The organism is uncultured Pluralibacter sp. (assembly GCF_913775985.1).
In the GTDB taxonomy this organism is placed as follows: domain Bacteria; phylum Pseudomonadota; class Gammaproteobacteria; order Enterobacterales; family Enterobacteriaceae; genus Pluralibacter.
In genome coordinates this window covers 1-55,620 of sequence record NZ_CAJYMB010000106.1, presented here as the reverse complement: position 1 = coordinate 55,620, position 55,620 = coordinate 1, and the positions used below count along the sequence as shown (strand labels likewise).

56 protein-coding genes (1 of these 56 only partly in view) are annotated in these 55,620 nt (G+C 59.4%); 44 read left to right on the top strand and 12 right to left on the bottom strand.

Annotation, left to right across the window (positions count from 1 at the left end):
* A protein-coding gene (gene mlaA, locus QZ766_RS13170) for a phospholipid-binding lipoprotein MlaA (protein ID WP_297202687.1) crosses the window boundary here: on the top strand, nt 1–659 show its 3' portion. 103 nt of this gene lie to the left of the window's left edge; 659 of the gene's 762 nt are visible here — the last part of the coding sequence; its start codon lies beyond the left edge, outside the window; the stop codon is at nt 657–659.
* Nucleotides 660–977: 318 nt separating this feature from the next.
* Here mlaA and fadL read toward each other — a convergent pair whose 3' ends face one another.
* Entirely contained in the window at nt 978–2,297 is a 1,320-nt protein-coding gene (gene fadL, locus QZ766_RS13165) for a long-chain fatty acid transporter FadL (RefSeq protein ID WP_297202685.1), read from the bottom strand.
* Nucleotides 2,298–2,668: 371 nt separating this feature from the next.
* Here fadL and QZ766_RS13160 point away from each other — a divergent pair, with 371 nt between their 5' ends.
* The 4 genes from QZ766_RS13160 to sixA all read left to right on the top strand — a co-directional run bounded on the left by QZ766_RS13160 (nt 2,669) and on the right by sixA (nt 7,296).
* Entirely contained in the window at nt 2,669–2,953 is a 285-nt protein-coding gene (locus QZ766_RS13160) for a YfcZ/YiiS family protein (RefSeq protein ID WP_297202683.1), read from the top strand.
* 159 nt (nt 2,954–3,112) lie between these two features.
* Nucleotides 3,113–4,423, top strand: coding sequence for an acetyl-CoA C-acyltransferase FadI (fadI, locus tag QZ766_RS13155; protein WP_297202681.1), 1,311 nt, complete (start codon nt 3,113–3,115; stop codon nt 4,421–4,423).
* Entirely contained in the window at nt 4,423–6,570 is a 2,148-nt protein-coding gene (fadJ, locus tag QZ766_RS13150; RefSeq protein ID WP_297202679.1) for a fatty acid oxidation complex subunit alpha FadJ, read from the top strand. The genes fadI and fadJ overlap by 1 nt, the downstream gene beginning before the upstream one ends.
* Before the next feature lie 240 nt (nt 6,571–6,810).
* Nucleotides 6,811–7,296 (top strand): phosphohistidine phosphatase SixA, encoded by a 486-nt coding sequence (sixA, locus tag QZ766_RS13145; RefSeq protein WP_297202677.1) that lies wholly within the window; start codon nt 6,811–6,813, stop codon nt 7,294–7,296.
* A 43-nt stretch (nt 7,297–7,339) separates the two neighbouring features.
* Here the strand turns inward: sixA and smrB are convergent, their stop codons facing one another.
* Nucleotides 7,340–7,891, bottom strand: coding sequence for an endonuclease SmrB (gene smrB, locus QZ766_RS13140; protein ID WP_297202675.1), 552 nt, complete (start codon nt 7,889–7,891; stop codon nt 7,340–7,342).
* Between the two features lie 154 nt (nt 7,892–8,045).
* Between smrB and prmB the strand changes: the two genes are divergently transcribed.
* From prmB to QZ766_RS13110, 6 genes are read left to right on the top strand one after another with little or no spacing between them, the layout of a single operon-like run.
* A complete protein-coding gene (prmB, locus tag QZ766_RS13135; RefSeq protein ID WP_297202673.1) occupies nt 8,046–8,978 on the top strand; it encodes a 50S ribosomal protein L3 N(5)-glutamine methyltransferase in 933 nt (310 codons plus the stop codon).
* A 23-nt stretch (nt 8,979–9,001) separates the two neighbouring features.
* Nucleotides 9,002–10,087 carry a chorismate synthase gene (gene aroC, locus QZ766_RS13130; protein WP_297202671.1) on the top strand — a complete coding sequence of 362 codons (1,086 nt, stop codon included), beginning with the start codon at nt 9,002–9,004 and terminating at the stop codon, nt 10,085–10,087.
* 28 nt (nt 10,088–10,115) lie between these two features.
* Nucleotides 10,116–10,940: a penicillin-insensitive murein endopeptidase gene (mepA, locus tag QZ766_RS13125; RefSeq protein WP_297202669.1), complete on the top strand. Its 825-nt coding sequence runs from the start codon at nt 10,116–10,118 to the stop codon at nt 10,938–10,940.
* Nucleotides 10,940–11,749, top strand: a complete 810-nt coding sequence (locus QZ766_RS13120; protein WP_297202667.1) for a sulfite exporter TauE/SafE family protein — start codon at nt 10,940–10,942, stop codon at nt 11,747–11,749. Before mepA ends, QZ766_RS13120 begins: the two co-directional genes overlap by 1 nt.
* The gene (locus QZ766_RS13115; RefSeq protein WP_297202665.1) at nt 11,749–12,294 is read left to right on the top strand and encodes an elongation factor P hydroxylase; all 546 of its coding nucleotides are present in this window, start codon (nt 11,749–11,751) and stop codon (nt 12,292–12,294) included. Before QZ766_RS13120 ends, QZ766_RS13115 begins: the two co-directional genes overlap by 1 nt.
* Before the next feature lie 13 nt (nt 12,295–12,307).
* A complete protein-coding gene (locus QZ766_RS13110) occupies nt 12,308–12,586 on the top strand; it encodes a YfcL family protein (RefSeq protein WP_297202698.1) in 279 nt (92 codons plus the stop codon).
* On the opposite strand, the gene QZ766_RS13105 is transcribed toward QZ766_RS13110, so the two are convergent.
* Nucleotides 12,579–13,142: a DJ-1/PfpI family protein gene (locus QZ766_RS13105; RefSeq protein WP_297202664.1), complete on the bottom strand. Its 564-nt coding sequence runs from the start codon at nt 13,140–13,142 to the stop codon at nt 12,579–12,581. The genes QZ766_RS13110 and QZ766_RS13105 overlap by 8 nt on opposite strands.
* A 388-nt stretch (nt 13,143–13,530) precedes the next feature.
* Here QZ766_RS13105 and QZ766_RS13100 point away from each other — a divergent pair, with 388 nt between their 5' ends.
* Complete coding sequence (locus QZ766_RS13100) at nt 13,531–15,141, top strand: OFA family MFS transporter (protein WP_297202662.1); 1,611 nt, start codon at nt 13,531–13,533, stop codon at nt 15,139–15,141.
* 45 nt (nt 15,142–15,186) lie between these two features.
* On the opposite strand, the gene mnmC is transcribed toward QZ766_RS13100, so the two are convergent.
* Nucleotides 15,187–17,196, bottom strand: coding sequence for a bifunctional tRNA (5-methylaminomethyl-2-thiouridine)(34)-methyltransferase MnmD/FAD-dependent 5-carboxymethylaminomethyl-2-thiouridine(34) oxidoreductase MnmC (mnmC, locus tag QZ766_RS13095; RefSeq protein WP_297202660.1), 2,010 nt, complete (start codon nt 17,194–17,196; stop codon nt 15,187–15,189).
* A gap of 158 nt (nt 17,197–17,354) precedes the next feature.
* Here mnmC and fabB point away from each other — a divergent pair, with 158 nt between their 5' ends.
* The gene (gene fabB / locus QZ766_RS13090) at nt 17,355–18,572 is read left to right on the top strand and encodes a beta-ketoacyl-ACP synthase I (RefSeq protein WP_297202658.1); all 1,218 of its coding nucleotides are present in this window, start codon (nt 17,355–17,357) and stop codon (nt 18,570–18,572) included.
* A gap of 221 nt (nt 18,573–18,793) precedes the next feature.
* A complete protein-coding gene (locus QZ766_RS13085; protein ID WP_297202656.1) occupies nt 18,794–19,972 on the top strand; it encodes an MFS transporter in 1,179 nt (392 codons plus the stop codon).
* Here QZ766_RS13085 and flk read toward each other — a convergent pair.
* Nucleotides 19,969–20,970 (bottom strand): flagella biosynthesis regulator Flk, encoded by a 1,002-nt coding sequence (flk, locus tag QZ766_RS13080; protein WP_297202654.1) that lies wholly within the window; start codon nt 20,968–20,970, stop codon nt 19,969–19,971. The two genes, QZ766_RS13085 and flk, sit on opposite strands and share 4 nt — an antisense overlap.
* Before the next feature lie 106 nt (nt 20,971–21,076).
* Here flk and pdxB point away from each other — a divergent pair, with 106 nt between their 5' ends.
* The 15 genes from pdxB (at nt 21,077) to hisP (ending at nt 35,132) form a co-directional block, all read left to right on the top strand.
* Nucleotides 21,077–22,213 (top strand): 4-phosphoerythronate dehydrogenase PdxB, encoded by a 1,137-nt coding sequence (pdxB, locus tag QZ766_RS13075; protein WP_297202652.1) that lies wholly within the window; start codon nt 21,077–21,079, stop codon nt 22,211–22,213.
* Between the two features lie 64 nt (nt 22,214–22,277).
* A complete protein-coding gene (locus QZ766_RS13070) occupies nt 22,278–23,291 on the top strand; it encodes an aspartate-semialdehyde dehydrogenase (RefSeq protein ID WP_297202650.1) in 1,014 nt (337 codons plus the stop codon).
* Complete coding sequence (truA, locus tag QZ766_RS13065) at nt 23,291–24,103, top strand: tRNA pseudouridine(38-40) synthase TruA (protein WP_297202648.1); 813 nt, start codon at nt 23,291–23,293, stop codon at nt 24,101–24,103. Before QZ766_RS13070 ends, truA begins: the two co-directional genes overlap by 1 nt.
* Nucleotides 24,104–24,129: 26 nt before the next feature.
* Nucleotides 24,130–24,777 (top strand): DedA family protein, encoded by a 648-nt coding sequence (locus tag QZ766_RS13060; protein WP_297202646.1) that lies wholly within the window; start codon nt 24,130–24,132, stop codon nt 24,775–24,777.
* A 177-nt stretch (nt 24,778–24,954) separates the two neighbouring features.
* Nucleotides 24,955–25,869, top strand: a complete 915-nt coding sequence (gene accD / locus QZ766_RS13055) for an acetyl-CoA carboxylase, carboxyltransferase subunit beta (protein WP_297202644.1) — start codon at nt 24,955–24,957, stop codon at nt 25,867–25,869.
* 89 nt (nt 25,870–25,958) lie between these two features.
* On the top strand, nt 25,959–27,227 hold the full coding sequence (folC, locus tag QZ766_RS13050; RefSeq protein ID WP_297202642.1) for a bifunctional tetrahydrofolate synthase/dihydrofolate synthase: 1,269 nt from the start codon (nt 25,959–25,961) through the stop codon (nt 27,225–27,227).
* Nucleotides 27,217–27,909 (top strand): cell division protein DedD, encoded by a 693-nt coding sequence (gene dedD, locus QZ766_RS13045; protein WP_297202639.1) that lies wholly within the window; start codon nt 27,217–27,219, stop codon nt 27,907–27,909. Before folC ends, dedD begins: the two co-directional genes overlap by 11 nt.
* A gap of 176 nt (nt 27,910–28,085) precedes the next feature.
* Nucleotides 28,086–28,574 (top strand): colicin V production protein, encoded by a 489-nt coding sequence (gene cvpA / locus QZ766_RS13040; protein WP_297202638.1) that lies wholly within the window; start codon nt 28,086–28,088, stop codon nt 28,572–28,574.
* 31 nt (nt 28,575–28,605) lie between these two features.
* Nucleotides 28,606–30,123 carry an amidophosphoribosyltransferase gene (gene purF / locus QZ766_RS13035; RefSeq protein WP_297202636.1) on the top strand — a complete coding sequence of 506 codons (1,518 nt, stop codon included), beginning with the start codon at nt 28,606–28,608 and terminating at the stop codon, nt 30,121–30,123.
* A 95-nt stretch (nt 30,124–30,218) separates the two neighbouring features.
* Nucleotides 30,219–30,791: a UbiX family flavin prenyltransferase gene (locus tag QZ766_RS13030; RefSeq protein WP_297202635.1), complete on the top strand. Its 573-nt coding sequence runs from the start codon at nt 30,219–30,221 to the stop codon at nt 30,789–30,791.
* A gap of 276 nt (nt 30,792–31,067) precedes the next feature.
* Nucleotides 31,068–31,850 carry a lysine/arginine/ornithine ABC transporter substrate-binding protein ArgT gene (gene argT / locus QZ766_RS13025; RefSeq protein ID WP_297202633.1) on the top strand — a complete coding sequence of 261 codons (783 nt, stop codon included), beginning with the start codon at nt 31,068–31,070 and terminating at the stop codon, nt 31,848–31,850.
* A 252-nt stretch (nt 31,851–32,102) separates the two neighbouring features.
* Entirely contained in the window at nt 32,103–32,885 is a 783-nt protein-coding gene (hisJ, locus tag QZ766_RS13020; protein WP_297202631.1) for a histidine ABC transporter substrate-binding protein HisJ, read from the top strand.
* 66 nt (nt 32,886–32,951) lie between these two features.
* On the top strand, nt 32,952–33,638 hold the full coding sequence (locus QZ766_RS13015; protein WP_297202629.1) for a histidine ABC transporter permease HisQ: 687 nt from the start codon (nt 32,952–32,954) through the stop codon (nt 33,636–33,638).
* Nucleotides 33,635–34,351 carry an ABC transporter permease gene (locus tag QZ766_RS13010; RefSeq protein WP_297202627.1) on the top strand — a complete coding sequence of 239 codons (717 nt, stop codon included), beginning with the start codon at nt 33,635–33,637 and terminating at the stop codon, nt 34,349–34,351. The genes QZ766_RS13015 and QZ766_RS13010 overlap by 4 nt, the downstream gene beginning before the upstream one ends.
* Before the next feature lie 7 nt (nt 34,352–34,358).
* Complete coding sequence (hisP, locus tag QZ766_RS13005; protein WP_297202625.1) at nt 34,359–35,132, top strand: histidine ABC transporter ATP-binding protein HisP; 774 nt, start codon at nt 34,359–34,361, stop codon at nt 35,130–35,132.
* 13 nt (nt 35,133–35,145) lie between these two features.
* Here hisP and QZ766_RS13000 read toward each other — a convergent pair whose 3' ends face one another.
* A complete protein-coding gene (locus QZ766_RS13000) occupies nt 35,146–36,093 on the bottom strand; it encodes a sugar-binding transcriptional regulator (protein ID WP_297202623.1) in 948 nt (315 codons plus the stop codon).
* Between the two features lie 201 nt (nt 36,094–36,294).
* On the opposite strand from QZ766_RS13000, the gene dalD reads away from it, so the two are divergent.
* The 3 genes from dalD to QZ766_RS12985 are packed head-to-tail and all read left to right on the top strand — an operon-like array spanning nt 36,295 to nt 40,488.
* A complete protein-coding gene (dalD, locus tag QZ766_RS12995) occupies nt 36,295–37,692 on the top strand; it encodes a D-arabinitol 4-dehydrogenase (protein WP_297202621.1) in 1,398 nt (465 codons plus the stop codon).
* 9 nt (nt 37,693–37,701) lie between these two features.
* On the top strand, nt 37,702–39,162 hold the full coding sequence (xylB, locus tag QZ766_RS12990; protein ID WP_297202618.1) for a xylulokinase: 1,461 nt from the start codon (nt 37,702–37,704) through the stop codon (nt 39,160–39,162).
* A gap of 54 nt (nt 39,163–39,216) precedes the next feature.
* Nucleotides 39,217–40,488, top strand: a complete 1,272-nt coding sequence (locus tag QZ766_RS12985) for an MFS transporter (protein ID WP_297202616.1) — start codon at nt 39,217–39,219, stop codon at nt 40,486–40,488.
* Nucleotides 40,489–40,499: 11 nt separating this feature from the next.
* On the opposite strand, the gene QZ766_RS12980 is transcribed toward QZ766_RS12985, so the two are convergent.
* The 3 genes from QZ766_RS12980 to folX all read right to left on the bottom strand — a co-directional run bounded on the left by QZ766_RS12980 (nt 40,500) and on the right by folX (nt 42,383).
* Nucleotides 40,500–41,006, bottom strand: coding sequence for a GNAT family N-acetyltransferase (locus QZ766_RS12980; protein WP_297202614.1), 507 nt, complete (start codon nt 41,004–41,006; stop codon nt 40,500–40,502).
* A gap of 101 nt (nt 41,007–41,107) precedes the next feature.
* Nucleotides 41,108–42,001, bottom strand: a complete 894-nt coding sequence (locus QZ766_RS12975) for a TIGR01777 family oxidoreductase (protein WP_297202612.1) — start codon at nt 41,999–42,001, stop codon at nt 41,108–41,110.
* A 19-nt stretch (nt 42,002–42,020) separates the two neighbouring features.
* A complete protein-coding gene (folX, locus tag QZ766_RS12970) occupies nt 42,021–42,383 on the bottom strand; it encodes a dihydroneopterin triphosphate 2'-epimerase (protein ID WP_297202610.1) in 363 nt (120 codons plus the stop codon).
* Between the two features lie 185 nt (nt 42,384–42,568).
* Here folX and yfcF point away from each other — a divergent pair, with 185 nt between their 5' ends.
* Genes yfcF through yfcD form a run of 3 tightly spaced genes read left to right on the top strand, consistent with a single transcriptional unit; the run spans nt 42,569 to nt 44,415 of the window.
* Nucleotides 42,569–43,213 carry a glutathione transferase gene (gene yfcF, locus QZ766_RS12965; protein ID WP_297202608.1) on the top strand — a complete coding sequence of 215 codons (645 nt, stop codon included), beginning with the start codon at nt 42,569–42,571 and terminating at the stop codon, nt 43,211–43,213.
* 51 nt (nt 43,214–43,264) lie between these two features.
* Nucleotides 43,265–43,816 (top strand): phosphodiesterase, encoded by a 552-nt coding sequence (yfcE, locus tag QZ766_RS12960; RefSeq protein ID WP_297202606.1) that lies wholly within the window; start codon nt 43,265–43,267, stop codon nt 43,814–43,816.
* Nucleotides 43,817–43,872: 56 nt separating this feature from the next.
* Complete coding sequence (yfcD, locus tag QZ766_RS12955) at nt 43,873–44,415, top strand: NUDIX hydrolase YfcD (RefSeq protein WP_297202605.1); 543 nt, start codon at nt 43,873–43,875, stop codon at nt 44,413–44,415.
* 5 nt (nt 44,416–44,420) lie between these two features.
* Here yfcD and QZ766_RS12950 read toward each other — a convergent pair whose 3' ends face one another.
* Nucleotides 44,421–45,440 (bottom strand): LacI family DNA-binding transcriptional regulator, encoded by a 1,020-nt coding sequence (locus tag QZ766_RS12950; protein ID WP_297202603.1) that lies wholly within the window; start codon nt 45,438–45,440, stop codon nt 44,421–44,423.
* 216 nt (nt 45,441–45,656) lie between these two features.
* Between QZ766_RS12950 and QZ766_RS12945 the strand changes: the two genes are divergently transcribed.
* The 5 genes from QZ766_RS12945 (at nt 45,657) to QZ766_RS12925 (ending at nt 49,649) form a co-directional block, all read left to right on the top strand.
* The gene (locus QZ766_RS12945) at nt 45,657–46,100 is read left to right on the top strand and encodes a PTS sugar transporter subunit IIA (RefSeq protein ID WP_297202601.1); all 444 of its coding nucleotides are present in this window, start codon (nt 45,657–45,659) and stop codon (nt 46,098–46,100) included.
* A 79-nt stretch (nt 46,101–46,179) separates the two neighbouring features.
* Nucleotides 46,180–46,452 carry a PTS sugar transporter subunit IIB gene (locus tag QZ766_RS12940; protein ID WP_297202599.1) on the top strand — a complete coding sequence of 91 codons (273 nt, stop codon included), beginning with the start codon at nt 46,180–46,182 and terminating at the stop codon, nt 46,450–46,452.
* A gap of 29 nt (nt 46,453–46,481) precedes the next feature.
* Nucleotides 46,482–47,870, top strand: a complete 1,389-nt coding sequence (locus QZ766_RS12935; protein ID WP_297202596.1) for a PTS ascorbate transporter subunit IIC — start codon at nt 46,482–46,484, stop codon at nt 47,868–47,870.
* Nucleotides 47,870–48,703 (top strand): transketolase, encoded by an 834-nt coding sequence (locus QZ766_RS12930; RefSeq protein WP_297202595.1) that lies wholly within the window; start codon nt 47,870–47,872, stop codon nt 48,701–48,703. The genes QZ766_RS12935 and QZ766_RS12930 overlap by 1 nt, the downstream gene beginning before the upstream one ends.
* Complete coding sequence (locus QZ766_RS12925; protein WP_297202592.1) at nt 48,696–49,649, top strand: transketolase family protein; 954 nt, start codon at nt 48,696–48,698, stop codon at nt 49,647–49,649. The genes QZ766_RS12930 and QZ766_RS12925 overlap by 8 nt, the downstream gene beginning before the upstream one ends.
* A 130-nt stretch (nt 49,650–49,779) precedes the next feature.
* On the opposite strand, the gene pta is transcribed toward QZ766_RS12925, so the two are convergent.
* Together pta and ackA are read right to left on the bottom strand one after the other, a co-directional pair.
* Nucleotides 49,780–51,927 (bottom strand): phosphate acetyltransferase, encoded by a 2,148-nt coding sequence (gene pta, locus QZ766_RS12920; protein WP_297202590.1) that lies wholly within the window; start codon nt 51,925–51,927, stop codon nt 49,780–49,782.
* A gap of 78 nt (nt 51,928–52,005) precedes the next feature.
* Nucleotides 52,006–53,208 (bottom strand): acetate kinase, encoded by a 1,203-nt coding sequence (ackA, locus tag QZ766_RS12915; protein ID WP_297202588.1) that lies wholly within the window; start codon nt 53,206–53,208, stop codon nt 52,006–52,008.
* A 339-nt stretch (nt 53,209–53,547) separates the two neighbouring features.
* Between ackA and yfbV the strand changes: the two genes are divergently transcribed.
* The 4 genes from yfbV to QZ766_RS12895 form a co-directional block, all read left to right on the top strand.
* Nucleotides 53,548–54,000 carry a terminus macrodomain insulation protein YfbV gene (gene yfbV / locus QZ766_RS12910; protein WP_297202586.1) on the top strand — a complete coding sequence of 151 codons (453 nt, stop codon included), beginning with the start codon at nt 53,548–53,550 and terminating at the stop codon, nt 53,998–54,000.
* Between the two features lie 92 nt (nt 54,001–54,092).
* Nucleotides 54,093–54,587: a YfbU family protein gene (locus QZ766_RS12905; RefSeq protein WP_297202584.1), complete on the top strand. Its 495-nt coding sequence runs from the start codon at nt 54,093–54,095 to the stop codon at nt 54,585–54,587.
* Nucleotides 54,587–55,258, top strand: coding sequence for a sugar phosphatase (locus QZ766_RS12900; RefSeq protein WP_297202582.1), 672 nt, complete (start codon nt 54,587–54,589; stop codon nt 55,256–55,258). Before QZ766_RS12905 ends, QZ766_RS12900 begins: the two co-directional genes overlap by 1 nt.
* A gap of 63 nt (nt 55,259–55,321) precedes the next feature.
* A partial coding sequence (locus QZ766_RS12895) for an SLC13 family permease (RefSeq protein WP_297202580.1) occupies nt 55,322–55,620 on the top strand: 299 nt, incomplete at its 3' end.

The window sequence follows — 55,620 nt, the reverse complement described above, 5'->3', positions numbered from 1 at the left end:
AAGGCTTCAACCGCACGATGTACAACTTCAACTTTAACGTGCTAGATCCCTATGTCGTCCGTCCTGTCGCCGTCGCCTGGCGCGACTACGTGCCGCAGCCAGCGCGCAACGGCCTGAGCAACTTTACCAGCAACCTTGAGGAACCGGCCCAGATGGTCAACATGTTCCTGCAGGGCGACCCCTATCAGGGAATGGTGCACTTCACCCGCTTCTTCCTGAACACTATCGTGGGTCTCGGCGGTTTAATCGACGTTGCCGGTAAAGCGAATCCAAAACTGCAGCGTGTTGAGCCGCACCGCTTCGGCAGTACGCTGGGCCACTACGGCGTAGGTTACGGGCCGTACGTGCAGCTGCCGTTCTACGGCAACTTTACGCCGCGTGAAGATGTGGGCGACATGGCGGATGATTTCTATCCGGTTCTCTCCTGGCTGACCTGGCCGATGTCGATCGGCAAGTGGATGCTGGAAGGCGTAGAAACCCGCGCCCAGCTGCTGGACTCCGACGGCCTGCTCAAGCAGTCTTCCGATCCGTACATCATGGTGCGCGAGGCGTACTTCCAGAAGCATGACTTTATCGCTAACGGCGGCAAGCTCAGCGCTGAGGAGAATCCGAACGCCAAGTCAATTGAAGGCGATCTCAAGGATATCGACTCCGAATAATGCTAAATCCCCCGCGCAATGCGGGGGATTTTTCTTTCTACTGTCAGCGCCACTTTTATTGTCCTCGCTCCCACCCGATCGATAAATACTTAATTGCTTAAAATAGCATCGCGATGACCCTGACAACATCGGAAGGTAAGGATTTACCCGATCAAAAATATAACGCAGCGCTGTTTTATTAAGCGTTTTATAAAAGGTATGCGATGGGTGAAGAGATTTCGTGAGGTACGGAGGTACTATCTGGCGATATAAAAGCGGGAGCACGTTCATAAAAGCAGCAGGGCGGACATTGTCCGCCCTGCTGGTATCAATCTTCTATCAGAAGCGGTAATTGAAGTTGGTGCCGAACAGCCACGCTTTACCGTTAGAACGGAACTCGTACGGATCTTCTTTAACCTTAACGTGCTGACCGTGCATGTACGATGCGCCGACGTCAATTGAGGCATCCTGGTTGAAGGCGTAGGTTGTACCCGCGCTCAGCCAGACGCGATCCTGGTCCGGGATGGAGATAGAGCGGTGGTTAGTCGGAACCGGGCTATCGTCAAACGCCACGCCGGTGCGGAAGGTCCAGTTTTCGTTGTAGTAATAGGTTGTACCCAGGGCGAGGCGCCAGGAGTCTTTGAAGCTTTCATCTTTATACAGCAGTGTATCGCCGTGGCGCTTGGCCTTCAGCTCTTTAAACTGGCTCCAGCTGGTGTAGGCCATGCTGTAGTGAACGGCCCATTTCGGCGCAACGCGGTTGTAACCCGAGACTTCCCACATTTCCGGCAGGTGCAGGTTAAGCGAGCCGCCCACGGTGCGGCCGTCGGTGCCCATCGGCAGGCCGAAGTTGCCCAGAATCTGGTTGTAGGCGGACGGCAGTTCGCTCTTGTAGTCGCCGTCAAAGTCAACTTTCACTTCAGAACGGTAGGTGAAGCCCCAGCGGTTGTCTTTATCCAGCTCGTACAGCATCCCGGCGTTCCAGCCGAAGCCCCATTCGTCACCCTTCAGGTGGGCGATTTTGGTGTCGTCAGGGATTTGTGATACCGGGCCTGCCAGACGCGGCGGCAGGGCGCCGGAGCCAGCAACCAGCTTGCCGAGATCTCCCGCGTAGCGGTCAATTTTGGCGCGGGCGTATACGGCGTCGAAACCGAGACCGAAGCTCCAGTGGTTGTTCAGGCGGTAGGCACCGCTCAGGTTGAGGTTCATGGTGCTCAGGTCGGTTTTACCGCCCACGCTGCCCGCCGTGTAATGTTCGTTATATTCCGTGGCGAGACCGAAGTTGGAGTTTACAGAGGCGCTGACGCCGAACTGATCGTTAATGGGCATAACGAAGTGGGCGTTAGGCACCCACGCGGTCGGTGCAATATTGTCTGCATCGGTGCTTCTGCCCGAGCGCGATTTACCCGAAATATCAACATCGGGATCAATATAAATACCGCCGACAGAAAACTCCGGGCGGTCAAACATCATAATCAGGGCGGGGTTACGGCTTACGTTACCCGGATCGTCAGCGATAGCGCCTTCACCCGAATACGCACGACCCAGACCTGATGCAGAGAATTCATTAAGGGCGAAGCCCGCTGATAACGCTTGTGTTGAAACCAGTGCCACTGCAACTGCGAGTGCAGATTTTGTATAACGGGTTTTTTGGCTCATGACCATAACCTCATTGAGTATTATTTATTCAAAATTTGTTACATGCCGTAACAGAAGCGCGAAGTTTATGGCCTGCCGTTACTTTGTGAAATCAGACCAGTGGCGAGAGTATAGGTCTGACCAGATAGTATGTTGCAAGTATGTTTATAAGATTTTTCAATTGTGATCCAAGAAACGCGATCCAGTTGGCAAAAATGGGCGCTGACCAACATGCTAATAAAGACGATTCTTGTTTTAGATCATTTTTAATTGTGATTTAGCTCACTTAACGACGCTTGCCGGAATATGAACTGGAGAGGGCGGCGGCAGGGGCGTAAAATAAACACATTGTTTATCTGGCACCCTGGGTGCAAATACAGAGGAAATCTACGATGAGTAAATGCAGTGCTGATGAAACCCCGGTCTGCTGCTGTATGGACGTTGGTACCATTATGGACAACTCCGACTGCACCGCATCCTACAGCCGCGTTTTTGCCAATCGCGCGCAGGCTGAAGAAACCCTGGCGGCGCTGACCGCCAAAGCGCGCGGCGTTGAGTCTGAACCGTGCCAAATCACACCGGTATTTAAAGACGTTGAAGGCGGCGTTCAGCTGGATATTGATTTTGTATTTAGCTGCGAAGCGGAAACCTTAATTTTCCAGCTTGGTTTGCGCTAAGAGAGTTTCGACTAAACGCCCCGAATTTTGGGGCGTTTCTTTTTGTCCCCCAGTGTGTTTTAGCTCCCACTTTTCTATCTCCCCGATTGGCTGAATGTAAAAAATTGGTTAAGACTGTTATCAGGTCAGACCACTTTTAACATTTATCAGGGGAAGAATATGAGTCAGGCATCTCCGCTCACGACGCGGCAGGGCGATCGCATTGCCATTGTCTGCGGACTGCGCACGCCTTTTGCCCGCCAGGCGACCGCGTTTCACGGCATTCCGGCCATCGATCTGGGCAAAATGGTGGTTGGCGAAATGCTCGCCCGCAGCGGTATCCCTCCTGAAGTCATCGAGCAGCTGGTTTTCGGTCAGGTGGTTCAGATGCCTGAAGCCCCGAACATCGCCCGCGAAATCGTACTCGGTACCGGCATGAGCGTGCACACCGACGCCTACAGCGTCAGCCGCGCCTGCGCCACCAGCTTTCAGGCGGTGGCCAACGTGGCGGAAAGCCTGATGGCCGGGACCATCCGCGCCGGCATTGCCGGCGGCGCCGACTCCTCTTCCGTCCTGCCGATTGGCGTCAGTAAAAAGCTGGCGCGCACGCTGGTGGATGCCAGTAAAGCCCGCACTCTCGGCCAGAAGCTTAAGCTCTTTTCCCGCCTTCGCCCGCGGGATCTGGCGCCGGTGCCGCCCGCAGTGGCGGAATACTCAACCGGCCTGCGGATGGGCGACACCGCCGAGCAGATGGCCAAAACCTGGGGGATCTCACGCGAGCAGCAGGACGCGCTGGCGCACCGTTCGCACGTCCGCGCTGCCGGCGCCTGGGCCGAGGGCAAGCTGCGCGATGAGGTGATGACCGCCTACGCCGCACCGTTCCGCGAGCCGCTGGAGCAGGACAATAATATTCGCGGCAGCTCGACGCTGGCGGACTATGCCAAACTGCGTCCGGCGTTTGACCGCCGTCACGGTTCGGTGACTGCCGCCAACAGTACCCCGCTTACTGACGGCGCAGCGGCGGTGATCCTGATGACCGAATCCCGGGCTAAAGAGCTGGGCCTGACGCCGCTCGGCTATTTACGCAGCTACGCTTTTACGGCTATCGACGTGCGTCAGGACATGCTGCTGGGGCCGGCGTGGTCTACGCCGCTGGCTCTTGAGCGCGCCGGGCTGACGATGGCCGACTTAACCCTGTTCGACATGCATGAAGCCTTCGCGGCCCAGACGCTTGCTAATCTGCAGCTGATGGCCAGCGAGCGCTTTGCCCGCGACGTGCTGGGGCGCACCCACGCCACTGGCGAAGTTGACGAGAGCAAATTTAACGTGCTCGGCGGCTCTATCGCCTACGGACATCCTTTTGCCGCTACCGGCGCGCGGATGATCACCCAAACCCTTAACGAACTGCGCCGCCGCGGCGGCGGCTTTGGTCTGGTCACCGCCTGCGCGGCGGGCGGTCTGGGTGCCGCGATGGTTCTGGAGGCTGAATAATGGACGCGCAATCCGCATTTACCCTGACCGAACGCCTCGACAACGTTGCGGTGATTACCATCGACGAGCCGGGCGAAAAAATGAATACCCTGAAAGCCGATGCCGGCGCGCAGGTGCGCGAGATCCTGCGGAAGATCCGCGACAACAAAGATCTGCGCGGGGTGGTGATTATCTCCGGCAAGCCGGACAACTTTATTGCCGGGGCCGACATCAACATGATTGGCCGCTGCGCCTCCGCGCAGGAGGCCGAAACCCTTGCCCGGCAGGGTCAGCAGATCATGGCTGAAATTAACGCGCTGCCGATCCCGGTGGTGGCCGCCATTCACGGCGCCTGCCTCGGCGGTGGCCTGGAGCTGGCGCTGGCCTGCCACAGCCGCATCTGCACCGATGACGCGAAAACCGCGCTCGGGCTACCGGAAGTGCAACTCGGCCTGCTGCCCGGCTCCGGCGGCACCCAGCGCCTGCCGAGGCTGGTGGGGCTGACGACCGCGCTGGATATGATCCTCACCGGCAAGCAGCTGCGCGCGAAGCAGGCGCTGCGGGCGGGGCTGGTGGACGAGGTTGTACCCCATTCAATTCTGCTGGAAGCGGCGGTGGAGCGGGCTAAAAAGCCGCGCCCTTCCGCCAGAAGGCTACCGGTTCGCGAGCGCCTGATGGCGGGCCCGCTGGCGAGAAATTTAGTCTTCCGCATTGCCGCGAAGCAAGCTGAGCAAAAAGCCCGCGGCAACTATCCCGCCATCGGCCAGATATTCAAGGTGCTGGAGACGGGGCTGTCTGACGGCAGCAGCAGCGGCTACGCGGCGGAGGCCCGCGCCTTTGGCGAGCTGGCGATGACCCCGCAGTCAAAAGCGCTGCGTTCGATTTTCTTTGCCTGCACTGAGCTTAAAAAAGATCCCGGTGCCGACGCCCAGCCGCTGCCCCTGCGTTCGGCAGCGGTGCTCGGCGGCGGTCTGATGGGCGGCGGCATCGCTTTTGTCACCGCCGGCAAGGCTGGACTGCCGACGCGCATTAAAGATATTAACGCGAAGGGAATTAACCACGCGCTGCGCTACAGCTGGGAACAGCTTGATAAAAAAGTGCGCCGCCGCCATATCAGCGCCAGCGAGCGGGACAGGCAGCTGTCGGCAATTACCGGCAGTACCGACTATCAGGGATTTTCGCAGCGCGATGTGGTGATTGAGGCCGTCTTTGAAGATCTGGCCCTCAAGCAGCAGATGGTGGCGGATGTGGAGGCGCACTTCGCGCCGCACACCATTTTCGCCTCGAACACCTCGTCGCTGCCCATCGGCGACATTGCCGCGAAGGCGCAGCGCCCCGGGCAGGTTATTGGCCTGCACTTCTTTAGCCCGGTAGAAAAAATGCCTTTGGTTGAGGTGATCCCCCACGCCGGCACGTCACCGGCAACCATCGCCACTATCGTCAAGCTGGCCCGGCAGCTCGGCAAGACGCCGGTGGTAGTCGCCGATAAAGCCGGCTTTTACGTCAACCGCATTCTCGCGCCCTATATCAATGAGGCGATCTACCTGCTGAAGGAAGGCGCAACCGTTGAGCAGATTGACGAGGCGCTGGTGAATTTTGGCTTTCCGGTCGGGCCGGTGCAGCTGCTGGACGAAGTGGGCATTGATACCGGCACCAAAATCATTCCGGTACTGGAGGCGGCCTACGGTGAGCGTTTTGCCCCGCCGGCAAATGCCATCAGCGCGATCCTCAATGACGATCGCAAAGGCAGAAAAAATGGCCGGGGTTTCTATCTTTACGGCACAAAAGGGCGTAAAAGCAAGAAACAGCCGGACCCGGCAATTTATGCCCTGATCGGCGGTGGTCAAAAGCAGAATTTCTCCGCGCAGGAGATTTGCGAACGCTGCGTCATGATGATGCTCAATGAAGCGGCGCGCTGTTACGACGAGCAGGTCGTGCGCAGCGCCCGGGACGGCGACATCGGTGCGGTTTTTGGCATTGGCTTCCCGCCGTTTTTAGGCGGCCCGTTCCGCTATATGGACACGCTGGGCGCGCGCGAGGTTGTCGAGACGCTGCAGCGGCTAGAGGCCAGATATGGCCCACGCTTTGCCCCTGGCGACGCCCTGCTGCGCATGGCGGAAAAGGGGCAGACATTCCGGGCCGGGGAGACCCAACCCCGGAGTGAGTAAATCCTGATTGAGTGAAACACAGATTTTTACCCGCGCGCGCTGCGCTGTTCATCTTCGCAGCGCAAGAAAGCGCATTGCGGTGGCGAATTTATAGCCAGGGATTGACTATACTTACGCCATTGAGGTAAAAAACAGCGTTTCATTCGAAGAATGGATAAGGCACAATGCCCGGTCACTGAAGGCGCAGCGTATGTTACGCGGTGGCTTTCCGGTGTTTCTGGTTAACAAAAGCGGTGCAATATGCAAGTTTTTATCATGCGTCACGGCGACGCAGCCCTCGATGCAGCAAGCGACTCGGTCCGTCCCCTGACCGCGTGCGGCTGCGATGAGTCCCGCCAAATGGCGGCCTGGCTGAAAGGTCAAAAAGTGGATATCGAGCGCGTTCTGGTCAGCCCGTACCTGAGAGCAGAGCAGACGCTGGGCGTGGTCGGCGAATGTATGAACCTCCCCGACAGCGTAGATGTCCTTCCTGAGCTGACGCCCGGTGGCGATGTGGGCCTGGTGAGCGGCTACCTGCAGACGCTGGCCAGTGAAGATGTCGCTTCAGTATTGGTGATTTCTCACCTGCCGCTGGTGGGCTATCTGGTGTCGGAACTTTGCCCCGGCGAAACGCCGCCGATGTTTTCTACCTCGTCAATCGCCTGCGTCACGCTTGATAAAGCGGGGCAGGGCCACTACGACTGGCAGATGAACCCCTGCAATCTCAAAATGGCGAAAGCTATCTGAGTCCTGTCCGGGCCGCTTACCTGCGGCCCGCGCTGTCCCTGCTTTACGGCAGCTCCGGCGGCTGCCACTCTTCCACTTCAATCAACACCAGCAGCGCGGCGTCGCCGCCGTACTCTTTTGGTGCCTGATGAAAAGCCATGACGTAGGGATGCTGGGCCAGCCACAGCGGCGTTTGCTGCTTGAGAACGTGGCGTCCGTGGCCGTGCATTACGCAGGCGCAGAATACGTGCTCCCGGCGGCAGGCGGCAATCAGCGCCCCAAGCTCCTGTTTGGCCTGCATCTGGGTGAGGCCGTGTAAATCGAGAAACAGCTCCGGGGAGTAGTCGCCGCGGCGCAGCTTTTTCGCTTCGAAGTGGCTGACGTCGGCACGCACGTACTTTGCCGGCCCGTCGGTATTCAGCAGCGGCTGGAATTCATCGGAAAAATAGTGGCTATTATCGGCCTGCTCCTGCAGCAGCCGCTTGACCGGTACCGCGCTGATTTTTTTACGTTCCGGGCGGTGAATTATGGTGTCCTGCTTAATTTTCCGGGTTCCGGTCATCAGCTGGCGGAACAGCGCCTGATCCTCCTCACTCAGTGTGGGTTTCTTCTTCATTCGCCTTCTCAATTCGTTTTTTTCGATAGTTTACCCGACTGCTTCCAGAAAACACATTTTCCTCGCACGCTTGCGGCGCAAGAGTGCTGATTTATCGCCGCCTTCATGGCAAACTAGCCGCCGAATTTAAAGCGTAGGTGCCCTGGAGGGGAAAGTGGATAAAATTTTTGTCGATGAAGCCGTTAACGAGCTGCATACCATTCAGGACATGCTGCGCTGGGCGGTAAGCCGCTTCAGCGCCGCCGGCGTCTGGTACGGACACGGTACGGACAATCCGTGGGACGAAGCCGTACAGCTGGTGCTTCCCTCTCTCTATCTGCCGCTGGATATCCCGGAAGACATGCGCATCGCGCGTCTGACCTCCAGCGAAAAACACCGCATTGTGGAGCGGGTTATCCGCCGCATCAACGAGCGCATTCCGGTGGCTTATCTCACCAATAAAGCCTGGTTCTGCGGCCACGAATTTTACGTGGACGAGCGGGTGCTGGTGCCGCGCTCGCCGATTGGTGAGCTTATTAATAACCGCTTTGCCGGGCTTATTAACCATCAGCCGCAGCATATCCTCGACATGTGCACCGGCAGCGGCTGCATTGCTATCGCCTGCGCCTATGCCTTCCCGGAGGCCGAAGTCGACGGTGTCGATATCTCGACCGACGCGCTGGCAGTCGCGGAATACAATATTGAAGAGCACGGCCTGATTCACCAGGTTACGCCTATTCGCTCCGACCTGTTCCGCGACCTGCCGAAAATGCAGTACGACCTGATCGTCACCAATCCGCCTTACGTTGACGAAGAAGATATGGCCGACCTGCCGAACGAATACCGCCACGAGCCGGAGCTGGGCCTGGCTTCCGGCTCTGACGGCCTGAAGCTGACGCGCCGCATTCTCGGCAACGCGCCGGACTACCTGACCGATGACGGTATTCTGATTTGTGAAGTCGGTAACAGCATGGTACACCTGATCGCGCAGTATCCTGATGTACCGTTCACCTGGCTTGAGTTTGATAACGGCGGTGACGGCGTCTTTATGCTCACCAAAGCGCAGCTGATCGCTGCCCGCGAACACTTCAGCCTCTATAAAGACTAATTACAATTCGAACGGAGCCGGTGATGGCAGGAAACACAATTGGACAACTCTTTCGCGTAACCACCTTCGGCGAATCCCACGGCCTGGCGCTGGGCTGCATCGTTGACGGCGTGCCCCCGGGCATCCCGCTGACGGAGGACGATCTGCAGCACGATCTCGATCGCCGCCGTCCGGGCACCTCCCGCTACACCACCCAGCGCCGGGAGCCGGATCGGGTCAAAATCCTCTCCGGCGTGTTTGAAGGCGTCACCTCCGGCACCAGCATCGGCCTGCTGATCGAGAACACCGACCAGCGCTCGCAGGACTACAGCGCCATCAAGGACGTCTTCCGTCCGGGCCACGCTGATTACACCTACGAGCAGAAGTACGGCCTGCGCGACTACCGCGGCGGCGGCCGCTCTTCCGCGCGGGAAACCGCGATGCGCGTTGCGGCGGGCGCGATTGCCAAGAAATATCTGGCGGAGAAATACGGCATCGTTATCCGCGGCTGCCTGACCCAAATGGGTGATATTCCGCTGGCAATCGTCGACTGGGAGCAGGTTGAACAGAACCCATTCTTTTGCCCGGACCCGGCCAAAATCGAGGCCCTGGATGAACTGATGCGCGGCCTGAAAAAAGAGGGCGACTCCATCGGTGCAAAAGTGACCGTCATTGCCGACGGCGTACCGCCGGGGCTCGGCGAGCCGGTCTTCGACAGGCTCGACGCCGATATCGCCCACGCGCTGATGAGCATCAACGCCGTAAAAGGCGTGGAAATTGGCGAAGGCTTCGGCGTGGTCAGCCTGCGCGGCAGCCAGAATCGCGATGAGATAACCAAAGACGGTTTTCAGAGCAACCACGCCGGCGGCATTCTCGGCGGGATCAGCAGCGGCCAGCAGATTGTCGCGCATCTGGCCCTGAAACCGACCTCCAGCATTACCGTGCCGGGCCGTACCATCAATCGCGACGGTGATGAAGTGGAGATGATCACCAAAGGCCGCCACGATCCCTGCGTGGGGATCCGCGCGGTGCCGATCGCCGAAGCGATGCTGGCGATCGTGCTGATGGATCATCTTTTGCGCCAGCGCGCGCAAAATGCCGATGTGACAAGCCCGCTTCCACGCTGGTAGCGCGCGGGAATTGCTAACGCGAGGGAACATGAAAAAGACAACGATCGCGCTGCTGGCCATGCTCGCCAGCGCCGCGGCTCCGGCGGCGACGCCGTGGCAGAAAATCACCCAGCCGATCCCCGGTACGACGCAGTCGATTGGCTCCTTTTCCAACGGCTGCATTGTCGGCGCCGAGCCGCTGCCGCTGCAGTCCGACACCTATCAGGTCATGCGCACCGACCAGCGCCGCTTCTTCGGCCACCCGGATCTGGTGCAGTTTATTCAGCGTCTCGGCAATCGGGCCGGGCAGCATGGGCTAGGCACGATGCTGATTGGCGACATGGGAATGCCGGCGGGCGGGCGCTTCAACAGCGGCCACGCCAGCCACCAGATTGGTCTGGATGTGGACATTTTCCTGCAGCTGCCGCGCACCCGCTGGACCTCTGCCCAGCTGCTGAAGCCCCAGGCGCTGGATCTGGTCTCCGCCGACGGCAAGCGCGTGGTTGCGTCCCGCTGGTCGCCGCAGATCGGGCAGCTTGTAAAGCTTGCCGCTGAAGACCAGGAGGTCACGCGCATTTTCGTCAACCCGGCCATTAAACAGCGGCTTTGCGAAGACGCGGGCAGCGACCGCGACTGGCTGCGCAAAGTGCGCCCGTGGTTCCAGCATCGCGCGCACATGCACGTTCGCCTGCGCTGCCCTGCGGGTAGCCTGGAGTGCCAGGATCAGCCGGCCCCGCCGCCGGGCGATGGCTGCGGTGCCGAGCTGCAAAGCTGGTTTGAACCGCCGAAACCCGGCACGGTGAAGCCCGGCAAGAAACAGCCGCCGCCGCTACCGGCCTCCTGTCAGGCGCTACTGGACGAGCATAAACTGTAATGGACGATTTTTCCGCGCTGTTTATGGTGTCGCCGCTGATGCTGGCGGCGCTTTTTTTTATCGCGCTGCTGGCCGGATTTATTGACTCCCTCGCCGGCGGCGGCGGCCTGCTGACGATCCCGGCGCTGATGGCGGCGGGCATGTCTCCCGCCAACGCGCTGGCCACCAACAAGCTGCAGGCCTGCGGCGGGTCTATCTCCGCCTCGCTGTACTTTATTCGCCGGGGCGTGGTGAAGCTTGGGGATCAGAAGCTCAATATTCTGATGACCTTTATCGGCTCTACCGCCGGGGCGCTGCTGGTTCAGCACGTTAAATCCGATATCCTGCGCCAGATCCTGCCGCTGCTGATTATCGGTATCGGCCTCTATTTTTTACTGATGCCGAGGCTCGGGGAGGAGGATCGCGCCCGCCGCCTGTACGGCCTGCCGTTTGCGCTGGTGTCCGGGGGATGCGTCGGCTTTTACGACGGTTTTTTTGGCCCGGCCGCCGGCTCGTTTTACGCCCTGTCGTTCGTGATGCTGGCAGGCTTTAACCTCGCCAAGTCCACCGCCCACGCCAAAGTGCTTAACGCCACCTCGAATATCGGCGGCCTGCTGCTTTTTATGATCGGCGGTAAGGTTATCTGGGGAACCGGCTTTATCATGATGGCCGGACAATACATAGGTGCGCGGATGGGATCGCGGCTGGTGCTCAGCAAGGGGCAGTCGCTGATCCGTCCGATGATCGTTATCGTTTCGGCGGTGATGAGTGCGAAATTACTTTACGATAGCCACGGCGCAGCGATCGCCCAGTGGCTGGGAATTCATTGATGCAACAGCAACACCACTACCAGCAGCTGATCGATATTTTCGACGGCTGCTTTTTTGACGACTTTAATACCCGCCTGGTGAAAGGCGACGATGAGCCTGTTTACCTGCCCGCAGACGACGAGTTGCCCTATAACCGCATCGTCTTTGCCCACGGCTTTTACGCCAGCGCGCTGCATGAGATCTCCCACTGGTGTATCGCCGGGGCCGAGCGCCGAAAGCTGGTGGACTTCGGCTACTGGTACTGCCCGGACGGGCGCGATGCCAAAACCCAGTGCCAGTTTGAAGATGTGGAAGTCAAGCCGCAGGCCTTTGACTGGCTGTTCTGCGTTGCGGCAGGTTTTCCGTTTAACGTCAGCTGCGACAACCTGGAAGGCGACGTTGAGCCCGACCGCATTGCGTTTCAGCGCCGGGTTCACGCCCAGGTGATGACTTACCTGAAGCAGGGCATTCCCGCCCGTCCGGCGCGCTTTATCGAGGCGCTGCGCGACTATTACAAGACGCCTGTGCTGACCGCGGAGTTGTTCCCGTGGCCGGAAGATCTTTAACTGAGGAAAAATGATGATCGCAGAATTTGAATCGCGCATTCTGGCATTAATTGACGATATGGTAGAGCACGGCAGCGACGACGAACTGTTCGCCGGCGGCTATCTGCGCGGCCACCTGACGATTTCGGTGGCCGATCTGGAGGAGGGCGACGACCACTCTGCCCAGGCCGTCTATGAAAAAGTAAACCAGAGTCTCGAAAAAGCCATCTCAGCCGGCGAGCTCAATCCCCGCGATCAGGCGCTGGTGCTGGAAATGTGGAATCGGCTCTACCAGCAGGCGCTGGCTAGCTAGGCCACGGATAGTAAATATGTTCGGCCTGGAAACGGGCCGACGCATCGTTCCCCTCAAGCTTTGCCGCCAGCGTAAACGCGAAGTCAAACACCCGCCCCAGCCCTTTTCCACTCAGCAGATTGCCGTCTTCCACCACGTCAGCGTCAACGTAAACCCCGTCCGTTACCTGCTGCCACAGATCGCCTGAGCAAACGTAGCGCCGGCCTTTCAGCAGGCCGTTGGCGCCAAGCACCCGGGCGGCCGCGGAGCAGATAGGGCAGATCCATTTTCCCGCCGCGTCGTGGCGCTCAACAAAGGCCAGCACGCTGTCGCAGCGGCCGAGAAACTGGCTGCCTTCCGGGCCGCCGGGCAGCACGATCGCGTCGAAGGTGGTATCAAGACGCTTGCTCAGGAGATCATCGGCTTCCACCGGGATCTGGTGATAGCTCATTACACTGCGCTCTTCCGTGCAGGAGAGCGTCTCAACGTTGATCTCCAGACGGCGTAAAATATCAATGGTGACAATAGCTTCTGCCTCTTCAAAACCGGGGGCCAGCAGCACGGCTACCGTTTTCATGATTCTCTCCTTACCTGTGAACGTCGCGGCTTCACCGCAGTGAAAAGCCTATCCTATCGGCTCGGTGGGTATTCATGAAGCAAATAAAGTAATAAATTGAACCTGTGTTTTATTTTTATTGGTTTTTGAGTTTGTTTTAACTTGTTGCCGGGGCGCCGCTGCATGTCATTCTGAGAGCGGAGTTCTCAATATGACAATCCGCCGCTTTCTGCTGCCCGAACTCTATTCAAGGCGCTGCTTCATCCGACATGGCTGATGCGATTCGACCCGCAAAACGTTTCTAAATATTTCACCAAACCCGCCTTAATCGTATAAGTGCTGAATTTTTCATCATAAATGGCATGTGCCTTGCTGATTCAATGACTCTTACTCACTGACAGAGGTCATTATGGGACAAGGAACGACGACAGGTTTTTTTGAAAAAAAACGCATCATCGCCAGACCGGGCTTTAACCGCTGGCTGGTACCGCCTGCGGCGCTGGCGATCCATCTGTGTATCGGCATGGCCTACGGCTTCTCGGTGTTCTGGCTGCCGATGTCGCAAACCATTGGCCAGGCGTGTCCGGCAGACAGCGGCTTCTGGTATCAGCTGGTGACCACCGATTGCGACTGGCGCATTTCCATGCTCGGTTGGACCTATACACTGTTCTTTATCTTTCTCGGCTGCTCCGCCGCCCTGTGGGGGCAGTGGCTGGAAAAAGCCGGCCCGCGGCTGGTGGGCATGGTCGCGACCCTGTGCTGGAGCGGCGGCCTGGCCCTTGCCGCGTTGGCCATTTATCTCCATCAGCTGTGGCTGCTGTGGCTGGGCGCGGGAATGATCGGCGGCATCGGACTGGGGCTTGGCTATATCTCCCCGGTTTCCACGCTGCTGCGCTGGTTCCCCGACAAGCGGGGCATGGCTGCGGGAATGGCGATCATGGGATTTGGCGGCGGGGCGATGGTCGGCGCGCCGTTTGCCAATATGCTGATGGGGGTTTTTGCCGAGAACGGCCATCCGGGGATCTGGCAGACGCTGCTGCTGCTCGCCGGGATCTATTTTGTCTTTATGCTCGGCGGAACTCTCTGCTACCGCATTCCGCCGATTGGCTGGCATCCGCTGGGCTGGGAAGCCAAAGAGCAGAAAGCCAAAGGCGCGTCGCACATGGTGCACGTTAGCGTGGCCTGCCGCACGCCGCAGTTCTGGCTGCTGTGGCTGGTGCTGTGTCTGAACGTCTCCGCCGGGATCGGTATTCTCGGCATGGCGTCGCCGATGTTGCAGGAGGTGTTTGCCGGGCGGCTTATCGGTAACGATCTGCCGTGGACGCAGCTTGATGCCGGGCAAATTGCGCAGATCGCGGCTATTGCTGCCGGATTCACCGGCCTGCTGAGCCTGTTTAACATCGGCGGGCGCTTTTTCTGGGCCTCGCTGTCTGACTACATTGGCCGCAAAACCACGTTTGCCATCTTCTTCGTGCTCGGGATGGTGCTGTATGTCTCGACGGTGCACGCGGCGGGGATGGGCAGCATCGTGCTTTTTGTGACGCTGTTCTGCGTCATTATCTCCATGTACGGCGGCGGCTTCGCAACTATTCCGGCCTACCTCGCGGATATGTTCGGCACCCAGATGGTGGGAGCGATCCACGGCAGGCTGCTCACCGCCTGGTCTGCGGCGGGCATACTTGGCCCGGTGCTGGTGAACTACCTGCGCGAATACCAGCTCTCCATCGGCACGTCGCCCGCCAGAACCTATGAAATTACGCTGTATGTGCTGGCGGGTCTGCTGGCGATCGGCTTTCTCTGCAACCTCGCGGTGCGCAAAGTGCCGGCGAAGTACGCCATGAGCGAAGAGATGATCCAGCAGGCGGCGTCGGTCTACAAACGGGATCCGAACATGCCGCTGGCTTGGGCGCCCGCGTCCTCCAGCTATCTGCCGGTTACTCTGGCGTGGATTGTGGTGGGCGTTCCAATGCTGTGGGGGATCCTGATGACGGTTCAGCAGGCGGCGCACCTGTTCCATTAACAGTGCGCCCATCCCCCGGAACGCAGCAGGCGTTCCGGGGGATTATCAGGCTCGGTTTGGTTTTACCTCGCGTCCCTTCAGCAGCTTTCTGACCCACAGGCGGTTTGGATTCAGGGCGGCCAGGGTGTCGGCGTCCAGCGGCAGCGGCTCATCACACATCTGGGAGGCCAGCAGCTCCGCCGCCAGCGGAGCGGAGCACAGTCCGCGGGAGCCCAGCGCCGCCAGCATAAACAGGCTGTCGTAAACCGGTGCCGCCGGCGCGCGTTCGCGATTCTCTGCAAGGCTGGCGTAAACCTCCAGCGTGGCCGCGTAATCCGGCACGTTGCCTACCATCGGCAGATGATCCCGGGTAGCGCAGCGCACGCCGCCGCGCGCCTCACCGCCGCTGACGTCAACGCTTTGCGCCCATTCAGCCGCCGGCAGGCAGTCTATCAGCCGCTGGCGATTGTGCTGCTGATCGGCTTCACGGTAGGCGGCGTCGGCTTCGCCCCGGCGGTAGCTGGCGCCGATGCAGTGTTGCCCGGTATTTGGATTCTGCGGCGTCAGGTAGCCGTCGTAGCACAGCACCTGGCGAAGGGCGGCGAGCGGCGGCACGGTGGGGATATGGCTGACCTGACCGCCGACCGCGTACACCGGCAGCGGCGCGGTTTGCGCGAAATCGCTGATGCGATGGCCGTTAGCCAGCACCGCGCTGGCGTGCTCGCGGATCTCTCCGGAGGCAAAGTGCAGCCGCCAGCCATTTGCCAGCGGTTCAAGCCGATCGCAGCGCTGGTTCCAGTGCACAGTTAGCCCCTGCCGGCAGGCCAGTTCAATGGCCGCGGCGGTGAGCTGTGCCGGGCAGAGCCAGCCGCCGAGCGGATACTGCACGCCGCCGCAGCCGGTTTCCACTCCGGCGCTCTTGTAAACTTCACTGGTACTGACTGGCTGGGCAATGTCCGGTGGCAGGCCGAGGGAGAGCATCTGCGCAATTTTGTGCCGGCTTTTTTCATCCCAGCCCAGCTGGGTGACGCCGCACCAGTCTTTATCAAAAGAGACCGGTAGCGCGTCGTACAGGCGGCGGGCGAAGGTAAAGGCGGCGGGGAAAAAATTCGCCAGAGCGGGATCGTGCGCGTTCAGCAGCGGATAAAGCGCCCCCTGCCGGTTGCCGGAGGCGCCCTGCGCCGGGCGATCGTCTTCACAGTACAGGGTGACGTCAAACCCGCGGCGCTGGAGAGCAAGGGCCAGCAGGGCGCTGGCGATACCGCCGCCGACAATCGCCGTTTCCCGCTGCGCGGTGCCGCGGCGGGCAAACCACGGCTGGCGGGCGGCGGTACTGTTTTCCGGCATCACGCCGGTGAGCATTTCGCGCTTGCGGCCAAAGCCTTTGCTTTTATGCATGGCAAAACCGGCCTCCTGCAGCCCGCGGCGCACGAAGCCCGCCGAGGTGAAGGTCGCCAGCGTGCCGCCGGGGCGCGCGGTTCTCGCCATAGCGTTAAACAGCGTTGGCGTCCACATGTCGGGATTTTTGGCCGGGGCGAAGCCGTCGAGAAACCACGCGTCCACTTTTCCATCCAGCGTGTCGTCCAGAGTATCGACCAGCGTGTTGATGTCGCCAAACCACAGATCCAGCGTTACGCGGCCTTCATCAAGCAGCAGCCGGTGGCAGCCGGAGAAGGGCAGGGGCCAGCTTGCCTGCAGCTCCCGGGCGAAGGCGGCCAGCTCGGACCAGTGCTGATGCGCCTGTGACAAATCGGCGGGCCGCAGCGGGAATTTCTCAAAGCTGATGAAGTGCAGTCTTTGAAGACGCGCGTCCGGATGGCTGTCGCGAAAGGCGGCGAACGCCTGCCACAGGGTAAGAAAGTTGAGCCCGGTGCCAAAGCCGCTCTCCGCCACCACAAAATGCGCACTGTCGTGGCGGGCGAAGCGCTCCGGCAGGCCGTTTCCTCCGAGGAAGACGTATCGCGTTTCTTCCAGACCGTTGTCATTGGAAAAATAGACGTCGTCAAAATCTCGGGAAACAGGTGTACCCTCAACGTTAAACGCGAGGTTGGCAGGATGTATGGCGTGTTGTTTCACGTAAGTTACTCGCAGTACAAGGCGTGCGGCGATCTTAACGACGCGTGCCTGATGGCGCAAATTTATGCATTAAATTGCTGATCGGACTTGTTCGGCGTACAAGTGTACGCTATCTTGCGACTCGAAACTTAAAATAGTGCGAATTACAGAGGTATTGAATGAAACGTGCAGTGATTACTGGCCTGGGCATTGTTTCCAGCATCGGTAACAACCAGCAGGAAGTCCTGGCATCTCTGCGTGAGGGACGCTCGGGGATCACTTTCTCTCAGGAGTTTGCGGATGCGGGTATGCGTAGCCACATCTGGGGGAACGTTAAGCTGGACACCACCGGCATGATCGATCGTAAAGTTGTCCGTTTCATGAACGACGCCTCCATTTACGCCTATCTTTCTATGCAGCAGGCCGTGCAGGACTCCGGTCTGACGGAAGACGTTTACCAGAATAACCCGCGAGTCGGCCTGATTGCTGGCTCCGGCGGCTCCTCAAAATCCCAGGTGATGGGTGCTGATGCCATGCGTACCCCGCGCGGCCTGAAAGCGGTAGGTCCTTACATCGTGACCAAAGCAATGGCCTCCGCGGTATCCGCCTGCCTCGCCACGCCGTTTAAAATTCACGGCGTCAACTACTCCATCAGCTCCGCCTGCGCCACCTCTGCCCACTGCATCGGCAGCGCGGTAGAGCAGATTCAGCTGGGCAAGCAGGACATCGTTTTTGCCGGCGGCGGCGAAGAGCTGTGCTGGGAAATGGCCTGCGAATTCGACGCGATGGGCGCGCTGTCCACCAAGTACAACGAAACTCCAGAGAAAGCCTCCCGCACCTATGATCAGAGCCGCGACGGCTTCGTTATCGCCGGCGGCGGCGGTATGGTGGTGGTTGAAGAGCTTGAGCACGCCCTGGCGCGCGGAGCCAAAATCTACGCTGAAGTTGTCGGCTACGGCGCGACCTCTGACGGTGCCGACATGGTTGCTCCGTCTGGTGAAGGCGCGGTGCGCTGCATGAAGATGGCGATGGACGGTGTGAACACCCCGATCGACTACCTGAACTCGCACGGCACCTCTACCCCGGTAGGCGACGTGAAAGAGCTGGGCGCTATCCGCGATGTATTCGGCGACAACACGCCGGCTATCTCTGCCACTAAAGCGATGACCGGCCACTCCCTGGGCGCCGCCGGCGTGCAGGAAGCTATCTACTCCCTGCTGATGCTGGAGCACGGCTTTATCGCGCCGAGCATCAACATTGATGCGATTGATGACCAGGCCGCGGGCATGAATATCGTCACCGCACCGACCGAGCGTAAGCTGACCACCGTGATGTCCAACAGCTTTGGCTTTGGCGGCACCAACGCCACGCTGGTAATGCGCAAACTCGACGCGTAACGCGTTGCTGTGCACAAAAGGAGCCTCAGGGCTCCTTTTTTACGTCCGTTTTTCAGCATTGACAGCACCGCCCGCCGCGGGCAGACTTCCGCGCGCCGCCCCGTTGCTATACTGGCTAAAGGTCGGCACTCCAGGTTAACACCGCATAAGACCCGGTCCGGCCAACGCCGGAAAGTGGCGCGGTGCTTTTTCTTCACCTTACTCTGCATCCGGAGTAACGCATGTCCGCAGTAACACAGCCCGGCTCGCGCGCCGGGGCGAATCGCTCTCTGTTTCGCATTGCTTTCGCCGTTTTTCTGACTTACATGACCATCGGCCTTCCGCTGCCGGTGATCCCGCTGTTTGTCCATCACCAGCTGGGCTACGGCAATACTATGGTCGGCGCCGCCGTCGGCATCCAGTTTCTGGCAACCGTCCTGACCCGCAGCTACGCGGGGCGGCTGGCGGATCAGTATGGCGCCAAGCGCTCGGCGCTGCAGGGCATGCTCGCCTGCGGGCTGGCTGGCGGGGTAACGCTGCTGGCGGCGCTGCTGCCGGTCGAGGCGGCGTATAAATTTGCCCTGTTGGTAGCCGGGCGCCTGCTGCTGTGCTTTGGCGAAAGCCAGCTGCTTACCGGTACCCTGGCGTGGGGAATGGGGCTGGTAGGGCCGCGCCGCTCGGGGCAGGTGATGTCGTGGAACGGCATGGCGATTTACGGCGCGCTGGCGGCCGGTGCGCCGCTGGGGCTGCTGATAGAGAACCGCTTTGGCTTTGCCGCGCTGGCGGGTTCGACCATTCTGCTGCCGCTGCTGGCCTGGGCCTTTAACGGCGGGGTGCGTAAAGTGCCGCCCCAGTCCGGTACGCGGCCATCGCTGCTGAGCGTAGTGGGCGTCATCTGGAAGCCCGGCCTGGGGCTTGCACTGCAGGGCGTCGGCTTCGCCGCTATCGGCACCTTTATCTCCCTCTATTTTGTCAGCCGCGGCTGGCCGATGGCGGGCTTTACCCTGTCGGCGTTCGGCGGCGCTTTTGTGCTGATGCGAATTCTGTTTGGCTGGATGCCGGATCGCTATGGCGGAGTCAAAGTGGCGACGGCGTCGCTGCTGCTTGAGGCTGCGGGGCTGCTGCTGCTGTGGCAGGCGCCCAACGTCTGGACGGCGCTGGCGGGTGCGGCGATGACCGGCGCGGGCTGCTCGCTGATCTTTCCGGCGCTCGGGGTTGAAGTGGTTAAGCGCGCGCCGGCGCAGGTGCGCGGCACCGCGCTGGGCGGCTACGCCGCCTTTCAGGATATCTCTTACGGTATGACCGGACCGCTCGCGGGGCTGCTGGCGACCTCATTTGGCTATTCGTCGGTGTTTCTCGCCGGTGCCGTTTCGGCAGTGGCCGGAATGGCGGTGACGCTGCTGGCGTTTCGCCAGCGCTAGAAGATAATCCACAACACGATTGCGATGGCGATCAGCGCGGTCAGCACCAGCCCAGGCCGCGCGGACAGCGCTTTCATGCGCGCGGTTATCGGCACCTGCGGGTTGTAAATCGGCTGGATGTTGCGGATGTCCAGCGTGTCCTGCGAGCGCTCAACGCGGCGGAAAAACACCTGATTGAGCAGATCCTGCACCTGAGCCTGGGTCAGCGGCGTCTGCGGCGTTGCCTGCCAGCGCTGCATCGCATAATCATACAGCGCGCTGCACTCGCCGGCGTCCAGCGGCTGCTTCAGCACGGTTTGAATAAGCTGGGGCGTCGGGGTTTTGTGCGCACTCAGCGTTTGTCGCGCCTGCAGCCAGTTCACCAGTTGCGTGAAGTGGCTGGCGGGGATCAGCTGCCCGGTTTTAACCCCTGAAATTTCCAGCATCGACTGCCAGATAAGTTTGCTGGACTCCCCGGTGGCCGCGGCCAGCCTGATAACCAGCTGGTTGAGGGTGTTATGTTCAGCAGGTAACAGCGGACGGCCGGTGCCCGGGCGCTGCTGCGGTTGCGGAATGGCCATCTGATTGCTTTGCAGCAGCTCAAGTACGCTTTTTAGCTGCGCCGGGGTAAGCTGGCTCAGGGCCGTTTGCCCGTACTGCTGGCGGATAAAATCGCTTACCGCCTGGCGGTTATTGCCCTGGCTCAGCAGACCATTGAGCTGGGACAGGATCTGGCGGCCCTCAAGATTCTTTTGCGCGCCGCTGAGGCGCAAATTGAGACTCTGCTCCGCCGCCGGAAAATGTCGCGACAGCAGCGGCTCATCGTTCTTCAATCCTAAATCATGCTTCACACCAGACCAGACCTCGGCATTTTGCTGCGAGGTGAGCGCCATAAGGCGGACAATAAGCCGTTCCAGCACCGTACGCTGCTGGGTGGAAAGCGGCTGATTGCCTGTAGTCGGGGTGGCCGCATCCGCGCCGGGAGGTTGGGCGGGCGAACCGGAAATGGGTTGCGTCATGATAAATCCTGAATAAACGTGGTGTTCGCCAGTCGCTCAGTGTTCGTGGCCGCGAGATTATGGCACACTTCCCCGGTTAACTCCCGTTTCAGGCAGGTACTGCACCGTGAAAATCCTTGTTGATGAAAATATGCCCTACGCCCGCGAACTTTTTAGCCGCCTGGGCGAGGTAGAAGCCGTTCCCGGCCGTCCTATTCCAACCCACGCGCTGGATGATGCCGATGCCTTAATGGTGCGCTCGGTCACCAAAGTGAATGAAGCCCTGCTGGCCGGAAAAAAAATTCAATTTGTCGGTACCGCCACCGCTGGAACCGATCACGTGGATACTGCGTGGTTGAGCGGTGCCGGTATTGGCTTTTCCGCCGCGCCGGGCTGTAACGCTATCGCGGTCGTGGAGTATGTCTTCTCGGCGCTGCTGATGCTGGCCGAGCGCGACGGTTTTGCTCTGAAAGATCGCACCGTGGGCATTGTCGGCGTGGGCAACGTCGGCGGTCGTCTGCAAAAACGTCTTGAGGCGCTGGGCATCAAAACGCTGCTTTGCGATCCGCCGCGTGCCGCCAGCGGCGATAAAGAGGATTTCCGCAGCCTCGATGAGCTGGTGCAGCAGGCTGACGTACTTACCTTCCATACGCCGCTGTATAAAGACGGGCCGTATAAAACGCTGCATCTGGTCGATGAGGCGCTGATTGCGCGCCTGAAGCCGGGGGCGATTTTGATTAATGCCTGCCGCGGTCCGGTGGTGGATAACGCCGCGCTGCTCAACTGCCTTAACCGGGGCCAGGATCTGAGCGTGGTGCTCGACGTGTGGGAGCCTGAGCCGGATCTCAATACCGAACTGCTGGCGAAAGTGGATATCGGCACGGCGCACATTGCCGGCTATACCCTCGAAGGCAAGGCCCGGGGCACCACCCAGGTTTTTGAAGCCTACAGCGCCTTTCTCGGCCAGCGTCACCAGGTGGCGCTCTCCACGCTGCTGCCTGCGCCGGAGTTTGGCCGCATCACGCTGCACGGCGGGCTGGATCAGGCCACGCTAAAAAGGCTGGTGCATTTGGTGTATGATGTGCGCCGCGATGACGCACCGCTGCGAAAAGTGGCGGGGATCCCGGGCGAGTTCGACAAGCTGCGTAAAAACTACCTCGAACGCCGGGAGTGGTCATCGCTCGATGTCCTCTGCGACGACGCCGATACCGCCGCGCTGCTGAGCGCCATTGGCTTTAGCGCCGTCTACCACGCAGCGCACTGATTGACTGTTTCTCGCCCGGCCGGATCCCCGGCGGGGCGACATTTCATTTCTGGAGTAAAACACCATGTCTGAAGGCTGGAATATTGCCGTACTGGGTGCAACGGGCGCCGTAGGTGAAGCCCTGCTCGACATCCTCGCCGAACGCCAGTTCCCGGTGGGCGAAATTTTCGCTCTGGCGCGCAGTGAAAGCGCCGGTGAATCGCTTCGCTTTGAGGGAAAAACCGTTAAGGTGCAGGATGCCGCCGAATTTGACTGGACCCAGGCCCAGCTGGCGTTTTTCGCCGCGGGCCCCGCGGCGACCGCGGCTTATGTTGAAGAGGCGACTAACTCAGGCTGCCTGATTATCGATCTGAGCGGGCTCTTTGCCCTTGAGCCGGACGTGCCGCTGGTGGTGCCGGATGTGAACCCGTTCGCGCTGGCTGACTATCGTAACCGCAACCTGATTGCCGTACCTGATAGCCTCACCAGCCAGCTGCTGACCGCGCTGAAGCCGCTGGTTGACGCTGGCGGGCTGTCGCGCATCGCCGTGACCAGCCTGATGGCCGTTTCCGCCCAGGGTAAAAAAGCGGTGGATGCGCTGGCGGGGCAGAGTGCCAAGTTGCTTAACGGCATTCCCGTTGACGAGGAGGACTTCTTTGGCCGCCAGCTGGCGTTTAACATGCTGCCGCTGCTGGTGGATCGCGAAGGCACCATTGTTGAAGAGCGGCGTATTGTCGATCAGGTGCGCAAAATTCTGCAGGACGACGGACTGATGATCTCCGCAAGCTGCGTGCGCGCGCCGGTCTTTTACGGTCACGCGCAGATGGTCAGCTTTGAAGCGCTGCGTCCGCTGGCGGCGGAAGAGGCACGCGATGCGTTCGAGCGCGGCGAAGACGTGGTGCTCTCTGACGCCAGCGAATTCCCGACGCAGGTGAGCGATGCCTCCGGCAGCTCGCACCTCTCCGTGGGCTGCGTGCGCAATGATTACGGCATGCCGGAGCAAATCCAGTTCTGGTCGGTCGCCGACAACGTCCGCTTCGGCGGCGCGCTGATGGCGGTTAAAATCGCCGAGAAGCTGGTTCAGGAGTATATGTACTGATGTCTGAAGAGGTCCCGCTGCCGCTGGTTAAAATCGCGCTCGGTATCGAGTATGACGGCAGTAAATATTACGGCTGGCAGCGGCAGAACGAAGTCCGCAGCGTGCAGGAGAAGCTGGAAAAGGCGCTGTCGCAGGTCGCCAACGAGCCGATTAACGTCTTTTGCGCCGGACGTACCGACGCCGGCGTGCACGGCACCGGCCAGGTGGTGCATTTTGAAACCCGCGCCGTGCGCAAAGACGCTGCCTGGACGCTGGGGGTCAATGCCAATTTGCCGCCGGACATCGCGGTGCGCTGGGTGAAGGCGGTGCCGCCGGATTTTCACGCCCGTTTTAGCGCTACCGCCCGCCGCTATCGCTATATCATTTATAACCACCGCCTGCGTCCGGCGGTGCTGAGCCGCGGCGTTACGCACTATCACCAGCCGCTCGACGCCGATCGCATGCAGCGCGCGGCCCAGAGCCTGCTTGGCGAAAACGACTTTACCTCGTTTCGGGCGGTGCAGTGCCAGTCCCGCACGCCCTGGCGCAACGTGATGCATATTCAGGTCGCGCGCTACGGTGCGTACGTGGTGGTGGATATCAAGGCTAACGCCTTCGTACACCATATGGTGCGCAACATTGTCGGCAGCCTGCTGGAAGTGGGCGCCGGGAATCAGCCGGAAAGCTGGATCGGCGAGCTGCTGGCGGCAAAAGACCGCACGCTGGCGGCAGCAACCGCCAGGGCAGAAGGGCTGTACCTCGTTGCGGTGGATTACCCGGCGCGGTTCGATCTTCCGGTATTACCTATGGGACCGCTGTTTCTGGCGGACTGAATGCAGTCATTTAAGGTTAAGCAATTATGGAACTTATTCGCTTTCTGATTGATTTTATTCTGCACATTGACGTGCATCTGGCCGAGCTGGTCGCGCAATATGGCGTCTGGATTTACGCCATTCTGTTTTTGATCCTGTTTTGCGAAACCGGCCTGGTGGTGACGCCGTTCCTGCCGGGCGATTCTTTGCTGTTCGTCGCAGGTGCGCTGTCGGCGCTGCCGACCAATGATATGAATGTTCACGCGATGGTGTTGCTGATGGTCATTGCCGCTATTATCGGCGATGCGGTGAACTACACTATCGGGCGGCTGTTCGGCGAGCGGCTTTTTAGCAATCCGAACTCCAAAATTTTCCGCCGCAGCTATCTGGATAAAACCCACCAGTTTTATGAAAAGCACGGGGGCAAAACCATTATTCTCGCCCGCTTCGTGCCTATCGTTCGCACCTTCGCGCCGTTTGTGGCCGGCATGGGACATATGTCTTACCGCCACTTTGCCGCCTTTAACGTCATCGGCGCGCTGCTGTGGGTGCTGCTGTTTACCTACGCTGGCTACCTGTTTGGCGACTTGCCGGTGGTGCAGGAGAACCTCAAGCTGCTGATTGTGGGCATCATCGTGGTCTCTATTTTGCCGGGCATTATCGAGATTATCCGCCACAAACGCGCGGCAAAATAACGTTTTATGCCCGAAGGGGTGGTTAAATTGTAGTCACTTCGACCACTTTTTTATCCCATCTGGCGGGCTCTTATGTTTTAATGTGCAACATTTCATGGTCTGTAAGCGCCAACAATGGCATTATTCGCCGCTTACAGCAAAACTGGCATCGACCAGGTTCAGGCAGAAAGGTTATCAATGAGCTGGATTGAACGAATTAAAAGCAACATCGCCCCTACCCGTAAGGCTAGCATTCCTGAAGGCGTATGGACCAAGTGCGACAGCTGCGGACAGGTACTTTACCGCGCCGAGCTGGAGCGCAATCTTGAGGTGTGCCCGAAGTGCGATCACCACATGCGTATGTCAGCGCGCAACCGCCTGCATAGCCTGCTGGATGAAGGATCCCTTGTGGAGTTGGGCAGCGAGCTTGAGCCAAAGGATGTGCTGAAGTTCCGCGATTCCAAAAAGTACAAAGATCGCCTGGCGTCTGCCCAGAAAGAGACCGGTGAGAAAGATGCGCTGGTCGCAATGAAAGGCACGTTGTTCGGCATGCCGGTCGTCGCAGCCGCTTTTGAGTTTGCTTTTATGGGCGGCTCAATGGGCTCGGTAGTGGGTGCCCGCTTTGTTCGCGCTGTTGAACAGGCGCTGGAAAACAACTGCCCGCTGATCTGCTTCTCCGCCTCCGGCGGCGCGCGTATGCAGGAAGCGCTAATGTCGCTGATGCAGATGGCAAAAACTTCCGCAGCGCTGGCAAAAATGCAGGAGCGCGGCCTGCCGTATATCTCCGTACTGACCGACCCTACCATGGGCGGCGTGTCTGCCAGCTTTGCCATGCTGGGGGATTTGAACATCGCCGAGCCGAAGGCGCTGATCGGCTTTGCCGGCCCGCGCGTTATCGAGCAGACAGTGCGCGAGAAGCTGCCGCCGGGATTCCAGCGCAGTGAGTTCCTGATCCAGAAGGGCGCAATCGACATGATCGTGCGTCGTCCGGAGATGCGCTTTAAGCTTGCCTGCATTCTGGCGAAGCTGATGAATCTCCCGGAACCGAATCCGGACGCGCCGCGCGCACCGGTTGAGGTTCCCCCGGTGTCGGAACAGGAACCCGAGGCCTGATACAGAACGGAAAGGGCAGGGCCAAACGGCGCTGCCCTTTTTACATTGATGAGCGGTAACCTGCATTAAGGGTAAAGAGTACGGGCATCATGGAAAAAATATCACCTCCTCTCGCCACGTCGCCCCTGGCCACGTGGCTTTCTTATCTTGAGCATCTGCACAGCAGCACTATCGATCTTGGCCTTGGCCGCATAAGCCAGGTGGCAGGGCGTATGGCGGTGCTGAAGCCCGCGCCGTTTGTTTTTACCGTGGCGGGCACCAACGGTAAAGGCACCACCTGCCGCACCATCGAATCGGTGCTGATGGCGGCAGGTTACCGTGTCGGGGTATACAGCTCTCCGCACCTGGTACGCTATACCGAGCGGGTGCGGGTACAGGGCGCGGAGCTTGACGAGACGGCGCACGCGGCCTCTTTTGCGGAAATTGAAGCCGCCCGCGGCGACATTTCTCTGACCTATTTTGAGTTTGGCACGCTGTCGGCGCTGTGGCTGTTTGCTCAGGCGCAGCTGGACGTGGTGATCCTTGAAGTTGGTCTTGGCGGCCGCCTGGATGCCACCAACATTGTTGATGCCGACGTGGCGGTCGTGACCAGCATCGCGCTGGATCATACCGACTGGCTGGGGCCGGATCGCGAAAGCATCGGCCGCGAGAAAGCCGGCGTGTTCCGCTGCGGCAAACCGGCGGTGGTCGGTGAAACCGACATGCCGCAGAGCATTGCCGACGTGGCGCGGGAAAAGGGCGCGGAGCTGCAGCGCGTTAACGTCGACTGGCGTTACGACGTAAACCAGAGCGGCTGGCGCTTTATCGACGGGCGCGGCGAGCTGGATAATTTACCTCTGCCGCAGGTGCCGCAGCCCAACGCCGCGACGGCAGTGGCGGCGCTGCGCGCCAGCGGGCTCTCCATTAGCGAGCAGGCGCTGCGCGACGGGATTAAACGTGCGGCTCTGCCGGGACGTTTCCAGATTGTGAGCGAGTCGCCGCGCGTAATTCTCGACGTGGCCCATAATCCTCATGCGGCGGGCTATCTGGCCGGGCGGCTAAAGGCCAATCCTGCGTCCGGACGCACGCTGGCGGTGATCGGCATGCTGCACGACAAAGACATTGCCGGCACGCTGGCCTGCCTGACGCCGGTGGTCGACAGCTGGTACTGCGCACCGCTGGAGGGCCCGCGCGGCGCCAGCGCGGAGCAGCTGCGGGAACATTTGCGCGACGGCGCGGTCTGTGCCACTGTAGCGCAGGCGTGGCGGGCCGCGATGGCGGATGCCCGTCCGCAAGATACGGTGCTGGTGTGTGGATCGTTTCACACGGTAGCGCAGGTGATGGAAGAGATGGACGCGGGGAGAGCCGGTGGCGAGTAAGTTTCAGAATCGTTTAGTCGGAACCATTGCGCTGGTCGCGCTCGGGGTTATCGTACTGCCCGGGCTGCTTGACGGCCAGAAGAAGCATTATCAGGACGAGTTTGCGGCGATCCCGCTGGTGCCGAAACCCGGCGATCGTGACGAGCCGGACATGCTGCCCGCGGTAACGCAGGCGCTGCCGTCTCAGCCGCCGGAAGGGGCTGCCGAAGAAGTCAGGGCGGGGAACGCGGCGGCACCGTCGCTGGATCCGTCGCGCTATGCGGTGAACAACAGCGATATTGACGCGATCCCGCAGGTACAGCCTGAACCGACACCGAAGCCCAAGCCGGTGCAGCCGGTGCAGAGTAAGCCGAAACCCGTTCAGACCCAGCCGCAGACGGCGGCGACGCAGCCGCCCGCCCAGCCGAAGCCCGCGCCTGAAGAGAAGCCGGCACCCACCGGCAGGGCGTACGTGGTTCAGCTGGGGGCGCTGAAAAATGCCGATAAGGTCAACGAGATCGTCAGCAAGCTGCGCGGTGCGGGCTATCGCGCCTACACGTCGCCATCGACGCCGGTACAGGGTAAAATTACCCGTATCCTGGTCGGGCCCGATGCGTCAAAAGATAAGCTGAAAAGCTCGCTCGGCGAGCTAAAAAGCCTCTCTGGCCTGAGCGGCGTGGTGATGGGTTATACGCCAAATTAGAGTCGAAATAGTGTCCTTTTCCACCGCAGGGAAGGGGCACAGGAGCGTGGCGTTGAATCTTTTTTCAACGCCATTTTTATTTTTGCGGGGGCAGAAAATCCCTACGCAAACGTTTTCTTTTTCTGTTAGAATGCGCCCCGAACTGGACGACAGGGCGTAAACATCGTGGGACAACTATGGTCTGGATTGATTACGCCATCATTGCGGTGATTGGTTTTTCCTGTCTGGTAAGCCTTATCCGCGGCTTTGTTCGTGAAGCGTTGTCGCTGGTAACGTGGGGCTGTGCCTTCTTCGTTGCCAGCCACTACTACACTTACCTGTCGGTCTGGTTTACGGGCTTTGAAGATGAACTGGTGCGCAACGGCATCGCCATTGCCGCCCTGTTTATCGCGACGCTGATTGTGGGTGCTATCGTTAACTATGTTTTCGGTACGCTGGTCGAAAAAACGGGCCTGTCGGGAACCGACCGGGTGCTGGGGATCTGCTTCGGCGCGCTGCGCGGGGTGCTGATTGTCGCCGCCATCCTGTTTTTCCTCGACACCTTTACCGGTTTTTCGAAAAGTGAAGACTGGCAGAAATCGCAGCTGATCCCCCAGTTCAGCGTCGTTATCAGAATGTTTTTTGACTATCTGCAAAGCTCGTCGAGTTTCTTACCCAAAGCATAAGCTGTGGGTGTACTGAACGAGGAAATGACGTATGTGCGGTATTGTCGGGATCGCCGGTTTTATGCCGGTAAACCAGTCTATTTATGACGCGTTAACGGTGCTCCAGCACCGCGGGCAGGATGCCGCAGGCATCATCACCATTGATGCAAACAACTGTTTTCGTTTGCGCAAGGCCAACGGCCTGGTGAGTGATGTGTTTGAGGCCCGCCATATGCAGCGTCTGCAGGGCAATATGGGGATTGGGCACGTACGTTATCCCACGGCGGGCAGCTCCAGCGCCTCCGAGGCCCAGCCGTTTTATGTCAACTCTCCTTACGGCATTACCCTTGCCCACAACGGCAACCTGACCAATGCGCACGAGCTGCGCCAGAAGCTGTTTGAAGAGAAACGTCGCCATATCAACACCACCTCCGATTCGGAAATCCTGCTCAACATCTTCGCCAGCGAGCTGGACAACTACCGGCACTATCCGCTGGAAGCCGACAACATTTTTGCCGCAATTGCTGCTACCAACCGCCAGATCCGCGGTGCCTACGCCTGCGTGGCGATGATCATCGGCCACGGCATGGTCGCCTTCCGCGATCCTAACGGCATCCGCCCGCTGGTGCTCGGCAAGCGCGACCTCGGCGACGGCCGCACCGAGTATATGGTGGCTTCTGAGAGCGTCGCTCTCGATACGCTGGGCTTTGAGTTCCTGCGCGACGTGGCGCCGGGCGAAGCTATCTACATCGCCGAGAAAGGCCAGCTCTTTACCCGCCAGTGTGCAGATAATCCGGTGAGCAACCCGTGCCTGTTCGAGTATGTTTACTTCGCGCGCCCGGACTCGTTCATTGACAAGATTTCCGTCTACAGTGCCCGGGTCAATATGGGCACTAAACTCGGGGAGAAGATCGCCCGCGAGTGGGAAGATCTGGACATTGACGTGGTGATCCCGATTCCGGAAACCTCCTGCGATATCGCGCTGGAAATTGCGCGCATTCTCGACAAACCCTATCGCCAGGGCTTTGTGAAAAACCGCTACGTGGGCCGCACCTTCATCATGCCGGGCCAGCAGCTGCGCCGGAAATCGGTGCGCCGCAAGCTGAACGCCAACCGCGCCGAGTTCCGCGATAAGAACGTGCTGCTGGTGGATGATTCCATCGTGCGCGGCACCACCTCTGAACAGATCATCGAGATGGCCCGCGAGGCTGGCGCGAAAAAAGTGTATCTCGCCTCTGCCGCGCCGGAAATTCGCTTCCCGAACGTCTACGGCATTGACATGCCGAGCGCCACCGAGCTGATTGCCCACGGTCGTGAAGTGGAAGAGATCCGCCAGATAATTGGCGCCGACGGCCTGATTTTCCAGGATCTTGACGATCTGATCGACGCCGTGCGCGAAGAGAATCCGGATATTCAGCAGTTTGAGTGTTCGGTATTCAACGGCGTGTACGTGACGAAAGACGTGGATCAGCAGTATCTGGACTACCTCGATACGCTACGCAATGACGACAGTAAAGCCCTGCAGCGGCAGAACGAAGTCGAAAATCTCGAGATGCACAACGAAGGCTAAGCCTCTCGTCGCCCGCCCGTCCGGCGCGGGCGACGCCCCTTGCATGCGCGCCTGAAATGCGGCAAAGTCTGCGCATTCATTTACGGGGCGCAATCATGAAACGTTTAATAGTGGGTATTTCCGGCGCCAGCGGCGCTATTTACGGCGTGCGGCTGCTGCAGGTGCTGCGCGACGTTGCCGATGTGGAAACCCATCTGGTGATGAGCCAGGCCGCGCGCCAGACTCTCGCTCTTGAAACCGATCTCTCCCTGCGCGACGTGCAGTCCCTGGCGGACGTGGTGCACGACGCCCGCGACATTGCGGCGTCAATCTCCTCTGGCTCCTTCAAAACCGCCGGGATGGTGATTTTACCCTGCTCGATGAAAACCCTCTCCGGCATTGTTAACAGCTACACCGATGGCCTGCTGACCCGCGCCGCCGACGTGGTGCTGAAAGAGCGCCGCCCGCTGGTGCTGTGCGTGCGCGAAACGCCGCTGCACCTCGGCCATCTGCGCCTGATGACCCAGGCCGCGGAAATCGGCGCGATTATCATGCCGCCGGTGCCGGCGTTTTATCACCGCCCGCAGACCATTGATGACGTTATCAATCAGACCGTCAACCGTGTGGTGGATCAGTTCGATATTGACCTGCCGGCCGATCTCTTCCGGCGCTGGAATGGCGCGTCCTGATCGCGTAGCGCATCATTTTGGTGCGCGCCTGCGCCTGCCGGCAATTTTGCAGGCCCGATCAAATCCTCAGCATATATTCCCCGTTTTCACCCTTTAGCGCTGCGGTTTGCTATTCGAAGCTGTTATCTTTCAATTGCAAACATTTATGCAACATATGGTTAACTAATTTAACGGCGCAGACCGTTCAGCTGACCCTGTGGCATGAAAGCTGCAAGATGCTCCTTGCAACAGCACAACATAAAACACGCAATCGCATAAGACACTTAAGGGTAATGTATGAAGAAGACGGTTCTGGCTCTCTCTTTATTGCTGGCAACGGGCGCGGTTTCCAGCGCGTTTGCCGCGCTGCCGCAAACGGTCCGCATCGGGACTGATGCAACTTACGCACCGTTCTCCTCCAAGGATGCGAAAGGGGATTTCGTCGGTTTCGATATCGATTTGGGCAACGAGATGTGCAAGCGGATGCAGGTTAAATGCACCTGGACCGGGATCGACTTCGATTCGCTGATCCCCTCCCTGAAAGCTAAAAAAATTGATGCGATTATCTCCTCGCTCTCCATTACCGAAAAGCGTCAGAAAGAGATCGCCTTCTCTGACAAACTGTATGCCGCAGACTCCCGCCTGATTGCCGCTAAAGGCTCGCCGATTGTGCCCACTACCGACTCGCTGAAAGGCAAGCACGTCGGCGTGCTGCAGGGCTCCACTCAGGAGGCCTATGCCAACGACAACTGGCGCAGCAAGGGCGTTGACGTGATCCCTTACCAGAATCAGGACCTGATCTATTCCGATCTCACCGCGGGCCGCCTCGACGCCGCGCTACAGGATGAAGTGGCCGCCAGCGAAGGCTTCCTCAAGCAGCCAGCGGGCAAGGCGTTCGCGTTCGCCGGGCCTTCCGTTAAAGATAAAAAATACTTCGGAGACGGCACCGCCGTGGGAATGCGTAAAGACGACGCCGAGCTGAAAGCGGCGTTTGATAAAGCGTTTGCCGAACTGCGCAAAGACGGCACCTACGACAAAATGGCGAAGAAATACTTCGACTTCAACGTCTACGGCGACTGATCGCGAAGGCCCGGCTTGCCGGGCCTTTCACCCTGAGCAGTTATCTATACAGGTGCAATAAAACCGGCGCTCGCCCTTAAATGGTGCGCGTTATGCACCAATATTGCGCAAATGTGCATGATTAAGCATTTTTAATGCAAAAAAACGCCGGTTTAGCGGTATTAACTTTTGCCTTAACCGTATGAAAAGTGGCACGATAACGGTTCTGTAACGTCCGGTTACCCTTAAAATAACAGTCCGTTGAGGTTAGTGATGAAAAAACTCGCATTATCGCTCTCTCTTGCGCTGGCGCTTTCCAGCGCGACCGCAGCATTCGCTGAAGTCCCGCAGAAAATCCGCATCGGCACCGATCCGACCTACGCGCCATTTGAATCTAAAAACGCCAAAGGCGAGCTGGTCGGGTTTGATATCGATCTGGCAAAAGCGCTCTGCACCCGGATTAAGGCGCAGTGTACCTTTGTGGAAAACCCGCTGGATGCGCTGATCCCTTCGCTGCTGGCGAAGAAAATCGACGTGATTATGTCTTCGCTGTCGATAACCGAGAAGCGCCAGCAGCAGATTGCCTTCACCGACAAGCTCTACGCTGCCGATTCGCGTCTGGTAGTGAAAAAGGGCAGCCCGATAACCCCAGACCTGAGCACCCTGAAAGGCAAGCGCGTCGGCGTACTGCAGGGCACCACCCAGGAAACCTATGGCAACGAACACTGGGCGCCGAAAGGCATTGAGATTGTCTCCTATCAGGGCCAGGACAATATCTACTCCGACCTGACCGCCGGACGCATCGATGCGGCGTTCCAGGATGAAGTGGCCGCAAGCGAAGGCTTCCTCAAGCAGCCTGCAGGCAAAGCCTACCAGTTTGGCGGCCCGTCCATTAAAGACGTGAAGCTGTTCGGCGTGGGCACCGGAATGGGGCTGCGCAAGCAGGATAACGAACTGCGTGAAGCCCTTAACAAAGCGTTCGCAGAAATGCGCGCCGACGGCTCTTATGACAAGCTGGCGAAGAAGTATTTCGATTTTAACGTATACGGCGAATAAACCGCCGTTTTCACCGCGACCTCGCTATGCACGATGTCGCGGTGCCGGACTGACAGGAATGGCGCTATGCTGCACGGGTTTTCACAGGTAATTTTTCAGGGCGCGCTGGTGACCCTTGAGCTGGCGCTCAGCGCGGTGGTCCTGGCGGTGATCATTGGCCTGGCGGGCGCGGCGGCAAAGCTGTCGGGCAATCGGCTGCTGGCGCTGATCTTTGAAGGCTATACCACGCTGATCCGCGGCGTGCCGGATCTGGTGCTGATGCTGCTGATCTTCTACGGACTGCAGATAGCGCTTAACAGCGTGACTGACGCCCTCGGCGCGGCGCAGTTTGATATCGATCCGATGGTGGCCGGTATCATCACTCTTGGTTTTATCTACGGCGCCTACTTTACCGAAACTTTTCGCGGCGCGTTTCTCGCGGTACCGAAAGGGCATATCGAAGCAGCGACGGCGTTCGGCTTCACCGCCCGGCAGACCTTTCGCCGGATCCTGTTTCCGGCGATGATGCGCTTCGCGCTGCCGGGGATCGGCAACAACTGGCAGGTTATCCTCAAAGCCACGGCGCTGGTCTCGCTGCTGGGGCTGGAAGATGTGGTGAAAGCCACCCAGCTGGCGGGCAAAAGCACCTGGGAGCCGTTCTACTTCGCTATCGTCTGCGGCGTTATTTATCTGGTATTTACCACTGCCTCCAACGGCGTGCTGCTGCTGCTTGAGCGCCGCTACTCCGTCGGCGTGAAGAGGGCTGACCTGTGATAGAGATTATTCAGGAGTACTGGAAATCCCTGCTCTGGACCGACGGCTACCGCTTCACCGGCGTGGCTATTACCCTGTGGCTGCTGATTGCTTCGGTAGCAATGGGCGGTGTGCTGGCGATTTTTCTCGCGGTAGGCCGGGTGTCCAGCAACAAATTTATCCAGTTTCCCATCTGGCTGTTCACCTATATTTTTCGCGGCACGCCGCTGTACGTCCAGCTGCTGGTGTTTTACTCCGGGATGTACACCCTGGAAATCGTCAAGGGCACCGAGCTGCTGAACGCCTTTTTCCGCAGCGGACTCAATTGCACGGTGCTGGCGCTGACGCTGAACACCTGCGCCTATACCACCGAGATCTTTGCCGGTGCGATCCGCTCGGTGCCGGCGGGGGAAATTGAAGCCGCCCGGGCCTACGGCTTTAGCGGCGTGAAGCTCTATCGCTGCATTATTCTGCCCTCGGCCCTGCGCATCGCGCTGCCGGCTTACAGCAACGAAGTGATCCTGATGCTGCACTCTACGGCGCTGGCTTTTACCGCGACGGTGCCGGATCTGCTGAAAATTGCCCGGGACATTAACTCCGCGACCTATCAGCCGTTTACCGCTTTCGGCATCGCCGCCGTGCTGTACCTGATTATCTCCTATGTCCTGATTAGCCTCTTTCGCAAAGCGGAAAAGCGCTGGCTGCAACATGTGAAACCTGCGTCGACACACTGAGAACACCATGGCTGAGAACAAATTAAACGTAATCGATTTGCACAAGCGCTACGGCGAACACGAAGTGCTGAAAGGCGTCTCGCTGCAGGCTAATGCCGGGGACGTCATTACCATCATCGGATCGTCGGGATCGGGGAAAAGTACCTTCCTGCGCTGCATTAACTTTCTCGAAAAGCCCAGCGAAGGCACCATCGTGGTCAGCGGTAAAAACATTGGCCTGGTGCGAGACAAAGACGGCCAGCTTAAAGTGGCCGATAAAAACCAGCTGCGCCTGCTGCGCACCCGGCTGACGATGGTTTTTCAGCACTTCAACCTGTGGAGCCACATGACGGTGCTGGAAAATGTGATGGAAGCGCCGATCCAGGTGCTGGGGCTCAGCAAAAGCGAGGCCCGGGAGCGGGCGGTGAAGTACCTGCTGAAGGTCGGCATCGATGAGCGCCAGCATATTAAATACCCGGTGCATTTATCTGGCGGCCAGCAGCAGCGCGTCTCCATTGCCCGGGCGCTGGCGATGGAGCCGGAAGTGCTGCTGTTTGACGAACCCACCTCGGCGCTCGATCCGGAGCTGGTGGGCGAGGTGCTGCGCATTATGCAAAAGCTGGCGGAGGAGGGGAAAACCATGGTGGTGGTCACCCACGAAATGAGTTTTGCCCGCAATGTCTCCTCCCACGTGATTTTCCTCCATCAGGGGCTAATCGAGGAAGAGGGGCACCCGGAGGCGGTGTTCGGCAGCCCGAAAAGCGCCCGCCTGCAGCAGTTTCTTAAGGGTTCACATAATTAACCACTGCTGGCCGTCAGGCGGCCAGCAGCTTCACCGCCGTGTCTTCATCGGTGACCAGCCCGGTTATCCAGCCTCCCTTGAGCGCCGCGAGGATCGCGGCATACTTTTTCTCGCCGGCGGCAAAGCCAATAATTTCGCGCCCGGTACGGGCGGTAAGCTCGACGCTGGTCAGCAGGGCATCCAGCTCAGAACGGAGGCGCTCGCCGCGGTGATTGAAAAAGTGGCCGAGCATTTCGCCAGCCACCTGCTGGCTTTCCAGATGCCGCACCTGCGCGTCGGTAATAAATCCCTCCGCGTTCAGCGGGCAGCCGATGCCCACTTCGCCAATGCCTAAAAACGTGATGTCGGCGTGCAGCGCGCGCGCCGCCACCCGCTGATAGACCTGATGTTGGCACCAGCTGGTTTTATCCTCCGGGCTGTCGGCGTACAGCGGCGCGGGAATAAAAAAGTATTTCCCCTGCATCTTTTCCGCCATTTTCAGCGGCACGTCGTAGCGGGTACCTGAATCATCCCGGGCGATGGCACCGATCATCGACACGCACTGGTGCTGGGGGCGCTCCAGCCAGGGCAGAGCATCAATGCAGGCCCGCAGGGTTTTCCCGGAACCGATACCGAACACCTGGGGCCGCTCTTCGCTGATGTACTGGGCCATGATCTCAGCGCCTTCCACGGCGAGCATCTGCTGCACCGCGTCGTTACCGAGCCCTGCGGAGGGCACGATGCGGCACAGGGCGAGACCAAACTTTGCTTCCAGATCCCGGGCCAGCTGTAGGCAGCGGGTCACAGGATGGGCGATGGTGACCGTCACCATCCCCATTTCCCGCGCGCCGGAGATCAGGCGCTGGGCAACCTGACGCGACAGCCCGAGGGCGGTGGCTATCTCCTGCTGGGTCAGGCCCGCCACGTAATACATCCACGCCGCCCGCGCCGCCAGCTCGTTCTTTTTCTCTTCTTTATTCATCGTGTTATTCCCAACGTGAGTGCGCCCATTGTACGCCGGAGGGCGGCAAAGAAAGAATGGGCAAAAGTAAATTTTATGGGCAAAAGTTGTTTTCGTGAGGATCGTCGCAGATCCCTGTTGCCAGCTGCTACTAACATACCGACAACAATCGGGCATATGCCCTTTAGTAAATCAATTGCTCAAACGTCGGGAGTCGCGGTTATGGCAGATCAAAAATCGGTATGGATGCATATTGGCGCAGGTTCTTTTCATCGGGCGCACCAGGCGTGGTATCTGCACCGCCTGCTGCAGCAGGGAGACGATCGCTGGAGTATCGCGCTGGGTAACATCCGCAGCGATGCGGCTTCGCTGCTTGAGGCACTGAAAGCGCAAAACGGCGAGTACGTGCTGGAAACGGTTTCTCCGCAGGGCGATCGCGAGTACGAAACCATAACCTCTATTCGCCGGGTGCTGCCGTGGGACAGCGACATCAGCGCGCTGGTCGCGCAGGGCGCGGCGGCGGAAACCCGGGTCATTGCCTTTACCGTCACCGAAAGCGGCTATTACCTGACCCCGGAGCACGCTCTTGACCTGCAGCAGAGCGACATTCAGGCGGACCTAAACGGCGGGATCCGCACCCTGTACGGCGCGCTGACCCGGATCCTCAAGGCCCGCGTAGCGGCGCACGGCGAGCCGGTAACCCTGCTCAACTGCGACAACCTGCGCCACAACGGCGAGCGCTTCCGCCACGGTTTTCTCTCTTTCCTGAAGGCGAAAGGTGAAGACGCGCTGGCGCAGTGGGTCACTCTGAATACCACCTCGCCAAATACCATGGTGGACCGCATTACCCCGCGCCCGACCCCGGACGTGGCCGAGCGGGTACTGGCAGCGACGGGGCGACAGGATGCCGCGCCGGTGATGGGCGAATCCTTTATTCAGTGGGTGATTGAAGACGACTTTATCAACGGCCGTCCGGCGCTGGAGAACGTCGGCGTTGAGCTGGTGGACTCGGTGCTGCCCTGGGAGGAAGCTAAAATTCGCATCCTCAACGCCACCCACAGCGCCATCGCCTGGGCCGGAACGCTCTGCGGGCTGAGCTATATCGATGACAGTACCCGCCAGCCCGACATCTTCCGGCTGGCCCACGCGTACGTCACCCGGGACGTGATCCCGGCCCTGACGCCAAGCCCGCTGGATCTGGCGCAGTACCGCGACGTGGTGCTCGACCGCTTCAGCAATCCCTACATCAAAGACACCAACCAGCGGGTGGCGGCGGACGGCATGTCGAAAATCCCCGGCATGGTGACGCCGACGCTTATCCAGCGCTACCAGCAGGGTGAAACCCCGGAGGCCACCGCCGTGCTGCCGGCGCTGTTCTTCCTGTTTTTGCAGCGCTGGGCGCGGGGCGAGCTGCCCTACGAGTATCAGGACGGGGTCATGCAGCCGGACGCCGTGCGCGCCCTGTTTGCGGGCGAAGATCCGCTGGCGGAGTTTGCCCAAAGCGAAGCGCTGTTTGCCGAACTCTCCCGCTCCGCCGAGTTTCTCGCCCTGCTGCGCCACACCGTTAGCGCGCTGTCGCTGCAGCTCCCGCAGATGACCGCCGTTGCGGATGCGGTGTAAGGAGGCGCTATGTACCTGGGTATTGATATTGGCACCTCGGAACTTAAGGCGCTGCTGACGGACAGCCGCGGCGAGATTATCGGTTCAGCGCACGCGGCGCTGACGGTTCAGCGCCCGCATCCGCACTGGGCGGAGCAGGATCCCGAAGCCTGGTGGCAGGCCTGCGGCCAGGTGGTCACCGCGCTGCGCCAGCAGCATCCCCGGGAGTGGGCGGCGATCCGCGCCATTGGCCTCTCCGGGCAGATGCACGGCGCGGTGCTGCTCGACGCGGCGGGGGAAGTGCTGCGTCCCTGTATTCTGTGGAATGACACCCGCAGCGCCGACGAGTGCGCGCGGCTGCAGGCGCAGCATCCGGAAATGATCGCCCTCAGCGGCAACATGATTATGCCGGGCTTTACCGCGCCGAAGCTGGCGTGGGTTGCCCGCCACGAGCCGGATATTTTCCGCCGGGTGGCGAAAGTGCTGCTGCCGAAAGATTATCTGCGCTGGCGGCTCACCGGTGAGTTTGTCAGCGATCCCTCCGACGCGGCGGGCACCCTGTGGCTCGACGTGGCAAAGCGCGACTGGTCTGACGAACTGCTGGCCATTACCGGCCTCACGCGCGACCAGATGCCGGGGCTGGTGGAGGGCTGCGCGGTAAGCGCCGCGCTGGATCCGGCGCTGGCTACCGAGTGGGGCCTCGGCTCGGCGGTGACGGTCGCCGGCGGCGGCGGGGATAACGCCACTTCCGCCGTGGGCGTGGGCGCCGTTGAGCCGGAAGACGCCTTTATCTCGCTGGGCACCTCCGGCGTCATTTTTGTGGTTAACGATCGGCTGCAGGCCGACCCGCAGTCCGGGGTCCACGCCTTCTGCCACGCGCTGCCGGACCGCTGGCACCAGATGAGCGTAATGCTCAGCGCCGCCAGCTGCCTGCGCTGGATTTGCAATCTCCTGTCGGTCACCGAGAGCCAGCTGATGAGTGAAATCGCCGGGCTTAGCGATGAAGCGTGCCGCCGCGCGCCGGTTTTTCTGCCCTATCTCTCCGGAGAGCGCACCCCGCACAACGACGCGCTGGCCTCGGGCAGTTTCTTCAATCTGCACCACGAAACCAGCCGGGCGCTGCTGGGCTATGCGGTGATTGAAGGTGTGACCTTCGGCCTGGCCGACGGCCTGCAGGTACTCAGCAGCGGCGATATTCGCCAGTGCAGCCTCACCGGCGGCGGCGCGCGCAGCAGCCTCTGGGCGCAGCTGATTGCCGATGTGCTCGATATGCCGATGGTGACGCACCCGGCCAGCTCCTCCGGCGCGCTGGGCGCCGCGCGCCTGGCGCAGCTTGCCGACGGCGGCGAGCGCGGCGACGTATGCCGCAAACCCGATGTGCTGGCGCGCTATACGCCCCGGGCGGAGCGCCAGCCGTGGCTGCGACAGCGCCTGGCGCTGTTCCGCCTGCTCTATCAGCAGCAGCGGGACGCCCGCGCGCTGCTGCCGTAATGCCTGCGCCCCGGCTGCCGGGGCGAAACGTCCGTCTGCGAGAGGAAAAAGGTTATGCAATCGAATTACTGGTTTGGTTTACCGACGCGCCTGCTGTGGGGATTTGTGGCTATCGCTATTTTTATGGCGGGCGACGGTTTTGAAATGGCCTTTTTGTCAAAGCACATCACCGATATGGGCTTTTCTCCGGCCCAGTCGGCGATGGTGTTTACGCTCTACGGGCTGGCGGCGGCAATGGCGGCGTGGGCTTCGGGCGTGGTGGCCGAGCTTATTACCCCGCAAAAGGCGATGACCATCGGCTTTATTCTGTGGATTATCATGCACGCCCTGTTTATGTCCCTGGGGCTCGGGATGCGTAACTATCCGCTGATGCTGCTGTTCTACGGTATTCGCGGGCTGGCCTATCCGCTGTTTATCTACTCATTTATGCTGATGCTGGTTCAGGTACTGCCGCGCCAGAACCTGGCCGCGGCTACCGGCTGGTTCTGGGCGATGTACTCTGTCGGCATCGGCGTGGTGGGCAGCTATTTACCGAGCCTGACTATTCCGGCCCTCGGCGAAACCGGCACGCTGTGGCTGGCGATTGCGTGGGTGGCCTGCGGCGGCGCGCTGGCGTTTTTCAGCCTGCGCAAAGTGCCGGTAGACCGCTCGCGGGTCAATCTTCCCCTGCGTGAGAAGATGACCGAGCTGTCCCGGGCGGTGACGATCCTGTTTACTAACCGCAATGTGTTTTACGCTTGCCTGATCCGTATTATCAATACCCTGTCGCTGTTTGGCTTTGCCATCGTGATGCCGCTGCTGTTCGTGGATCGGCTGGGCTTTACTATCTCCGAGTGGCTGCAAATCTGGGCGGTGTTCTTCTTTGTTACCATCTTTACCAACATCCTGTGGGGCATTACCGGGGAATATATCGGCTGGATCCGCCAGGTGCGCTGGTTCGGCTGTCTGGGAATGGCCGTTTCGAGCCTGACGTTTTACTATCTGCCGCTGTACGCCGGGCACAACTTCCTGGTGGCGCTTATTCCGGCGGTGATGTTGGGGATTTTCGTCGCCGCCTTCGTGCCGATGACCGCGGTGTTCCCGACCCTGGAGCCGCATCACAAAGGCGCGGCAATCTCGATTTATAACCTTTCCGCCGGGATGAGCAACTTCGTCGCGCCGGCGATTGCCTCCGCGCTGCTGCCGTTCTTCGATATTGTCGGGGTGGTGTGGGCTTATACCGGACTGTACCTGTTCGCAGGGGTGCTGACCTTCATCATTAAGGTGCCGCAGCCCGGGCGCGAGCGGGCGTCCAGCCCGGTTGGTGACGCGGGGCAGCGGGTATAGGCGGCTCTGCCTCAGGGATGAGGCGGCGCTTCCAGCCGGTAGACCCAGTCGTCGTAGGCCGTACCGTTAATGGTATACGCCTTTTCCAGAACCTGGATGCGCAGAAATCCTTGCTTCTCCAGCAGCCGGGCCGAGGCCTGATTCGGGCCGAGCACCCAAGCGTTAATGGCCCTTAGCCCCGCGTCTTCAAAGCCGTAGCGGCACATCGCGGCCAGGGCTTCCGCCCCGTAGCCGCGGCCCTGGGCCTCGGGCAGCAGGGCGTAGCCGATGTCGGCCTCGTGCGGGTTGTGGCGGCTTACGCGCAGCCCGATATCCCCCAGCACCTCTCCCTGCCGGGTGTTAATCACCCGAACGCCGTCCTGAAGGCGCTGCGCGAACAGCGTCCTGAGCGTCTCTTCTTCGGCAATCTCGCCCATATAGCGCATCACCGCCGGATCCTGACGCAGGCGCAGAAACAGCGGCCAGTCATCCGGCGTCAGGGGCGACAGCCGCAGGCGCGGCGTGAGGATATCGGGCATGATGTTTCCTTCTCATCTTCGAATGTACACGGGTGGAGCAGGGGAAGCCCGGCACGAAGGGGTGCTGCGCCGGGGTAAAGCATCGTCGAAAAGGCGAGGCGCTATTTCAGCACGTCTGCCAGCGCTTCATCAAGATCGTACCAGCGGAAGGCGAAGCCTGCGTCCTCAAGACGCTTCGGCAGGGCGCGCTGTCCGCCGAGCACCAGTACGGAAGATTCCCCCATCAGCAGCCTGACTGCCGTCGCCGGGGCGCGAACGATCGCCGGGCGGTGCAGGGCGCGGCCGAGAGCGTGGGCAAACTGCGCGTTGTGAACCGGGTAGGGGGACACCATATTAAACGGCCCGCGCAGGTCGTTATCCAGCAGCCACAGAATGCCGTTAACCATGTCGTCAACGTGGATCCACGCCAGATACTGGCGTCCGCTGCCGATGGGACCGCCGAGGCCAAGCTTAAACGGCGGCACCATTTTGCCCAGGATACCGCCCTTAGGCGCCAGCACTACCCCGGTGCGCAGCAGACACACCCGGGTAGCGTCGCTTTGGGCGCTGCTGGCAATCTCTTCCCAGCGGGCGCAGAGGCGGTGCGTAAATTCATTGTGGGGCGGTTCTTCTTCGGTCACCACAATTTCACCGAGGTCGCCGTAATAGCCCGCCGCCGATCCGGAAATCAGCACGGCGGGCGGCGTGTCGCTGGCGTGAATCAAATCGGCAATCCGCTGGGTTATCTCCCAGCGGCTGTTGCACAGGCGCGCTTTTTGGGCATCGGTCCAGCGCCGGTCGGCGATAGGCTCTCCGGCGAGGTTGATCACCGCGTCAATGTCGTTCAGGTGGGTGCGGTCGCCGAGTCCGGGCCAAATCTCAACCCGGGAACCGAGGATTTGCCGCGCGTTGTCCGGGCTGCGGGTCACCACGGCAATATCGTGGCCCAGGGTCTGCAGGCGCGGTATCAGGTGTCGGCCAATCAGACCGGTGCCGCCAGTGATTAAAATTTTCATGCCGCCTCCCGGTGGACAATTAGCGCCGCCAGCTCATGGTCATCGACACAGAGTCGGCGTAGCGCAGGGCGTAAAGTTTATCGATCTCCACCTCAGCATAGGTGACCCAGCGGTGTTCGCACGCGAGATTGAGCACATCCTGGGTTAATTTTTCCAGCAGCGAGAAGCGGTTGTTTTCAACGTGCTGGATAATATTTTTAGTGATGGTGCGGTAGTTCAGCGCATCGTTAATATCTTCGCTGTCGCGGGCCTGCTCGGCGGGATAGTGGATAGCAACATTAATTACTACGTCCTGGCGGTTGGCTATCTCTTCCTCTTTAATACCGATAAAGGTACGCAGGCGCAGGTTTTTAATGCGGATAATCGCGTCTGGCTGGGACATTGCAGCTTCCTCACGTGTTGTTATTTCTCACATGATACAACAGGTCACGGTGCCGTTGGCGAGTCGGCAGCCGCCATTTTTACTGGCGTGACGCTATCGGAAACGGGGCAGGCGCGCGCGGCGAGTGACACCCACGCCCGGACGCGATATGTTTATTTTTCACGCTCAGCACTGTCGAGGAAACCATGAGCCATCCCGAAATTATCCTTTGGTCCGATGCCCGCTACTTTTCGCCGTACGTGATGTCTGTTTATGTAGGACTGCAGGAGAAAGGGCTGGCCTTTCATCTTAAAACCGTTGACCTCGACAGCGGGGCGCACCGGCAGCCGGACTGGCCGGGGTACGGCTTAACCCGCCGGGTGCCGCTGCTGACTGTTGATGCTTTTACCCTCAGCGAGTCGTCGGCCATCGACGAATACCTTGACGAGCGCTTTGCGCCGCCGCAGTGGGAGCGTCTCTACCCCCACGATATTGAGAAACGCGCCCGGGCCCGCCAGATTCAGGCGTGGCTGCGCAGCGATTTAGTCCCGATCCGCGAAGAGCGCCCGACGGAGGTTATCTTTGGCGAGCTGCGTCAGCCGGCCCTGAGCGAAGCCGGACGCGATGCGGCGCAAAAGCTCTTTGCCACCGCCGGGGGGCTGTTGGCCCACGGCGGAGCCAACCTGTTTGGCGAGTGGTGCATTGCCGATACCGATCTGGCGCTGATGCTCAACCGGCTGGTCTACAACGGTGATGAGGTGCCCGAGCGGCTTGCAGACTACGCCGCCTTTCAGTGGCAACGAGCGTCGGTCCAGCGCTTTGTGGCACTTAGCGGTAAACGTGCAGGCTGATGGGCGGGGAATAATCCGCTATGATGGCGCGTTTTTGCTGAGGAGTGATGAATGAAGCTGATGTTTGCATCGGATATTCACGGCTCGCTGCCGGCCACCGAGCGTGTGCTGGCGCGCTTTGCGCAGAGCGGCGCCCGCTATCTGATTATTCTTGGGGATATCCTCAATCACGGCCCGCGTAACGCGCTGCCCGAGGGCTATGCGCCGGCGCAGGTCGCCGAGCGGCTTAACCCGCTGGCGCCGCAGATTATTGCGGTGCGCGGCAACTGCGACAGCGAAGTGGATCAGATGCTGCTGGCGTTTCCGATAACTGCGCCCTGGCAGCAGGTGCTAACGCCGCACCAGCGCCTGTTTCTGACGCACGGTCATCTGTATGGCCCGGATAACTTACCGCCGCTGGCGGCTGGCGATGTGCTGATTTACGGTCATACTCATATTCCCGTCGCCCGCAGGGACGGCGATATTTACCTCTTCAATCCTGGCTCCGTAAGCATTCCCAAAGGCGGATTTTCCGCCAGCTACGGCATACTTGAAGGCAATAAATTGCAGGTTTTAGATCTCGACAGCCAACGGGTTATTGCGGAAACGGAAATTAATCCGTAAGTTACCCGACAACCGTAAACGCGCCGTAAGAGCGCTTGATGAGGAAGGTTTTTCTGATGGCAGAGCAGAATTTGGCAAGCACAGAATGGGTAGATATTGTCAACGAAGACAATGAGGTTATCGCCCAGGCCAGCCGCGAGCAGATGCGCGCGCAGTGTCTGCGTCACCGCGCGACCTATATTGTGGTGCATGATGGGATGGGCAAAATACTGGTGCAGCGCCGCACTGAAATCAAAGATTTCATGCCGGGGATGCTCGACGCTACGGCGGGGGGCGTTGTTCAGGCCGAAGAGCAAATGCTGGAGTCCGCCCGCCGCGAAGCGGAAGAGGAGCTGGGTATTGCCGGGGTTCCCTTCGCCGAGCACGGCCAGTTTTACTTCGAAGATAAACACTGCCGCGTCTGGGGCGGGCTGTTCAGCTGCGTATCACACGGTCCGTTTGCTCTACAGGAAGAAGAGGTCAGCGAAGTGTGCTGGATGACGCCGGAAGAGATCACTGCCCGCTGCGACGAGTTTACGCCGGACTCCCTGAAAGCGCTGGCGCTGTGGATGAGCCGCAATGCCAACAGCGAAGCGCACAAAGAAGAAACGGCCGGGTAAGCCGCCTAGCAGCTGTCCCGCAGGCACAGCGAGGCGGCAATCGCCGCCTCCGAATCGCGATCCTCGCCGTTTAGCCGCGCCAGCAGGGCGCGGCCTGCTTCAATACCAATCTGGCGGTGCGGCACCGCAATGGTGGTCAGCGGCGGCTGGCACACCCGGCTGACGTCGCTGTCGCCGAAGCCGACCACCGCAATATCCTCCGGTACTTTGATTCTTCTTCTCTGACATTCGTACAGTGCGCCGCACGCCAGCTCGTCGGAGACGCATACCAGCGCGTCCAGCTCCGGCCAGGCCAGCAAAAACTCCGGCAGCTGGGCCGCGCCGGTAGAAAAAGTTGGCGGCTCGGCGGCGTTGATGACCCTGTCCGGCGACATGTGGTGGCGCAGCATTGCCTTGTACCATCCCTGTAGATACTGCTGGAAAATCCACTGCTCCTGATTGGCGCACAGCAGGCCGATATTCTGGTATCCGCGCTGGATAAGCATCCGGGTCAGCTCATACATCGCCGCCGCGTTATCAATGCCGATATTCATATCCAGCGGGTCGGCGCGGCGCGCGCCGATTTCAATCACCGGTATCGCGCTATTTTTCAGCCACTGGCGCACGGTATCGCTGTGCTCCACGCTGAGCAGTATGGCCGCCGCGATATTGGAGGCCAGCAGCGTTTCCAGCAGCTTCTCCTCCTGCTCCAGATGATGGCGCGACTCTGCCAGCATTATCTGGTAGCCGGCGGGCTGCAGCACCTGCTGCAGCCCGGCAAACATTTCCGAGCAGCCCGCTTCGCTGAGGCTGGGCACCACCATGCCAATTGTCCACGACGAAGCCGACGCCAGCGCGGAGGCCGCAAGATTTGGCACATAGCCCAGCTCCTGAACCGCCGCCTCGATTTTCTCCCGCAGCTTGTCGGAGACTTGCTCCGGCGTGCGCAGCGCCCGTGAGACGGTCATGGTTCCCACGCCCGCCAGCTGCGCTACATCAGCCAGTGTCACCTTGCCAGTATTGCGCCGTTTTCGGGTCAAAGACATGGAGCTTCCTGAGTTATATCGCGTAGTAAAGGGACGCGTAGTATACGCCGGAATACCCTGCTTTTGTTCAGATAATCCGCGATGCATTGTTTTTGATAGCGCTATCACAAATCCATCACGCGCTTTTTTGGTAGCGCTATCTTTGTGAGGATAGTCACGGATAGTTACTGCCAGCTTGCATAAGGTTTGTTCACCTTCCCGAAGCAGGAGAGAACAATGTTAAGCACCTGGATCCACGATGGCACCATTAACGTGCAGGAGAAGGTTGCCAGCTGGCAGGAGGCGCTGGACATCTGCGCCCGCCCGCTGCTGCAGGCGAAAATTATCGATCCGGAGTACGTCGCGGCAATTATCGAGCAGCACCAGAAGCTCGGGCCTTACTACGTACTGGCGCCGGGACTGGCGATGCCGCACGCGCGTCCGGAAGAGGGGGCCAACGGCCTGGGACTGTCGCTGCTCAAGCTGCGCGAGGGCGTCAGCTTCGGCGCAGCGGAGGATGCGCCGGTGGATGTGATTATTATGCTGGCCGCACCGGACCGGCACAGCCATATCGAAATGATTTCAGCTCTCGCGGAGTTATTTTCCAGCGACGAGGATTTACAGCAGCTGCATCAGGCGCAAACCCTGGAGGAAATTAAAAACATTATTAACCGCTTCTGATTTTTTTATTTTTTAATCCTGAACCTCACTCTTTTCATTATGAAAGGAGCGGACCAACTCTACTTTGAAGGTGACAATAATGAAAATAATGGCGATTTGTGGATCCGGCCTCGGCAGCAGTTTTATGGTCGAGATGAATATCAAAAAAGTGCTCAAAAAACTCAATATCGAGGCGGAAGTCGAGCATTCAGATCTCTCCTCGGCCACGCCTGGTGCGGCAGACCTGTTCGTGATGGCAAAAGATATTGCCGAAAGCGCCAGCGTACCTGCGGATCAGCTGGTGGTGATTAATAACATCATCGACATCAACGAGCTGGAAAATAAGCTGGCCGCTTATTTTGCCAGCCGCTAATAACTCTTTGCATTGAGTGAGGGATGGGTATGTTTATCCTCGAAGCGCTTAATTTTGTCGTTGATATTCTGAAAGTGCCTTCGGTGCTGGTGGGGCTTATCGCCCTGATTGGCCTGGTGGCGCATAAAAAATCATTCTCTGACGTGGTTAAAGGCACCGTAAAAACCATTCTGGGGTTTATCGTGCTCGGCGGCGGCGCGGGGGTGCTGGTGAGCTCCCTGAATCCGCTGGGCGGCATGTTTGAGCACGCCTTTAATATTCAGGGCATTATTCCCAATAATGAAGCTATCGTCTCCATTGCGCTGGAAAAATACGGCGCGGCTACCGCGCTGATTATGGCGTTTGGCATGGTGGCGAATATTATTGTTGCCCGCTTTACCCGCCTGAAATATATCTTTCTGACCGGACACCACACTTTTTATATGGCGTGCATGATTGGCGTCATTCTGACGGTAGCCGGTTTTGAAGGCATTAGCCTCGTCTTCACCGGCTCGCTAATTTTAGGCATGATCATGGCCTTCTTTCCGGCCATCGCCCAGCGCTATATGCAGCGTATCACCGGCAATGACGACGTGGCGTTCGGCCATTTCGGCACGCTCGGCTACGTGTTGTCGGGCTGGATCGGCAGCAAAGTGGGCAAGGGTTCGCGCTCGACCGAAGAGATGAACCTGCCGAAAAACCTCAGCTTCCTGCGCGACAGCTCTATTTCGATTTCCATGACCATGATGATCATCTATTTGATCATGGCGGTGTGCGCCGGGCGGGAGTATGTCGAAGCGCAATTTAGCGGCGGCCAGCACTATCTGGTGTACGCCATTATCATGGCCATCACCTTCGCGGCAGGGGTGTTTATCATCCTCCAAGGCGTGCGCCTGATCCTGGCGGAGATTGTGCCGGCGTTTACCGGCTTTTCTGAGAAGCTGGTGCCGAACGCGCGACCGGCGCTGGACTGCCCGGTGGTTTACCCGTACGCCCCCAACGCGGTACTGATTGGCTTTCTGTTCAGCTTTCTCGGCGGGCTGGTGGGCCTGTTCCTCTGCGGCCAGTTCAAATGGGTGCTGATCCTCCCCGGCGTGGTACCTCACTTCTTCACTGGCGCAACCGCAGGCGTCTTTGGTAACGCCACCGGCGGACGCCGCGGAGCGATGGTCGGCGCGTTCGCTAACGGGCTGCTGATTACCTTTCTGCCGGTGCTGCTGCTGCCCGTACTTGGCGCGCTGGGCTTCGCCAATACTACCTTTTCGGATGCGGACTTCGGCGGCGTCGGCATCGTGCTGGGCAATCTGGCGCGCTACCTCCCACCGCTGGCAATCTCTGGCCTGGTGGTGGCGATTTTTGCCCTGCTGGTGCTGTTCAACTACGTGGCGAAGGGCAAAGCGGCCCCCGGCGACGCGCCGCAAAATACAGGAGTTAAATAATGAGTACGATAGCTGAAATTAGCCAGCTGGCGCGCGACATCCGCGTCGCGACCCTTAAATCCCTCACCGGGCTCGGCTTTGGCCACTACGGCGGCAGCATGTCGGTGGTTGAGACGCTGGCGGTACTATATGGCGACGTGATGCGCATTGATCCGGGCGATCCGGACTGGCAGGGCAGGGACTATTTTGTGCTGTCTAAAGGACATGCCGGACCGGCGCTGTACAGCACCCTCGCGATTAAGGGCTATTTCCCGCAGGAGGAGCTGAGCACCCTTAATCAGAACGGTACCCGCCTGCCGAGCCATCCCGACCGGCTCAAAACCCGCGGCGTGGATGCCACCACCGGCTCGCTGGGGCAGGGGATCTCGATTGCTGGCGGCATGGCGCTGTCGCACCGGCTGGCCGGGCGCGATAACCGCGTTTTCTGCATCGTGGGTGACGGCGAACTGAACGAAGGACAGTGCTGGGAGGCGTTCCAGTTTATTGCCCACCACCGGCTCAACAATCTGACGGTATTCATCGACTGGAATAAGCAGCAGCTGGACGGCACGCTGGATGAAATTATCTGCCCGTTTAATCTGGCAGAAAAATTCAGCGCCTTCGGCTTTGAAGCAGTAACAGTCAAAGGCGATGACATTCCCGGCCTGCTGGCCGCGGTGAAGCCTGTTCCCGCCGACGATGCGCGGCCCAAGGTGGTTATTCTCGACAGTATTAAAGGGCAGGGCGTGCCGTTCCTGGAGCAGCTCAGCAACTCGCACCATCTGCGGCTGACCCTGGAGATGACCAATACGATCAATGAAACTATCGCGCAGCTGGAGGCCGCCCATGATTAAGCTTGCACCCGCAGGACAAAAAGACAGCGTGGAGATGCGCAAGGTGTATGCCGGGTTTGTGGCCGAACAGGCGGAGGCCCGCAGCGGCATTATAGCCCTTGAGGCCGACCTGATGAGCTCGATGGCAATGGACGCGGTGCAGAAACAGTATCCGCAGGCGGTAATTAACTGCGGCATCATGGAGGCTAACGTAATCGGCACCGCCGCCGGACTGTCGCTCACCGGGCGCAAGCCGTTTGTTCATACTTTCACCGCATTCGCCAGCCGCCGCTGCTTCGACCAGCTGTTTATGTCTCTTGACTATCAGCGGGCAAACGTCAAGGTAATTGCCTCCGATGCTGGGGTGACCGCCTGCCACAATGGCGGAACCCACATGTCGTTCGAAGATATGGGCATCGTGCGCGGGCTGGCACACTCAGTGGTGCTGGAGGTTACCGATGCGACCATGTTCCGGGCGATCCTCGAGCAACTCAGCGAGCTTGAGGGTTTCTACTGGGTTCGCACTATCCGCAAGCAGGCGCCGGCTATTTATCAAGAAGGCTCCACGTTCACCATTGGCAAAGGCAACGTCCTGCGCGAAGGGGACGACATTACCCTGATTGCCAACGGCATTATGGTTGCAGAAGCCCTTGAGGCTGCCCGACGCCTGGCGCAGGAAGGCGTCAGCGCGGCGGTGATTGATATGTTTACCCTGAAACCTATCGACCGGATGCTGGTGAAAAACTACGCTGAGAAAACCGGGCGTATCGTCACCTGCGAAAACCACAGCATCCATAACGGGCTGGGCTCGGCGGTAGCGGAAGTGCTGGTAGAGACATGTCCCGTGCCGATGCGCCGGGTTGGTGTGAAAGAGCGCTACGGGCAGGTGGGCACCCAGGACTTTTTACAGCGGGAGTACGGGCTGACGGCGGAGGACATTGTGAAAGCGGCGCGGGAGCTGCTATAGCATTTTTACCGTAAGCCAAAGAGAAAAGGGGCGTGTTCTGCACGTCCCTTTTTTATATGCCGGGCGGTTCAGATATAAAAAATGCCGGTCAGCGTGACCGGCATTATTATCAGCGTTGATTCAGATGCTGTTACTGCTGCTGCTGAGCCGACTGAATCGCCGTCAGGGCGATGGTGTAGACGATATCGTCAACCAGTGCACCGCGGGACAGGTCGTTAACCGGCTTGCGCATACCCTGCAGCATCGGCCCGATGGAGATCAGGTCAGCAGAGCGCTGCACCGCTTTATACGTGGTGTTACCGGTGTTCAGATCCGGGAAGATGAACACGGTAGCGCGGCCGGCAACCGGAGAGTTCGGCGCTTTGGACTTCGCAACGTCAGCCATAACTGCGGCGTCGTACTGCAGCGGACCGTCGATAACCAGATCCGGACGTTTTTCCTGCGCCAGGCGGGTTGCTTCGCGCACTTTCTCAACGTCGCTACCGGCACCGGAGTTCCCGGTGGAGTAGGAGAGCATGGCCACGCGCGGGTCGATACCGAAGGCTTTGGCGGAATCGGCAGACTGAATGGCGATTTCGGCCAGCTGTTCTGCGGTCGGATCCGGGTTGATGGCGCAGTCGCCGTAAACGTAAACCTGTTCCGGCAGCAGCATGAAAAACACGGACGACACCAGCGAGCTGCCCGGCGCTGTTTTGATCAGCTGCAGCGGCGGACGGATGGTGTTGGCAGTGGTGTGAACCGCGCCGGAAACCAGGCCGTCAACTTCATTCTGCTCAAGCATCATGGTGCCGAGCACCACGTTATCTTCCAGCTGTTCGCGGGCAACCGCTTCGGTCATGCCCTTGTTCTTACGCAGCTCGACCAGGCGTGCAACGTAGCTTTCGCGAACCACTTCAGGATCGACGATTTCGATACCGGCGCCCAGTTCAACGCCCTGGTCGGCCGCAACGCGGGTGATTTCATCCGGGTTGCCCAGCAGTACGCAGGTGGCAATACCACGCTCGGCGCAGATAGATGCCGCTTTTACGGTACGCGGCTCGTCGCCTTCCGGCAGCACGACGCGCTTGCCCGCTTTACGCGCCAGCTCGGTCAGCTCATAGCGGAATGCCGGCGGAGAGAGGCGGCGGCTGCGCTCGGAGGTGGCGGTCAGGGATTCGATCCAGCTTGCGTCGATGTGGCTTGCCACATATTCCTGCACTTTTTCGATACGCTGATGGTCGTCGGCAGGAACTTCGAGATTGAAGCTCTGCAGGCTCAGCGAGGTCTGCCAGGTGTTGGTGTTCACCATAAATACCGGCAGGCCGGTCGCGAATGCGCGCTCGCACAGCTTGCTGATGCGGGCGTCCATTTCATAGCCGCCGGTCAGCAGGATGGCGCCAATCTCAACGCCGTTCATGGCGGCGAGGCAGGCGGCAACCAGCACGTCAGGACGATCCGCAGAGGTGACCAGCAGAGAGCCAGCGCGGAAATGCTCCAGCATGTGAGGAATGCTGCGGGCGCAGAAAGTCACGGACTTCACGCGGCGGGTGTTGATGTCGCCTTCGTTAACGACAGTGGCGTTCAGGTGGCGGGCCATATCGATAGCGCGAGTGGCGATCAGATCGAAGCTCCACGGTACCGTAGCCAGCACCGGCAGCGGGCTGGAGGCTTTCAGCGCGACCGGATCGATTTTAACCACTTTCGCTTTGGAAGAAGAGTCGTCGAAAATCTCGGACAGGTCAGGGCGGGTGCGGCCCTGCTCGTCAACCGGAGCATTCAGTTTGTTGATGATAACGCCGGTGATGTTGCTGTTTTTGATGCCGCCAAAGCTGCTGCGGGTCAGCTCGAGGCGCTCGTTCAGCTGTTCCTGGGTGTCGGTGCCCTGAGACATGACGAACACGATTTCCGCATTCAGGGTTTTGGCGATTTCATAGTTCAGGGACTGCGCAAACTGGTGTTTGCGGGTCGGTACCAGGCCTTCAACCAGCACAACTTCCGCATCTTTTGCATTGGCGTGATAGTTGGCAATGATCTCTTCCATCAGCACGTCTTTCTGGTTGCTGGAGAGCAGAGACTCGACGTGGCTCATTTTCAGCGGCTCGGCGGCCGGCAAATGGGAGTTCGCACGAACGATGGTGGTGGTCTGATCCGGCGCATCGCCGCCGGTGCGCGGCTGGGCGATAGGTTTAAAGACGCTCAGGCGAACGCCCTGACGTTCCATAGCGCGGATGACGCCAAGGCTGACGCTGGTCAGGCCGACGCTGGTTCCGGTCGGGATCAGCATAATGGTACGGGACATGATTTATCCTCTTTCGGTGCCGCAGGAGCGGGACGGGAGACAAAACAGAACCGCCAGCGGGGGCTGGCGGTTTAGAGATTAAGCAGTCAGGCGAGCGGCGTCTTGAGCGATAACCAGCTCTTCGTTGGTCGGGATGACCACGGCCGGGCGGGTGCCTTCTTTATTGATGAAGCCGGACTTGCCGAAGCGGGCAGCCAGGTTGCGGTCGTGATCGACTTCAAAGCCCAGCACGCCGAGCTTGCCGAGGGAGAGCTCGCGAACCATCGCCGCGTTTTCACCGATGCCGCCGGTGAAGACTACCGCATCCAGACGGCCGTCCATCAGCGCGGTGTAAGCACCGATGTATTTCGCCAGGCGGTGGCAGTAAACGTCCATCGCGCGCTTGGCGTCTTCTTTAGTCGCGTAGTTATCTTCAACGTAGCGGCAGTCGCTGGTCACTTCGGTCAGACCCAGCAGGCCAGACTCTTTGGTCAGCATCTTGTTGATGGCGTCAACGCTCATGCCCAGCGTGTCGTGCAGGTGGAAGATGATAGCCGGATCGATGTCGCCAGAGCGGGTACCCATGACCAGACCTTCCAGCGGGGTCAGCCCCATAGAGGTATCTACACACTTGCCATTGCGGATTGCGGAAACGGAACCGCCGTTGCCGAGGTGGCAGGTGATGATGTTCAGCTCTTCAACCGGCTTGTTCAGCACTTTCGCGGCTTCCTGAGTCACGTAGAAGTGGCTGGTGCCGTGCGCGCCGTAGCGGCGGATGCCGTGCTCTTTGTACAGGCTGTACGGCAGGGCATAAAGGTAAGACTCTTCCGGCATGGTCTGATGGAAAGCGGTGTCGAATACGGCAACGTTTTTATCTTTCAGGTTCGGGAAGGATTTCAGCGCTTCAGCGATACCAATCAGGTGAGCCGGGTTGTGCAGCGGGGCGAAAGAGGCAGAATCTTTGATGCCCTGAATCACAGTGTCGTCAATAACCACGGAGCGGGTATATTTTTCACCGCCGTGAACGATACGGTGACCAATTGCGGTCAGCTGGGCAGACAGTTCTGGTTTTTGTGCCAGAATCGTGTTAACGATAAAGTTCAGCGCTTCGCTGTGAGCAGCGCCTGCACCCAGTGCGGCTTCGTGTTTGCTCCCGTCCATTTTCCACTTGATGCGCGCTTCCGGAAGATGGAAACATTCGGATAAACCAGAAAGGAACTCTTCACCGTTGCTGGCATCAATGATTGCAAATTTCAGCGAAGAGCTACCGCAGTTCAGAACCAGCACTAACTTACTCGACATGGAAGTACCTACTTTTATCTTAAATGGCTAAAAAAACGTCAGTCAGTCTAAGAGCGTAGCGCATCATGACGCTGACATTTATGATTAACATCATGCCCGGGACATTTATCGGCATGACGAGAGAAAAAGGGATGGGTTACCATCCAGTTTTGCACAATTCTCAGGCAGTGCTGGATTATGCATTAATCTACTAACTTATGCGGGTGGATCTATGCCCATTCCAGGCGGCACAGAATACCCGATTGTCCAATCCTTGCCAAAATCTTTTGAACGTTGTCATATTGAGTTGTTGTTTTGTATATTTTTTTGAATTTTTATCTGTGGAGTTGAGGTAACGCCATGTCGACACCCGAAAGTCCGGTCAATTTTTTTAGTCTGTTCCGCCGCGGGCAGCACTATGCAAAGACGTGGCCCCTGGACAAGCGCCTCGCGCCGATCTTTGTTGAGAATCGCACGATCCGCGCCACGCGCTACGCCATTCGCTTTATGCCGCCGCTGGCGGTGTTTACCCTCAGCTGGCAGATAGCGCTGGGCGGTCACCTGGGGCCGGCGGTCGCAACCGCGCTGTTTGCACTGAGCTTGCCGATGCAGGGGCTGTGGTGGCTCGGCAAACGCTCGGTAACGCCGCTGCCGCCGACGATCCTGAGCTGGTTCTATGAAGTGCGCGGCAGGCTAGAAGAGGCCGGACAGGCGCTGGCTCCCGTTGAAGGTAAGCCGGATTACCAGGCACTGGCTGACACGCTTAAGCGCGCCTTCAAACAACTGGATAAAACTTTCCTCGATGATTTGTAATCCACCCCCGAAAACGCATATAAAAGAAGGCGCATAGTTTATGCGCCTTCTTTTTTTAGCCCGGCGCGACACACGTAAAGGAGTGGTAAAAAATGGAAATGACCAACGCCCAGCGTCTGATTTTGTCGAATCAGTACAAAATGATGACCATGTTGGATCCCGATAACGCCGAGCGCTATCGCCGCCTGCAGACCATTATCGAGCGCGGCTTCGGCCTGCAGATGCGCGAGCTGGATCGCGAATTTGGCCAGCTCACCGAGGAAACCTGCCGGACAATTATCGATATTATGGAGATGTACCACGCCCTGCACGTTTCCTGGAGCAACCTCAAAGACAGCGGCTGTATTGACGAGCGCCGGGTGACCTTTCTCGGCTTTGATGCCGCCACCGAGGCGCGCTATCTTAGCTATGTGCGCTTTATGGTGAATACCGAAGGGCGCTACACCCACTTCGACGCCGGCACCCACGGCTTCAACGCCCAGACGCCAATGTGGGAAAAATACCAGCGTATGCTTGGCGCATGGCACGCCTGCCCGCGCCAGTATCATCTCAGCAGCAACGAAATCAACCAGGTGATTAACGCCTGATGGAGGCTATTCTGGAGTGCAAAGGCTTTTTATTCGATCTTGATGGAACGCTGGTGGATTCGCTGCCGGTGGTTGAGCAGGCCTGGTGCCGCTGGGCCGATCGTCACGGCCTTGGCCACGACGACGTGCTCGCCTTTATTCACGGCAAGCAGGCGATAACTTCCCTGCGCCACTTCCTTGTTGGATACAGCGAGGCGCAGATTCAGGAAGAATATCGGTGGCTTGAAACGGTTGAAGCACGGGATGTAGATGGTATCGCCGCGCTGCCCGGCGCGCTGGCGCTTTTACGCTATCTCGACGCGCAGCAGATCCCCTGGGCGATCGTTACCTCAGGTTCGGTGCCGGTTGCCCACGCGCGCCACGCTGCGGCAGGCCTGCCGCAGCCGAAAGTCTTTGTTACTGCAGAACAGGTTACCCATGGCAAGCCCGAGCCGGATGCTTATCTGCTGGGGGCGAGGTTATTAGGGCTGGCACCTTCCGACTGCGCGGTAGTGGAAGACGCCGCTGCCGGCGTGCTTTCGGGACTGGCTGCGGGCTGCAGGGTTATTGCCGTTAACGTGCCTGCCGACGCGCCCCGGCTTGACGAAGTCGATTTTGTGCTGACGTCGCTGGAGCAGATTGCGCTGCGCAAAGAGGATGACGGCAGCGTGCAGGTGCAGCGCCGGGCTTGAGACTGATTGTTTACCCCGCCGCGGCGGGGATTCTTAAACTGTATTTTTGACAAGGATGACGCTGTGAACGGTGAACTCATTTGGGTGCTCTGCCTGCTTGCTGCGGCAGTTGTGCTATTTGCCACCGGTAAAGTCCGCATGGATGCGGTTGCTCTGCTAATCATCGTGGCTTTCGTGCTGAGCGGCACGTTAACCCTGAGCGAAGCCTTTTCTGGCTTTAGCGATCCTAACGTTATCCTGATTGCGGCGCTGTTCATCATTGGCGATGGCCTGGTGCGCACCGGCGTGGCGACGCAGATGGGCAGCTGGCTGGTTAAGGTCGCCGGCCACAGCGAAATCAAAATGCTGTTGTTTCTGATGCT

What these genes read in the sequence shown, in the direction of transcription:
- fadL (WP_297202685.1), bottom strand. Translation starts at nt 2,297, where the DNA reads ATGAGCCAAAAAACCCGTTATACAAAATCTGCACTCGCAGTTGCAGTG.
- QZ766_RS13160 (WP_297202683.1), top strand. Translation starts at nt 2,669, where the DNA reads ATGAGTAAATGCAGTGCTGATGAAACCCCGGTCTGCTGCTGTATGGAC.
- fadI (WP_297202681.1), top strand. Translation starts at nt 3,113, where the DNA reads ATGAGTCAGGCATCTCCGCTCACGACGCGGCAGGGCGATCGCATTGCC.
- fadJ (WP_297202679.1), top strand. Translation starts at nt 4,423, where the DNA reads ATGGACGCGCAATCCGCATTTACCCTGACCGAACGCCTCGACAACGTT.
- sixA (WP_297202677.1), top strand. Translation starts at nt 6,811, where the DNA reads ATGCAAGTTTTTATCATGCGTCACGGCGACGCAGCCCTCGATGCAGCA.
- smrB (WP_297202675.1), bottom strand. Translation starts at nt 7,891, where the DNA reads ATGAAGAAGAAACCCACACTGAGTGAGGAGGATCAGGCGCTGTTCCGC.
- aroC (WP_297202671.1), top strand. Translation starts at nt 9,002, where the DNA reads ATGGCAGGAAACACAATTGGACAACTCTTTCGCGTAACCACCTTCGGC.
- mepA (WP_297202669.1), top strand. Translation starts at nt 10,116, where the DNA reads ATGAAAAAGACAACGATCGCGCTGCTGGCCATGCTCGCCAGCGCCGCG.
- QZ766_RS13120 (WP_297202667.1), top strand. Translation starts at nt 10,940, where the DNA reads ATGGACGATTTTTCCGCGCTGTTTATGGTGTCGCCGCTGATGCTGGCG.
- QZ766_RS13115 (WP_297202665.1), top strand. Translation starts at nt 11,749, where the DNA reads ATGCAACAGCAACACCACTACCAGCAGCTGATCGATATTTTCGACGGC.
- QZ766_RS13110 (WP_297202698.1), top strand. Translation starts at nt 12,308, where the DNA reads ATGATCGCAGAATTTGAATCGCGCATTCTGGCATTAATTGACGATATG.
- QZ766_RS13105 (WP_297202664.1), bottom strand. Translation starts at nt 13,142, where the DNA reads ATGAAAACGGTAGCCGTGCTGCTGGCCCCCGGTTTTGAAGAGGCAGAA.
- QZ766_RS13100 (WP_297202662.1), top strand. Translation starts at nt 13,531, where the DNA reads ATGGGACAAGGAACGACGACAGGTTTTTTTGAAAAAAAACGCATCATC.
- fabB (WP_297202658.1), top strand. Translation starts at nt 17,355, where the DNA reads ATGAAACGTGCAGTGATTACTGGCCTGGGCATTGTTTCCAGCATCGGT.
- QZ766_RS13085 (WP_297202656.1), top strand. Translation starts at nt 18,794, where the DNA reads ATGTCCGCAGTAACACAGCCCGGCTCGCGCGCCGGGGCGAATCGCTCT.
- flk (WP_297202654.1), bottom strand. Translation starts at nt 20,970, where the DNA reads ATGACGCAACCCATTTCCGGTTCGCCCGCCCAACCTCCCGGCGCGGAT.
- QZ766_RS13070 (WP_297202650.1), top strand. Translation starts at nt 22,278, where the DNA reads ATGTCTGAAGGCTGGAATATTGCCGTACTGGGTGCAACGGGCGCCGTA.
- truA (WP_297202648.1), top strand. Translation starts at nt 23,291, where the DNA reads ATGTCTGAAGAGGTCCCGCTGCCGCTGGTTAAAATCGCGCTCGGTATC.
- QZ766_RS13060 (WP_297202646.1), top strand. Translation starts at nt 24,130, where the DNA reads ATGGAACTTATTCGCTTTCTGATTGATTTTATTCTGCACATTGACGTG.
- accD (WP_297202644.1), top strand. Translation starts at nt 24,955, where the DNA reads ATGAGCTGGATTGAACGAATTAAAAGCAACATCGCCCCTACCCGTAAG.
- folC (WP_297202642.1), top strand. Translation starts at nt 25,959, where the DNA reads ATGGAAAAAATATCACCTCCTCTCGCCACGTCGCCCCTGGCCACGTGG.
- cvpA (WP_297202638.1), top strand. Translation starts at nt 28,086, where the DNA reads ATGGTCTGGATTGATTACGCCATCATTGCGGTGATTGGTTTTTCCTGT.
- purF (WP_297202636.1), top strand. Translation starts at nt 28,606, where the DNA reads ATGTGCGGTATTGTCGGGATCGCCGGTTTTATGCCGGTAAACCAGTCT.
- QZ766_RS13030 (WP_297202635.1), top strand. Translation starts at nt 30,219, where the DNA reads ATGAAACGTTTAATAGTGGGTATTTCCGGCGCCAGCGGCGCTATTTAC.
- argT (WP_297202633.1), top strand. Translation starts at nt 31,068, where the DNA reads ATGAAGAAGACGGTTCTGGCTCTCTCTTTATTGCTGGCAACGGGCGCG.
- hisJ (WP_297202631.1), top strand. Translation starts at nt 32,103, where the DNA reads ATGAAAAAACTCGCATTATCGCTCTCTCTTGCGCTGGCGCTTTCCAGC.
- QZ766_RS13015 (WP_297202629.1), top strand. Translation starts at nt 32,952, where the DNA reads ATGCTGCACGGGTTTTCACAGGTAATTTTTCAGGGCGCGCTGGTGACC.
- hisP (WP_297202625.1), top strand. Translation starts at nt 34,359, where the DNA reads ATGGCTGAGAACAAATTAAACGTAATCGATTTGCACAAGCGCTACGGC.
- QZ766_RS13000 (WP_297202623.1), bottom strand. Translation starts at nt 36,093, where the DNA reads ATGAATAAAGAAGAGAAAAAGAACGAGCTGGCGGCGCGGGCGGCGTGG.
- dalD (WP_297202621.1), top strand. Translation starts at nt 36,295, where the DNA reads ATGGCAGATCAAAAATCGGTATGGATGCATATTGGCGCAGGTTCTTTT.
- xylB (WP_297202618.1), top strand. Translation starts at nt 37,702, where the DNA reads ATGTACCTGGGTATTGATATTGGCACCTCGGAACTTAAGGCGCTGCTG.
- QZ766_RS12985 (WP_297202616.1), top strand. Translation starts at nt 39,217, where the DNA reads ATGCAATCGAATTACTGGTTTGGTTTACCGACGCGCCTGCTGTGGGGA.
- QZ766_RS12980 (WP_297202614.1), bottom strand. Translation starts at nt 41,006, where the DNA reads ATGCCCGATATCCTCACGCCGCGCCTGCGGCTGTCGCCCCTGACGCCG.
- QZ766_RS12975 (WP_297202612.1), bottom strand. Translation starts at nt 42,001, where the DNA reads ATGAAAATTTTAATCACTGGCGGCACCGGTCTGATTGGCCGACACCTG.
- folX (WP_297202610.1), bottom strand. Translation starts at nt 42,383, where the DNA reads ATGTCCCAGCCAGACGCGATTATCCGCATTAAAAACCTGCGCCTGCGT.
- yfcF (WP_297202608.1), top strand. Translation starts at nt 42,569, where the DNA reads ATGAGCCATCCCGAAATTATCCTTTGGTCCGATGCCCGCTACTTTTCG.
- yfcE (WP_297202606.1), top strand. Translation starts at nt 43,265, where the DNA reads ATGAAGCTGATGTTTGCATCGGATATTCACGGCTCGCTGCCGGCCACC.
- yfcD (WP_297202605.1), top strand. Translation starts at nt 43,873, where the DNA reads ATGGCAGAGCAGAATTTGGCAAGCACAGAATGGGTAGATATTGTCAAC.
- QZ766_RS12950 (WP_297202603.1), bottom strand. Translation starts at nt 45,440, where the DNA reads ATGTCTTTGACCCGAAAACGGCGCAATACTGGCAAGGTGACACTGGCT.
- QZ766_RS12945 (WP_297202601.1), top strand. Translation starts at nt 45,657, where the DNA reads ATGTTAAGCACCTGGATCCACGATGGCACCATTAACGTGCAGGAGAAG.
- QZ766_RS12940 (WP_297202599.1), top strand. Translation starts at nt 46,180, where the DNA reads ATGAAAATAATGGCGATTTGTGGATCCGGCCTCGGCAGCAGTTTTATG.
- QZ766_RS12935 (WP_297202596.1), top strand. Translation starts at nt 46,482, where the DNA reads ATGTTTATCCTCGAAGCGCTTAATTTTGTCGTTGATATTCTGAAAGTG.
- QZ766_RS12930 (WP_297202595.1), top strand. Translation starts at nt 47,870, where the DNA reads ATGAGTACGATAGCTGAAATTAGCCAGCTGGCGCGCGACATCCGCGTC.
- QZ766_RS12925 (WP_297202592.1), top strand. Translation starts at nt 48,696, where the DNA reads ATGATTAAGCTTGCACCCGCAGGACAAAAAGACAGCGTGGAGATGCGC.
- pta (WP_297202590.1), bottom strand. Translation starts at nt 51,927, where the DNA reads ATGTCCCGTACCATTATGCTGATCCCGACCGGAACCAGCGTCGGCCTG.
- ackA (WP_297202588.1), bottom strand. Translation starts at nt 53,208, where the DNA reads ATGTCGAGTAAGTTAGTGCTGGTTCTGAACTGCGGTAGCTCTTCGCTG.
- yfbV (WP_297202586.1), top strand. Translation starts at nt 53,548, where the DNA reads ATGTCGACACCCGAAAGTCCGGTCAATTTTTTTAGTCTGTTCCGCCGC.
- QZ766_RS12905 (WP_297202584.1), top strand. Translation starts at nt 54,093, where the DNA reads ATGGAAATGACCAACGCCCAGCGTCTGATTTTGTCGAATCAGTACAAA.
- QZ766_RS12900 (WP_297202582.1), top strand. Translation starts at nt 54,587, where the DNA reads ATGGAGGCTATTCTGGAGTGCAAAGGCTTTTTATTCGATCTTGATGGA.